This window comes from Vibrio sp. TRT 21S02 (genome assembly GCF_050113675.1).
Taxonomy (GTDB): domain Bacteria; phylum Pseudomonadota; class Gammaproteobacteria; order Enterobacterales; family Vibrionaceae; genus Vibrio.
Window position 1 is genome coordinate 173,015 of record NZ_JBNJOI010000004.1, and the last position, 57,671, is coordinate 230,685.

Sequence of the window (57,671 nt, forward strand, 5' to 3'; positions counted from 1 at the left end):
CGACTTTAAATTCCGGATAAACAAAGTGATCGCAGCTGTATACATCACCATTGTGTTCCATCACTAAGTTGTCACCACACTGGGGCGCATGAACGCAAATCGACGATGGCATGCCAAGATGCATACCCAACGCGTTGTCAAAATGACTGACAAAAACCTGACCAATATCGTGTTTGCGCCACTCATCAAACACATCGATCATAAACTGGCCAAACTGCTTCGGTGAAACACTTCGGCTCGATACCCCTTCTCCCTTAACGGGTTCAACAATCGGGATAAACTGAATAAACTGCGCACCGAGTGCTTTCAAATGCTGATATACCCGCTTACCAAAATCACCATTATGATTTTGAATAACCGTCAGAATGTTGGTTTCTACTTGGTATTTTTGCAATACACGTAAACCTCGAATGACCTGTTGATAGGAGCCAAGCCCTCGACGTGTCTTACGGTAATGATCATGCAGCTCTTCATCACCATCAATACTGATGCCCACCAAAAACCGATGTTGCTTGAGAAACTGTGCCCACTCTTCATTTAATAGCACGCCGTTGGTTTGGATTGTATTGACTATCGCCATGCCTGAACGTCGGTACTTATTCTGCAACGCAACCGCGTGACGATAAAAATCAATACCACGCATAGTCGGTTCTCCCCCTTGCCAGCCAAAGGTCACTTCTCGACATCCTGCCGGCTGACTCTCAATGTAGTTTTTTACGTGAGCTTCTAGGGTTTCCAACGACATATCAAACCGCTTTGTTTCTGGGTAATACTTCGATTTATCCAGATAAAAGCAGTATTCACAATCGAGATTACACAAAGGCCCCACAGGCTTAGCAAGTATGTGAAAAGGCCTTTTCGCTTTGACCCTTGCGGTTGGAATGATCAGTGATTGCATCGCTTAGTTCCGGCTTAATAGTTCGATTTCAATTTTATACAATTTAAATAAAACAGCTTTTCATTTTTTCAAACACCTTGACACAAAGCACATTTTTGAAATGCCATTTCAATATAATGACATTCAAATAATTTGTATTACGAGCGCTCCGTTGAATGAAAAAGAAACCCAACTTGTTGTACGTATTCCCGGATCAATTTCGCTTAATGTCTTTGGGGATCTGGCAACAAGCACAGTACCAAACCTTATTAGCGGGCAAAGGTGACCCTGTTATCACGCCAAATCTTGATGCTTTTGCTCAACATGCCACCTTGTTACCAAATGCCGTTAGTAACTGCCCTGTGTGCAGCCCTCATCGTGGAAGTTTAATGACCGGACAATTCCCAGCTAAAAGTGGCGTTCCTTTAAACTGTAACTCCCAAAGGGTTCAATCTGAGTTGCCACAAACGGCATTCTGCTTTACCGATGCATTGGCCCAAGCTGGATATGATGTCGGTTATATCGGTAAATGGCATTTAGATTTGCCCACGGCTAATGACCCAATCAATCCTGGGCGTTATGTCGACCCAAACCGTCCGGCATGGGACTCCTACACCGAGCCACAAAGAAGGCACGGTATTCACTATTGGTATGGCTACGGTACATTTGACCAACATTGTAACCCTCATTACTACGACACTTTAGGAAACCGTTACGAACCAAGAAAATGGTCGGCGGAGCATGAAGCGGATAAAGCGATCAGTTACCTCCAGAATCAGCAAAATCAGCGCGACAGCAACAAACCTTTTGCCCTATTTGTTTCCATGAACCCGCCGCATAGCCCATATTCCAGCTTGCAAGATTGCCGAGAGGAAGACTGGCAACACTACCAACACCGAGATGCCGAGCAGCTATTAGTGCGAGACAATGCCGATGCGCGCATGGACAAAGCAAACAGTGCCGCCTACTACTTTGCAAATGTCACGGGGGTCGATAAAGAATTCGGCCGCATTGTTGATGCATTAAAAAAAATCGGAGAATGGGATAACACTGTCATTGTGTTTACTAGTGATCATGGTGAAACCTTATGCAGTCACGCTTTGGAAGATGCCAAAAACTGCATTTATAACGAAGCCTTTTCCGTCCCATTTTTGCTTAAAACGGCACAACAAAAAGAAAGCAAACATCATCCTGCTTTTCTTAGCAGCGCAGACATTATGCCAACCCTATTAGCAACAATGGGACTACAAGAGACATGGCCTGATGATATCGATGGCAGAGATTTGTCCAGCGCATTGTTAGACCCGGCAAATTTCACTAGTTTTCCTGACTGCGCCTTGTATCTACGCAATGTGGATGGCCCCACCGACCAAGATGGCAAGGTAAATGACTACTTCCCAATTAGCCGTGGCATAAAAACGGCTAGCCATACTTTGGCTCTCGAAATTGATGGTAACTACCATTTAAGCCGAAGTTTATTATTTGATGATCAGCAAGATCCCTACCAAATGAATAATCTGCCATTTCAGCCGGACTCACCCACGGTGCGTCGTTTGCTCAGAGCCTTGGCAGAAGAATTAGTTCGAACTGAAGACCCATGGGCGAGCCAACAAGTGCTTGGGCACCTACTCCCCTATGACCTGTTTAGCAATAAAGGATAATCAATGAGTGAGAATAAACACCCCAATGTCATTATTATGTACGCCGATGACTTGGGCTTTGGCGATTTAAGTTGTTATGGCGCCAATGACATCCCAACACCAAATCTGGACAAGCTGGCGGAGGAAGGCATCAAATTCCACCAAGGTTATGCCACCGCAGCAACCTGCACTCCTTCTCGCTATAGTTTATTAACGGGTTCTTATCCATGGCGAAATCCAGATGCAGCTGTATTACCCGGAGATGCGCCACAGATCATTGGTATCCATGATGAAACCATGCCTAAAATGTTCCAAAAAGTTGGCTACCGCACAGCGATTGTCGGCAAATGGCATTTGGGATTGGGCAATGGCGATTTGGATTTCAACCAAGAAATCCACGGCACACCGAACGATGTTGGCTTTGATGATTCCTTTATCATGGCGGCGACAAACGATCGCGTCCCGTGCGTGTATATCGACAATCGTCATGTGGAAAACTTAGACCCGAATGACCCAATTGACGTCACCTATGATTGGGACCAAGCTTTTGAGGGCGTTCCTACCGGCAGGCACAATCCTGAGTTGCTTGATGTCATGTACGATCACGGTCACGATGGCACCATTATCAATGGCGTTAGCCGCATTGGCCATATGCGTGGTGGGCAAGCTGCCATTTGGGATGATGAGACCATGGGCGAAGTCTTTGCCAATAAAGCCATCGATTTCATCGAACAAAACCAAGACAAGCCATTCTTCCTCTATTACGCTTTGCATCAACCTCATGTTCCGCGCATCCCTAACCCACGTTTTCGTGGCGTTACCCCGCACGGTGTTCGTGGTGATGTGATTGTGGAAATGGATTGGTGCATTGGCCAAGTACTCGACAAGCTTGATGAGCTTAACCTTTCAGACGATACCATCGTTATTTTCTCAAGTGATAATGGCCCTGTACTGAATGATGGCTACAAGGATCTGGCTGTAGAGCAGAATGGTGAACATCAAATGGCGGGGCCACTCCGCGGCGGCAAATACAGCTTATTTGAAGGAGGCACGCGAGTTCCATTTATCGTTCGCTGGCCAAATGGTGCTGGCTCAGGAGAAAGTAACGCTCTGTTTAACCATGTCGATTTGTACCATTGTTTTGCTCAGCTTACCGGCTATTCACTTGGTGAAGATGAAGCGCCAGACAGCCTGCCACTGCTCGATACGCTCACAGGGAAAGATGCCCATGGCCGCGATAGCATGGTGTTGGAAGGCATGCAATACAAAAAGGTTTTTCGCGATCAGCGTTTTGCTTACATTCCACCGCATGATGATGACTTTGTCTGCCAATATACGGGCAACGAAAAAGGCAACATGCCAAAACCTCAGTTGTTTGATCTGCACGATGACGTGGGCCAAGTGGTTAACTTAGCCAAAGAGATGCCAGAGAAAGTGGTTGAACTGCATGAAAAACTGCAAGATGTCATTACCAGCAAGCAAACACGTTAAAACACCTCAATACAAAAAAGCCCAGCATTTCTGCTGGGCTTTCTTTTTATGGTGTGATGATAAGCTGAGGTCCATTGCCGCTTTCGCGACTCGAGAAACTCACATCAGATTTACTGCTTGCTGAACCTTTATTTTCTAACACTAAGCCAAGGCTACCTGTGGTAATGAGATCGCTCACATCGACTTCTAACCATGAGCCTATTTGGTTCGGTGTAACTGCCACGATTGCGCCCGTTTTATTCACAGCAGGTAAGGTGTTCCAAGAAATATTACTCTCCTGCCAATCAGTATTCGACAGACGAGAGACAGTAATATCACGACTTGGGTCCGTGTTCACGTTGCGCACATGCAAGCGCAATGTCGCCTTGGATGTACTGGTCACATCTAATCCAGCAAGATCAAACTGCAGCACTGTTTTGCGGCTGTAACCCACACCGTCTTTTTTCACGACCAAATAGCTGTTATTGCCATAACTTTGCCCGGCGTACTTTCCGTCGCGAACAAACGCATCAAACTTGGTTGTGATGGTTTGCTGCTGCGAAGGTAAAGCTGGTGATGAAAAATCCACGGGTACACTTTTACCTAGCCAACGTTTTTCACCAGACGTTGCTACCGTTGTAGTTTGAGTTTGACCGTTATCGGTTAACGTTACCTTAACCAAGGTTCCTAACCCCGGTGTCGAAAGAGTAATTTCTGGCTCAGGTTTGGATTCATTAACAAGAACGACACTTGGCTTATCTACGGTAATTTCTTTACCACTACTCAGCACAAGGCTTCCCGCTTTGTGGAATACAATGCCTGTGATGTTAAGCGATGTATGCGTGACCGCTTGTAACGAACTGGTATTACTTAAGACTGTCACTGGTCGGTTAGCCGCGTAAGCTTGAGTATCACTGGCACTTTTTTCCGGTAACACAATGTACTGATAGGATGCGTTAGTCGGTTGCCAGCTGTGCCCTATTCGCAACATAAACACATCGTCTGAGACTACCTCATCTGGCTGCCCCTTGTTAATGCTACGCCAATTACCTTGCTTGGTGTCATTTTCCATATGACCATACCAAGATGCAGGGAATACATAACCGACACCGTCATGATGCACCCATGATGACCCCACCAGTTGACGGCTACCTTTTTGATACACTTGCCCATCCACGGTAACAGGGCCATTTAAACGCGTTTGGTTAACGGTCGTGTTCACATACTCCGAGCGGGTAGATTTAATCCCTGCCCCAAGGGCCACCAATTCATCTTTAAAGCTAAACCATGCCTTTTTCGCTTGAGTTGAGTATGCGTCCATGTCCATCACTGAAACACCATACTGCCCGTCTGAAACGCCACCAACAAACGAGGTTTGCATTTCAATGCGCCCCCAATCCGCTGGCTTGGTAGCAAACTGGGGAGATGTCACACCCGGAACTAAGCCCCAGTTCCAAACTGGGAAGAGGTTATGGTATTCATCTCCACGCTGCATAATGAAAGTGCTACCAAAACCAAGCCAGTTGCCCTGCAGGTTTTCACCATTCCCCGCTTCGGTTGGCCGAATACGGTTGGAGTTCATTTTAATGCCGATAAAGTGGTCTGCGCCCACCTTCGCTGCATAGTCAGAGCGCCAAAACTGTTTGTAACCTTGAAGGCCTGAATTCATACCTTGCAAATGTTGTTTAAAGGCGAGCGCTTCTGATTGGCGAGTCGGTTTTAGTGCCGCAATGTAGTCACTTTGCTTGATTAAGGTAGTCGGGTCTAAGGTGCTGACTCGGCTGATACCTCGACCTCGACTGTTGTAGTCAAGGGTGCCATGGCTATTGGCCCAGCGAACACCTTCAAGAAAGTAGTTCACCAGTACATCGATCTTGTCCGCGGCAAACTTCCACTGTAGATCACGCACTTGGTACGCCCAATAGGAGGCGGCGCCAAAGAACACTTCACCATAGCCACCAATATACAATTGCGGGCCATGCTGCTGAAAAGAGTAATCCGACTGAACACCTTCGTCTTCAGTCACCACAATGGTTTCTTCAATGCCATTCAAACCTCTTTCAACTTGCAAAGCATCCTGATTCAATAAACCACCAAATATGACGCCTTTTGACAAGTCCGTTCTGTTCGCACCCGTTTTATAAGGCTCCGATGGCATGTCTGCAGCAATCAACTGGTTTAAATCCGTTGGCAGTTGATCACCTAACATCAACGCAGAAGGACCTAAGCGTAGCTGCTTGCCTATTTCATTCCACCACCAGTTTTTATTGGTTCGATCCGCAGAGTACCAATAATAAAGGGCTGAAATAGCGGCTTGAGCAGCATTCACATCGTTATTAAGAAATGCAGCGGAAGAAAGGATATGGATACGGTCTAAGTGAGCGCGAACTGGCGCTTCTTGTGTTGGGATCAGACTGTAGTCAATGTCCGCCCAACTGCCATTGGCTTGCTGTGAAGCCACATATTGCGCTGCAAGTTGGTCTATGTTTTCACCTTTGCTGGTTAACTTGTTTGACATGGATTCAGCAAAATCCGGCGCAACACGTTGCGATAATGTCGTAAGCTCTGTGGCCAGTGCTGGCTGACATATTAATAGTGCTGGGAGCACCCAACTTTTTGGAGTGATTTTAAATTTCATCTTATTTTTCTCTCGTAAGGTGTTTTAGGGGTACAGCGATGTGTTTTGCTTAAAACACACTCATTACACTACGATCGATAAAATGAAATTGCATTTCAGTTTTGTAAAAATATGATTTCAAGCCCAGTCTTGGCGATATTTTTCTTTATGCTAAGAAACTAGATGGTTATAAAAACCCTACAAATACAAGAGTTAAATCTATCAGATAAGCACTCATGGTGTCAGGTATACGCAACACATCCGACACCATGAGTTTTAGGAAAACCTCACAGCTTGCTGTTTGATATTCCTAGTTGTTCGCCGAATAAATAAAATCGGTTCTCATTGGCGTAAAAACGTCCAGTAAGATGGCTCCATCTTCTAACGCAACAACGCCATGCTGACAATTTTTCTGCGCAAGGAACGAATCTCCCACGCTTAAGATACGCGTTTCTTCGCCTAAGATGACTTCAAAGCTACCGGCTAAAACATAACTCAGCTGATCATGAGCAACATGACTATGAGGCACTCCTACCGCCCCTTTGGTAAAACGAACTTTGACCGCCATGATGTCATCATTCCAGTTCACCATACTCCGCTCAATGCCCGGCTCAACTTGCTCCCATGTCTGTTGGTTATCCATTGCAAAGGTCATGTTCTCTCCTTAACTCTCCATGATCGATATTGTTGGTGTAAATAGAGTAAAAACCACTTTCGCCCAGTCGACCATTGTCTGCGTGCGTTTCGACGGTAAGTGAGTATTGATGCCCTTCTTGACTGAAGATAATCTCAACCACGGTTGCGCGGCCCGGTGTCGCAACGGACACACTGTAACCATGAGGTTCTGCTTCACAGGCAAGTACACAGGGTTCGTCCACGGTGATTTCAAGACCATTGCCCAAATCCAGCGAGGTCGGACGATAAAAGACGCACCCGATCCGTTCATGGTGTTGCACCGCCTGAACATCACGCTGATTAGCAATGATGTTTGCTTGAGGTGCGTTAGCGTACGCTTGTGTATCGCTGGCGGTCGCTCCCGGCAATATCGTGTATTGGTAACTGGCGTTATTGGGTTTTATTCCATGAGAAATGGTCAACTCAAACACCTCACCACTGACGGGTTCTTCACTTAAATGGTGATTAATACGATGCCAGTTAGACCCACGCTCTTCACATTTGAGTTGCGCTACGCTGCCGTGCAGCACATAACCAATTTTGCCATGATGAACCCAGCCACGAGCATCGCCTTTAATTGCCCCTGCATCAGATACACCATCACGCCATAACGTTTGTTCAAAGTGGCATTGGTTGATGGTGGTTCGAATCTCTTCTTCATGGCTAGAACAAATCCCTGCACCCAATGCAATGACCATGTCATCAAAGAAAAACCAAGATTTCAGCCCTTGGGTCTCTTGCACATCAAGCTCAAATGTAAAAATGCCCCAACGACCATTTGACACGCCACCCGTCCAATGCGTTTGTTGTTCGACCCGACCCCACTCGTGAGCAGGCATCGCGACTTGAGGATTAGTGACTCCAGGCACGCGACGCCAATCCCAATATGGGAAAATGTCACGATATTCCAATCCCGTGGCACCAATATTCATGCTGCCAAAGCCAAGCCAAAAACCAAGTAAGTTTTCCTGATTACCTGTTTCGATTGGGTTGGTACGTTGCGAGTTGCCTTTCACCGTTACCGCATATTTACTGTTGGCTGAAACAGCATAATCAGAACACCAAAAGTGCTTAAAGCCCGCAAAGGGATAGGTTTCTCCGTTGAGGTGCCCAATATAACTCTCAAGGAAATAGGAATACTGAGGAAACAAGGCACGTAGCATTCTGGCTTGCGCACATAATATTTGGCGGCCAAACGGCTTTTCTAGATCTGGCTTTGCAATCGCTCGGCCACACACGTTGTAATCCCAATAGCCATTACGCGTCATCCACACCGTGCCACGTAAATAATACTCGCCGAGTAATCGTTGTAGCTTAAGTGGAAAACTAAACGGGGTATTGCTTGTCACATACGCCCAAGGCAAAGCAACATTAATAAATGACTCGCCATAGCCCCCATTTTGTAACTGTGGTCCATGTTGCTGATAGGAGTAATCGGCCTGAATGCCTTCTCCTTCTGTCACCTCAATGGTTTCACAAATGGCGTTCATAGCCGCTTCAAATGCGGCTTCATTGCCGGTCAACAACGCACCAAAGGCCATGCCGTGCGCCAAATCCGCTTTATTTGCCCCCGTCATCGTCGCCTCATCTGGCAAGTCGGCTTTCATTTGAGCTTTGAGATCGTCCGGTAAAATGGGGGCAAGCATCAATGCGATTGGACCAAGCAGACGTTGCCTGCCAATTTGGTTCCACCACCAGTTCCAGTTTTGTGGATTGACTTCATACCAATAGTCTAGGGCTTGAAGTGCATATTCTGCGGCTAATGGTGATTGTGAGCTGTGGTATTCACACGCCAGTGTCAGGACTCGCTGCAAATAGCAGTGAATCACTTGTCCATCTTGTTCTGCTTCGGATAGCGGAATATCACGCCAACCGAAAGAGCGAGAAAATTCTCGTTGCCATTGCTGGACATTCTGATGCCATTGCTCTCTTGGAATCAGCGTAATTTGTTGCAATGAGACTTCATCGACAACAGCAGATTGAATTTGCGTCAAGTGCTGCGAAATCATTCTATAGGTTCCTTAAAAAAGGCGCTTTCGCGCCTTTGATAGATAAGGTTAAGCATCCAACCAGAGCCATTGATATGGCGCTAGCGATAGGCTTACTTTCTCCCCTGTGGTATTGGTTATGGTCACCTCTTGCGGTAACTCACTAAAATTCACCGCCGTCGCTTTTTGCGTTTGAGGATAGAACGCCACATCCACTGCTGGGTTTTCAGATAGCCATGAATGTGTCTGTTGCTCCTGCTGACCAAGCCACAATAGGATGTGCTGTAGAAGACGGGCATTTTCCATACTAAACGGCAAGTTGCCTAAGTACACTGCACGGCCTTGTCCATAGTCTCTAGCCGTTAATGCCAGATGCTGTCCCTGAGCCGCAATTACCGTTAGATCTTGAGCCTGCGGGTAAACGTAACTTGGGTTACCAAAGTCTTCTGTCCCAGAAACGAACTGGCTGAGGTAATGCTCGGAAGAAATTTGCAATGGCATGGCAACACGACCCATGGTCAATGAGGTTTCTTTCTCCAAGCCAAACACATCACCCAATTGGAAATAGCGACCATTTTTCTGAAATGCTGATGGGTCAGATACACCCAATAAGCCGCCACCTTTAGCCACAAATTCTCTGAGCTTAACGATGATGTCAGTACTATCCCAACACTCACCCCCACTCCAAGCTGAATTGGCGTCACCACTGTTGATGATGACCTTGATCTCAGGGTCAATACCGTGCTCAGCAATGTCTTCAAAGCTGATGAATTCCACCTCAAACGGTAATCCAGACAAACACTCCAACAGGTTATTACCCACCAGCTCCATCACATCCGGACGTGGTGGCACATAGAAACGTTGATCACGAGCCTGATTTTGCAACCAGCTGCGCGCTTCTCCCCATGCACTTAATACCGCCACTTTCCCTGTAATTTTTGCAGACTCACTCCGCTGTGTATTGTCTAGGTATTCGCCAAATTGCTTTGAAATATCCGTGACGTGGTCAATAAAGTGAGGGAACTTGTTTGCCAATGAGAGATAGCCGCCATAACCAATGCGATCCAATGGCTTTTGCAACATCGCTCGACGGATCTTAGTCCAGTTGGACATCGACTCTACGACCGGATCATTCCCTTCACAGAAAACATCTGGGAAGAAGTAAGGGTAAAAACGTGCTTCGCGGATCTGATCGCCACCTGAATCGGTTAAACGACGTAGAGCAACCCCATCTTCCACCGCGCCCACATTAATATCGATGCCGATCTTCTGATAGCTTGCTAGGAAAGGTTCTGTACCAATCCAGTGATCGCCTTGGAACATCGCTGTGCGCTTACCAGCTTTGTGCGCCATTGCGACCAGCTCAGCAGCAAATTCAACCACAAAATCCTGCACAAAAGTCATCCAATCTCGGTATTGCTGAGATGGCACTTTATAGGTGCCGTTGTAATAACCCGCATCGACAAAATCTTCTGGTGACAATGCATAGCCAAAACGTTTTTCAAAATCTTGCAATGCTCGTGGGCTCACAGTTTCACCATAACCTGTCCAGTCACGGTAAATATCTTGGTTCAGCTCACCCGTATCGATCACGAACAAGAAAGCGAAGGTGGTAAAACGAACCACCGTAGTATCAGGGTGTGTTTCAAGCCAATGTTGGAAATGGTTAAGTAGGTGCTGACGACATTCCGGATGATATGGGTCAAGGCTTTTGATGCGTGGTCCATCCCAGTCATTGGTCAAGGCGTTGTACATCGACACACTGTCCCACACCTGACGCGCCATAAAGGTGATGGTGTATTCATGGTATGGAGTAGCTTGAATGATGTCGACACGTTGCTTTTCCGCGTCAAAGGACCAGTGTTCAACCGGTACTACTTTGCCAGCGGTGCGATCACGCACTTCCCACCACTGCTTAGGATCGCTGTCATCGTCTAACTCATACTTGTCTTTACTGTAACCATCCAGCGGCTGGATCGTAACGGTTTCATCCATCGCTGTAACCGGGAAAGACATCAGATACTTACGGTGCAAGTATTCTGGATGTTGATTGGCATAATCTTGATCAGCACGAACTAAACACATTACAGAATAGATATCACTATCTTGCTTAGCGAGTGAGTCTGGCATGCTGGTTCCATCGCTGTCTCGCAGGGCGTCTGCTTGCCAGCGTTGATAAAGATCCAATACCACGTCTTCCTGACCGACTTCGACAGGCAGGGTCATATGACCTTTTCGAGAGGCAACCTTGGTCATGATAAGCTCCAAAATGTTGGGTCAATCGGGGGAAGGCTCCCCCGAAGAAATAAGAGTTAGAATTACCAGAAGAACTTCTGGTAACCATTCGCACGCATGAGTGCTTCAAGGTAGTAGTAATCACCATAAGGCAGCATGTTGTCGCACAGCCCTACCTTTACGAAAGATGCACCATGAGCCAATAAACCCAACGCTTTTTCATCATGGGTTACATCACAGGTGTCGATTAAGCCTTGGAGCAAATATAGGCCCCAATCACGGTATTGCTTAGCTTCTTCTGCATCGGTAATACACTGAGAAATCAATAACAACCCTGCTGCCGTGATCGCGCCTGCTGAACTGTCTTTGTATTGGATTTCGTTGGCAGGTAACGAATAATCCCACACCGGCACACCATCATCAGAGATCTGTTCAACAGCGTATTGAGCCAGTTTTTTTGCAAGCGTTAGGAACTGCTCGTCCCCTGTGTATAGATACGTTTGAGCAAAGCCATGTACCGCCCAAGATTGACCGCGAGCCCAACAAGATTCGTCTGCATAACCTTGGAAGGTTTCCCCTTTGATTGGCTGTTGGGTTACCGGATCAAAGTTGAACGAGTGGTAAGTCGAATAGTCTTCGCGAACAATGTGTTTTGCTAACGTCTCACTGTGGGTTCTTGCTGCTTGCGCATACACAGGTGACCCTGTCACCTCGGACGCCCAGAATAACAAGGCTGTATTTTGCAGTGAATCGATAATCGATTTACCTTGCGTGATTTCCGGCCCTAATGGATGGGTATCATTCCACGCAACGATGTAACCACCGATCTTGCGAAAACGATGAATCAGATGATCGGCCGCGCGAATCGCCATCATTTTAGACTCTTCATCGCCAGTCAAACGGTAATCAGCCACACAGCTTAAGCTGTATTGAAAACCAAGGTCATGATCAAGCCAGAACGGATCTAGCAACATATCGGCAAAATAACGCTTGCGCAGCTTAGCGCTGTTTTTAAACTGCTGCTCTGCGGTCATTTGGTAGCATAACCACAATTCACCGGTCCAGAATGAAGACACCCAATCAAATTGATCACAGTATTGCCACTGGTTGTTTTCTGTACCAATTTTCGGATTACGTTCACCAATCTTAGGGATGTTTCTTTTGACAGACTCGACGACCGTTGATAAGTGATTCAGCACTCTTTGCTCATCGAGTACGGCAGGTAACGGACGCAGTGTTATAGATTCGCTCATATTAACTCTCAACATCTTTACTGGGTAAAGAAAAGGGATGATTTATGTATTACCTATAGTCTATCGTTATCATTATTAATAAACGCATAGCTCGGTCACATTTTATAAAACACCTTTTCATTTTTAAATTTAAGTTCAAAAAAAGGCTGCAACGCAGCCTGATAGCAACTATCGAGCGAGCCAACCACCATCAACCGCCACCGTATAACCGTTGACATAATCCGATGCCGGAGACGCTAAAAAGACCACAGGTCCAGCTAAGTCGCTTGGTAGCCCCCAACGATTAGCAGGAATGCGTTCCAAAATAGCCTGATTGCGTTCTTCGTCGGCGCGAAGCGCTTGTGTGTTGTTCGTTGCCATGTATCCGGGTGCGATTGCATTGACGTTGATGCCTTCCGCTGCCCATTCATTGGCCATTAACCGTGTCAGACCCATGACGGCACTTTTCGAAGCCGTATAAGAAGGCACACGAATTCCACCTTGGAATGACAACATGGACGCAATATTGATGATTTTGCCACCCGACTGCTGCGAGCGGAATTGACGAGCAACGGCTTGGCTCATGAAGAAGACGGTTTTGGCATTGAGATCCATTACGTCGTCCCAGTCTTTCTCACTGAAATCGATCGCATCATTACGGCGGATAATACCTGCGTTGTTTACCAATATGTCGACACGCCCTGCAAGGCTAACAGCTTGATCGACCACTGAGGTAATGACTGACTGATCACTCAGATCGGCGGTAATCGCATGGAATTTACGTCCAACCGCTTCCACTTGTTGTGGTGTATCTTCCGCATCTGAGTAATTCACGCCAACAATATCGCAGCCAGCTTGCGCCAGTGCGACTGCCATGCCTTGCCCTAGCCCGGTATTACACCCAGTTACCAATGCAACTTTACCCTCTAGATTAAAAGCATCTAATACCATTTAGTTTACCTTTTGCTTTACTGCACTTACCAAAAAAGAAAATGCAATTTTATTATATTGAAACACCGTTTTACTAAATATCAAAGACAAAAAAAATTTGGCTTAATATTCTGTGAGCTTGTTCAGACTATCTCTGCACACGCTTATAATGAGTATCACTCACTTGGCGCAGACGTTCTGCCGCTTGTTCCGGTGTCAGATCGCGTTGGCTTTCTGCCAACATTTCATAACCCACCATAAACTTACGAACCGAAGCACTACGAAGTAATGGTGGATAAAAACAGGCATGCACCTGCCAGTATTGGTTCGGCTCACCTTGAATAAACGGCGCGCCATGCCAGCCCATTGAGTATGGGAATGAGCAGTTGAATAAATTGTCATACCGCGTTGTCAGTTGTTTAATCGCATCCGCCAAATCGGTTTGCTGGTCGATGCTGAGTTCTGTCAGTCGACCTGCCTTTGCTTTGGGTAACAGCAAGGTTTCAAATGGCCATGCCGCCCAATATGGCACCAATGCAACCCAATGCTCAGTTTCAACGACAACACGTTCCCCACTTTCGAGCTCACGTTGCACATAATCCAATAGCAACGGGGTGCCATGTTGCTCAAAATAGGCCTTTTGATGGTTATCTTTCTTCTCCACCAGCGTCGGGAGAAAACTGTTGGCCCAAATCTGTCCGTGAGGGTGTGGTTGAGAACAACCCATCGTTTCGCCCTTGTTCTCAAAAACTTGAACCCAAGGGTAATCAGCACCTAATTCTCTGGTTTGTTCAATCCAAGTGTGAATGACTTGACCTATCTCTTCACTCTCTAACTCTGGCAGCGTACGGCTGTGATCGGGAGAGAAACAAATCACTCGGCTTTCACCTCGGGCGCTGTGCATTTTAAACAGCGGGTCATCACCTAAAGAGGATTCCGGCGTATCGACCGTAAGCGCTGCAAAATCATTTTTAAAGACAAAGGTGCCGGTGTAGTTTGGATTGACATCACCACTGATCCGACTGTTTTCCGGACACAAAAAACACCCTTTATCGTAGGTAGGCAATACTTCAGTACTTGGCGACTCTTGCTGCCCTTGCCATGGGCGTTTGGCTCGGTGAGGTGATACCAGCACCCACTCCCCAATTAACGGGTTATAACGGCGATGGGGATGCTCAGAGACATCAAATGATTGCATCATAGTTTCCTTTAGATATTAAGATTGGTAGCCATTCGGATTTTTCTGTTGCCAGTTCCAACTGTGTCTGACCATATCCATCAGGTCATATTGAGCACGCCATCCAAGCTCACGCTGAGCTTTTGCTGCGTTCGCAAAACACTCCGCAATGTCTCCGGGACGTCTTGCCTCAATTTGCACAGGGAGGTTGCGCCCAAGCACATTGTCCATGGCAGAGACCATCTCCATGACGCTCGTGCCATTGCCAGTCCCCAAGTTATAGATAAACAACCCTTCCATTTCGCTGCACTTTTGCAACGCAGCGACATGACCGTCAACCAAGTCTTCAACATGGATGTAATCCCGCACACCAGTACCATCACGCGTTGGGTAATCATCACCAAAGACCGATAACGCATCTCTGCGGCCAATCGCGACCTGAGTAATAAATGGCATCAGATTATTTGGCAGCCCGTTTGGGTCTTCACCAATAAGACCGCTTGGATGCGCGCCTACCGGGTTGAAATAACGCAATAAGGTGATGCTCCAGTACGGGTTTGCCGTCGAGAAGTCGGCCAGACAGCGTTCAACCATGTACTTACTGGTGCCATACGGATTGGTTGTACCACCTGTTGGTGCTTGCTCATCAATAGGAACATGTTGCGGCTCACCATAAACCGTTGCTGATGAGCTAAAAATCAGATTGTGAACATACGCATCACGCATTGCTTCAAGTAGGTTCAATGTGCCTACAACATTGTTGTCGTAATACGCCAACGGGTTGAGGACAGATTCCCCAACGGCTTTTAACCCTGCAAAGTGCATCACCGCATCAATATCATTCTCAGCAAAAACCGTTTTAAGGATGTCACTATCTCGAATATCGCCTTGATAGATGGTGAGTTTTTGCTCTGTCAGAGTTTCTATTCTGCCCACGACATTTGGCGAGCTATTACAAAAATTATCCAGTACGATTGGGGTGTGCCCCGCTTTAGCCAAAGCGACACATGCATGGCTGCCAATATAGCCACACCCTCCGGTCACGAGTACATTCATCAACTTACCTCTTACGAATGAGTTGCAACAATGGCGTTAATCGGTCAAAAAAGTTTTCTTCCCTAACGTAGACAGAACCATTGAGCAGTGATTGTTTGGCGGAGTTTTTAAATCGGCAGAAATACACCTTTCTACCGCTTCGAGCGACGTAATCATCAAGCATTTGAACGCCAACATGATCGATGAAGTTAATACCACGCCCAAGGATGACCACTCTTTCTGCAGTGAGACTTTGCAGCTCCTGATGCAGATACTGAACACAGCCAAAAAAGATTGAGCCATTAATCCGGACCACCGTGAGATCCTGCTGAGCGTCAATATTGAGTTCTTGCTTATCCAACACTTCAACAACAGGCCTAGATGTGCGGCGAAGATAGAAAAATAACGAAGTCGCCACACCAATGTAGATCGCCCATTCAAGGTGCATAAACAATGCGGCGATACAGGTAACCACCAATACAAATGTCTCTTTTTTGTCGTGCTCTACCAGCGTTTTAATGTGTGGTATGTCAATCAGATTCCAAGCAACAACGAGCAATAATCCACCCATACCGGAAATCGGAATATAAGCCGCGTATTGAACAAAATTTACCATCACCAATAACAAGATAAGCCCGGCAAATACCGCTGCAAGAGGAGTCTTTGCCCCACTGCTGTAGTTCACACCACTACGAGTGAAAGAGCCAGATGAGACATAACACGAGAAAAACGAGCCAACGAGATTGGAGATCCCCTGCCCAATAAACTCCTGATTGCTATCAAGCGTTTGCCTAGATTTCAGAGCAACCGAGCGACTGATCGACACAGCTTCCACCAAACCCAACATCGCCACCGCAAAAATACCACCGAGCATAGGTTCAAAGTGGCTCATCCCTTGGAAAGGCGAAGAGAGTTTGAGATAGCTGCTGTCCACTTGCCCCACTAACGCGACCTCGAAACCTAGCGCGTTCATGAAATACGCCATCCCCATGGCGCCTAGCATCGCAAGCAACATATTTGGCGCTTTTGGGGCAAGCTGTTTAACCAAAACACAAATCAGCATGGTAAACACGCCCACTATCAGCTCATCAGTATTGGTTTGTTTTAGGTGCATCACCAATAAGCCGATATTTTCAATCGCTGTTTGTCCTGAAGCATAGTCAAGACCAAGGACATGCTTGAGCTGACTGACGGCTATCACCACCGCAGCACCAGCGGTAAAACCCAAAACCACGGAGTGAGAAACAAAGTTGACGACGCTGCCGAACCTGAGCAACCCAAACAGCAGTTGAACCAATCCCGCACACAGAGTTAACGTAAAGCAAAGCTGTATATAAAGCGGTGTACCGACGTCAGCAAACTGACTCACGGTCGTAAACACAATAACGGATAACGCTGCGGTTGGACCGGAGATCAAATGGTTGGATGACCCAAACAACGCCGCAAGAATAGCGGGAACAATCGCCGTGTACAGGCCGTACTCTGGCGGTAGCCCGGCGATCATCGCGTAAGCCACACCTTGTGGCAGCACAATGATCGCCCCCGTGAGACCGGCCCAGAAGTCGGCGCGAAGACTTTGCGACGTAAGTTTGGGTAGCCAACTTAAAAAAGGAAAAAGCTGCACTAATTTAATACGCCTAAGTGCGTGCATTACCATGATTATCCTTGTTACTACTCTGCTAATTCCGCGACGACTTCATCAACAAGCGCACCAATAGCTGCCCAGTCTTTTGCGTCAATCAACGAGTTTGGTACCATCCACGTACCACCACACGCCAGTACACTTGGTATCGACAAGTACTCATCGATATTGTCGGCAGAAATCCCGCCTGTCGGCATAAATTGCACTGGATACACAGCATTTAGCGCCTTCAACATAGCACTGCCACCCGATGCACTGGCTGGGAAAAATTTGAGTGTCTTTAAACCAAGCGTCATCGCTTGTTCAACCAAGCTTGGGTTGTTCACACCAGGGACAATCGCAACACCACGTTGCTGCGCATATTTCACTGTAATTGGGTTCAAACCCGGGCTCACAATAAAATCGACACCCGCTTCTATCGCTTGGTCCACTTGCTCGGTTGATAATACGGTTCCGGCACCAATCAACATCTCTGGGTACGCTTCGCGCATTAAACGAATAGACTCCTGAGCCGCGGGGGTACGAAAGGTCACTTCAGCGCAAGGCAAGCCGTGATCAACCAAGGTTTTCGCAAGTGGAACTGCAGATTGTGCGTCTTTAATCGCAATAACAGGCACGACTTTCAACGCGCTTAGCTTTTGTTCAAGGGTCTGTGCACCCATGGTGTTTCTCCTAGAAATTAGATAGTAATTAAAGGCATATCATCAGGTGCAATGATCGCACCCTTGTATTGAATAACGGTACCTGCAAGCTGATGCCCTGCGCTCGCTGCTTTTATGCTGTCACCACTCGTAAGCCATTGGTATAAATAGCCAGCGTTAAAAGAATCGCCTGCTGCTGTGGTATCAACCACATCATCAACTGCGTTGGTTGAAACCCATTGCTGGGCACCGTTATGAACAACTAGGCAACCTTGTGCACCGCATTTCACTATTAATTGATCAATGCTGAATTCTGAAAGGCGTGCCAGAGTCTCTTCAATCGAAGCGTCTCCAAATAACATCTGTTCGTCGTCAAAGGTGAGCAATGCAATATCGGCAAGCGCATACAGTTGGTTAAAACGTTGTTGAGCCAGTGCCGTCGTCATCCACAAACTTGGTCGATAATTGGTATCAAAGGCGATTAAGCAACCTTGTGCTTTAAGGCGTTCGAGTAGTTTCATCAAAGTATGGCTTTGCTCAGGTGTCTGAATTGCTAATGTAATGCCACTAAGATAGATCACATCGTAAGCCTTCAAAGCTTCAAATAACTGGTCAGGATCTTCTCGGCTTAACCACTCACGCACCGCTGCATCTTCACGCCAGTAATAGAAATCTCGCTCACCACAAGGTTGATTTTCGATCATATATAGCCCGGGGAGTTTGTCTTCATAGCGGCAGACATGATCAACGTTGATTCCTTCAAAAAGCCATTCGACCAACATTTCTTCACTTAACGTATCTCGACCCAGAGCAGTAAAATAGCTGACATCATAGTCTTGAACATTCTGCCTAAATAGCCGAGATAGATAGAGGGCAGTATTTAACGTATCACCACCAAATGCGCTTGCCATTCCGGCACTTGTTTTTTGTAGCTCAACCATGCATTCGCCGATAACTGCTACGCTTTTCCCAGCCATTTTCTTCACACCAATATCGTTAATTCACAGCAACTATACTTAACGAGCAAAAATCACGCAATATATTTGAAACGCTTTTTCATTTTATTTGATTTGATAACTTTAATTATGTGAGCACGATTATAAAACAGCATTTCAGATTCGTAAAAAGCCGCGATTCGATGCTAGTATCACTGCATCAATTTATAAATGCTGCAGTTAAAGCAGAATGAAAGAAAAAGAGAGAAGAGTTATGCAAGTGCGCCAAGCGATTCACAGTGAACACGCGAAACAACTAGATACAGAGGGACTTCGTAAGGAGTTTTTGGTTGAAGATATTTTTGTCGCTGACCAACTCACGATGACGTACAGCCATATTGATCGCATTGTATTTGGGGGCATACAGCCAACCCGTAAAGTGGTGGAGCTAGCTCATGATCTAGGTGCAAAAATTGGCGTCGACTACTTCCTACAGCGTCGTGAACTTGGCCTGATCAACATTGGTGGTGACGGCACGGTCACTGTCGATGGTGAAACTTATTCAGTGAATGCACAAGAGGCGCTCTATATTGGTATGGGTGCAAAAGATGTCTCCTTTTCCAGTGTTGATGAAAAACAACCCGCTAAGTTTTACTTCAACAGTGCACCAGCACATACGCATTACCCAAACAAGAAAATCACACTAGAAGAAGCAGCACCAGTGACACTAGGTGATGCAGCCAGCAGTAACCACCGCACCATCTACAAATACATTGTTCCTGACGTATTACCAACATGTCAACTTTTGATGGGCTTAACAAAATTAGAACCAGGCTCGTTATGGAATACCATGCCGTGTCACACACATGATCGCCGAATGGAAGTATATTTCTATTTCGGGATGCAAGAAGACAGTGCGGTATTCCACTTTATGGGAGAGCCACAACAGACTCGTCATTTAGTGGTACGCAATGAACAAGCCGTTATTTCTCCAAGTTGGTCAATTCACTCTGGCGTTGGAACGCAAGCCTACACCTTCATTTGGGGTATGGTGGGAGAGAACCAAGAATTTACCGACATGGACCACATTGCTGTTCAAGATCTAAGATAACTCCACTTAGCCCAAAGTAAGTATTGGCCCTGCATCTTGCAGTTACTTATTGAGGGATGGATATAGCTGGATTTTCAATGATATTGAAGCAATAGAGCGCCCAATGGGCGCTCTTTTTTTAACTAGCAATCAACATTCCAAAATATGCATTAAATTGCATTTAACTTCATTATATTTGATTATCGTCAATCAGGGTTCATTCAGTGCACGGCCTACAAAAAGCCCCCTCTTCACTTATCTAAACTCAAAGTGAATTGGCATTGTGTGATTATCTGGCGCCTAATGCTTTTCGCCACCTAACATTCAGTGTCCCTTCCACTAATAACGTTGAGGACACCACCATGACAGACAAAACCATATATAACTGTCATTGTCATATTTTCACTGACAAAAACTTACCTGATAACTACCTTCCTATGGGATTGGTACCCCTATTTCGCAATGAATGGATCAGCAAAAGTGCACGATGGTTGATGAGAAAAGCCCAACCACTTAGCAAAACGGATTTACTTCACCGTACGTCCACTTTCTTGGAAGCCACTTATGAAGACTCACAAGAAGCGAACCTGAAAGATTTGATGCGTTACTATCCACCAAAAAGTAAGTTCATCATCCTACCGATGGATCTCGGTCTAATGACTCGCCGCTCATATTGGATTGGGGCAGATAAAAGGGGCAAAGTCAGAGAAGACATTGATACACAGCATCAGAAACTCGCTGAGCTCGCGGCAAAAGAGGAATACAAAGAGATTATTATTCCTTTTGCACACATCGACCCTAGACGACCAGATGCATTAAAAAGGCTAAAAGACTTAGTTGAAAATCACCACTTTAAAGGGGTGAAGATTTATCCGCCTTTGGGATACAAACCCACAGATCCACGGTTAATGAACGAGATTTACCCGTACATGGTGGAAAAAACATCCCACTACTCGCCCACTGCTCACCCGGTACGGTGTATACCCATGAAGTCCGTAAAAAAGTTGCTCACCAATATGCGCATCCTAAGAACTACCAAGCAGTGATGAAAGCATTTCCTCAACTGCGGATTTGTCTTGGTCATTTTGGTGGAATATCTGAATGGCGACGCTACTTTGCCGCTGAGCACGATGAGAAAAACCAACCTTGGGTCCAAGTGATTATCGATATGATGCGAGATAAAAGCTATCCGAACCTTTATGCGGATATCTCCTACACCATCTTTGATATGCAAGAAAACGTACCTTTACTTAAAGTGTTACTGGAAGACGATGAAGCAAAACGGAAGATACTGTTTGGATCCGACTTCTTTATGGTCGAAAACCACAAGTATTCTGAAAAACGTCTTTCCATCGACTTAAGAGCAACGCTGGGAGAAAAGGCATTCTGGCAAATCGCCAATACAAACCCCAAAGCTTATTTAGAAGGAAATAAGTTCGACGTTGACTCGTTACTTAAAGGAAGGACTAAAACAGTAGAAGAAGCTTAAGAAAACTGAAGCCTGCAAACGCAGGCTTCTTTACCACATGACACTAAGCAGTGCCGACAACAAACCACCAATGCCTATAAACACAAACATAGTGAGCAGGCTTACCCCACCTTGCTCACGCAGCACTTCACCATATTCATTTTCTGCCACAATAGAATGCGCAAGAATGGTGATCTTACGTTTGGCCAAATTAAAATAAGCATAATTTGCATAAAAACCGGTAAAAGTCATCAAGCCTAATACAGTGGCGCCTAATGACATCGTCACTAACTCTCGATCTAAACCAAGTTCTGTGCTTGCAAGCAGTGCAGCAACAAACGCAAGGTTTTCGAGCACAAATAAGTAAATGCCTAAACGAGTGAGCTTTCTAAACAAACACCAACGATAACCGAGTAGAAAAGCCCAAAAGTTAAATCCAGTAAAACCACCTTCACCTTCAATCTGTTGTGACCATTTTTCTGGATAGTATTCGCTGTGTGTGAATACTTCATAAGCCTTCAGTGATACCTGTTTTGGGATCACTACCTTTTCCCTAGACGAACCCACGACACCTGTTGGAATCATGACCCCTCCTTCATTTCGATCACCTACGAGCGCTAGCCACCTCGACATCCATCTGAGACATGTACGCTGTGTTTCAAATATTAGACAGACAATAGCACAGCATAAATCGCTAAAAAATTAACCAGCATAATAATGGGCAAACTAAATGATAAATATGCGAATACGAGCACGATTTAACCAAGGCTGACACCTTTCAGACTCAAACCTAGTTTAAGCATCATTCGTCTTTATTGTCCGTTTCGATTACTATCTCCCTACACTCACAGAATATGACCGACGAATGCTTAAAATATCCAATACGGTGACAATACAACATTGGGAAATCCAGCTTACTGCGATACGTGCTCAAGGTGCTGGCGGTCAAAATGTCAATAAAGTGTCTTCAGCGATCCATTTGCAGTTCGATGTCAAACATTCCTCTCTACCAGCGGTATACAAAGAACGTGTACTTGCACTGAACGACAGCCGTATATCAAAAGAAGGTGTGATCACCATAAAAGCGCAACAATTTCGGACTCAAGAGCAAAACAAAGAAGATGCTTTGAATCGGCTTGCCGAGCTGATCAGAGCTGCAATGGTTGTGCAGAAAAAAAGAAAGGCGACTCGGCCAACCAAAGCCTCTAAAGAAAGACGCCTCAAAGCCAAAAACATAAAATCTCAAACTAAAAATCTAAGGGGACGGATCTCGTGTTAGCACTTGGCTTGGTTTCAAAGCCAGTTGCTGTGACTTTGATTTAAAAGGCTGATATTGTTCAATCTTTCAACAACGCACACATATAACCATGACTGAACAAATCATTAGCATTCTCCTGCCGTTATTTGCACTTGTGTTTGTTGGCTTTCTGGTAGGGCATTTTCTTAAACCAGATTTTCGTCCTATTAATCGTATTAATATGGACACCTTTACCCCAGCATTAGTCTTTTCCTCACTGGTTAGTATGCCACTGGGAAAATCAGAATTGCCTTTGCTTGCTGCGGCTACCATCGCGGTACTCATACCCGCAGTGATCATGTGGCCACTGTGTAAAGCATTCAAGATAGACTTCAAAGCATGGACGCCACCAAACATGTTTAGAAATAGTGGCAATCTTGCGATTCCACTGTTTACTTATACCTTTGGTCAAAGCGCATCCTCAGCTGCGGTGCTGTTATTTGTCGTTTCTGCCTGTCTTCACATCAGTATAGGCTTAATGGTGTTGAGCTCTGGCAATCCCATTAAGCAAATTGTCCGCATGCCCGTTTTTATCGCAGCAAGCTTGGCCTTAGGGCTGAATATATTTGAGGTCACTGTTTGGGCTCCCATTTATGAAGCCACAAAACTGCTTGGTCAGGCCGCCATCCCTGTCATGCTCCTTTCGCTTGGCGCTCAGATGTGTAATTTACGCTTAAGCGGTTTAAAAGTTGGCGTTATCAGTACCATCTTATCCCTGGTTTCTGGAGGTATTGCATTTGCGGTTATCTACCTATTGATACCCCTTCCAACCCTGCATTTACAGATGATGGTCCTCTTTTCCATGTTGCCACCCGCTGTCATGAACTACCTATTTGCAGAACGTTTTAATACTCAACCCACCCTCGTCGCTTCTATGGTTCTATTTGGCAACTTCTTCTCAGTTTTAACGCTGCCTTTATTGCTCAGTTTCGCTTTGTCTTTGGGGCAATAAAAAACCACCTTAATAGGTGGTTTTGGTTGATATTATTCTGAGCCATGTGAGAACTCTACACTGATTATGTCCACCCAACTCTTGTTTCCAATATAGTCATTTGCAGGATCTGAGATATGGCCATTACTTTGCTGACTGTAAACATGTTCAGCAGGGGAAAAATCAAGACTTGGGTTTGCTTCACCATCGTTAATAACCACATTTACTGGCGTTGAAGGTGTAATTGAATTAAGTTGCTGTTTAATTTCAGCAAGTATTGGCTCAGATGAAGAAATATCTTTGTTAACACGCAAAGCAAGTGAACGTTCTGATATCACGTCATCTTGAGACAATGTGTATGTCCATACACCACCAATATTATTGACAAATATATTATTTATCCCACCACCTATGATGATCCCTGCAAATTCTCTCACCCTATAATTTTGGCCCGCTTTTGTGTACTCAATGAAGAAGTCCGTACTGCTAGTCCAACTTCCATAAGTACCTATACCTGAACCATTTCCAGCAACAAGATGAATATCTCCATCGTTAAAAGTGCCGTTATTATCAATATCGAAGGTCACAGTAATCCTTGAGCTACCGATCTGTTCTTCCCAGTTATTATTCAGATAAATCTGCACATCAAACCAATTATCAATTGTAGATGTCGTTATGCCATAAGAATATAAAGCTCGAGGGATACTTGTTGGTGCCTCTCCTTCATCAGAACCACCACATCCAAGCAGAGAAAGAGATAAAGAGGCCAACACAACGCTTTTTAATTTGTACATTTTAGAACAACTCATATGTTACTTATTTTTATTAAGGGGTTAAAAATAAAATGAACCCACATTCTATAAAAACAAAATATACAAACCACAAATAAGATAAGAATAATCAATATCAATCACAAAAAGCTTTTCTAATCGAAGATAAGTTCATCAACAGGCATAAAAAAACCTGCCAGATAGGCAGGTTTCTTTGTATTGGTGAGTAAGATTAACGCTTAATCATTCGGTTTTAGTCGCGAAGAGATGCGCCAAACTTCTTAGATACGTGAGCTGAGTACCAAGAGTGAGATGTTTAGAATTAAACGTTTCATAGTGTCTCTCTACTTGCTTTGGAGGGAACACAAAAAGCACCCTCTCAATCAACATGGGCACTATAAAGTGCGAGGCTGTAGACGGGCCAATAGTAATTTAGATAAAGAACTCTCAAATTGTATGATCATACCAACTCATTTCTGCCCCATTGTGAGTTACGATGTCTGTTTTACTGCATGAGTAATTCTAATCTTAAAATGTGAATGCAGTATATTTTCAACCATGTCGAATAATCAGGTCTTCTGATATTGTGATTCCTTTGATTGTTAATCATTTTTTGAGCTGAGAATGGCTGTTCACGGGTTGTTTTTATACGAAAATGTCAATCCCCCTCTGTAAATAATCACTTTGATAGGAACACATATGGAAGAGCACATTTCATTAAACAGGCAGTTTTCACTTGTTCCCCAAACTCAAGAAGATGCGGAAAAAGACGAAATTTCTTTTAGTTGGGGGTATGGTAAATCTAATACATGGGATGATTTAGACTGTGAGTTTCGTTGTGTTATTTTAGCTGAGGCAGGAGCAGGAAAGACTGAGGAGTTTCGACAACGTGCAAGGATACTTCAGGCCCAAGGGAAACCAGCCTTTTTCGTTCGTATCGAAGACATAGATAGAGATTTTTATGAGGCTTTCGAAGTTGGTGAGGAAAGCCAATTTGAGTTATGGCTGAATTCTACCAGTGAGGCATGGTTCTTCTTAGACTCCATCGATGAAGCAAGGCTCTCAAGCCCGAAAGCCTTCGAAAAAGCCATTCGACAATTTGCTAAAGGTATAAAAAAAGGTGCGCACAGAGCGCATATATATGTTTCTAGCCGTCCTTATAGTTGGCGACCTAGAGAAGATAGAAGACTAATGGATGAGTGGCTCTTTCTTCCGTCTTCGTCGGAAGTAGATGAAGTCGGAAAAAATGAGGTAGTCAAAGCACAGAGCTCACTCAAAATTTATACTCTGCGTCACTTGGACAAAGAGAGAATTCGCCGCTTTTGTTTGACTCGTTCAGCAAAAGATATTGACCGTTTAATCAATGAAATTGCGCGAACCAACCTTTGGAGTCTAGCGGAAAGGCCATTTGATCTTGACGGTATTTTAGTAAAGTGGGCTGAGGGAAGTGAATTAGGTGGTCGCCTAGATCTTCTTCGCCATAACATCATTAAACGGCTTCAAGATGAGCATAACGTTGATCGTGCCCAGCTTCAGCCTATCAATGCAGAGAGGTTAAAAGAAGGTGCACAACGATTAGCTGCCGCTGTTGTACTTACTGGCCAAGCTGGCATTAATGTTCCCGATTCAGCGTCAGTCAAACCAGGTATCAATGCAGAAACCATCCTTTACGATTGGGCCCCAAGTGAAGTCAGTACGTTATTGGAACGTGGAATCTTTAATGATGTTATATACGGAGCTGTACGTTTTAGACACAGAGATGTGCGTGAACTACTTGCGGCTGAGTGGTTCGATAGACTGCTGAAACACGGTAATAGCCGTTATTCAATCGAAGCTTTGTTTTTCCGCGAGCAATATGGTGAAAAAATTGTTACTCCCTTGCTGCGTCCAATTTTGCCATGGCTTATTTTGTTTGATCCAGAAATCAGACGCAAAGCACTAAATATTAACCCTGAGATTGCAGTTGAGGGTGGCGACCCAGCAAGATTACCACTTCAGGAAAGAGCGAAAATTCTAACAGATATTGTCCAGCAGATTTCTTCGAATAAAGGTGGCCACTCTGCTCGAGACAATAGTGCTATTGCTAGGATCGCTAACACTGACCTTTCGGAAAATACACTACAGCTTATTGAAAGATACAGCGATAACGACGACGTAATCTTCTTCCTTGGCAGGTTGGTATGGCAAGGTGAAATGTCTTCCTGTGTTTCCTCTTTGGTCCACATTGCAGAAAATAGTTCGCGAGATATCTACGCAAGAATTGCTTCAACACGTGCCGTGATGACTTGTGGTTCACTCGAGCAAAAACATAATCTATGGCTAAAACTAAATGAAAATGATGTTCAGATTCCAAGAGAATTGCTTTTAGAGTTGGTAGAGGAAGCGGGCACCAACAGTCATAGTATAGAGCAGTTGTTGATATCGCTGGGTAAATTACCAGCTTATGAACGGTTTAAAAGCAGTGCTCTGTGCGGTGCGCTTCACTCATTTGTTGAACAAATGTGCCTAGAGTCGATCCCTAAACTAGTTGAGGGTTTGGACTCTTATCTAGAAAGACAGCCATTTGTTGAACGTAGGGAATGCCACGTTTCAGAAGAGTATGCATGGTTGCTAGATATCGCTATGCATGCGATAGAAAGATTGATTAAAGCACGCCACGTTGCGGCTCTCGGGAATAAATCTCAATCTATTCTGTTGAAAGTTCCAGCTCTACGTTTTTGGTGGGGGGATGATTGCACTGAGCATAAGGACGAATTGAAGACACTTGTACCTGTTTGGCCCGAGCTTAATGATTCGCTCTATTGGAACAGTATCCAACATGCTCGAAATCTTGAGATTTCAAATTCAGACAAAAAGGTAACGGATGATTGGGCTGTTTCATGGCTTGGTCATTTTTGGCATTTTGATACTACTAGTCTCCCGAGACTTCTCAATTACATGCACACCTGCCCTTTGGAAGAGGATAGGCTTGTTGCGCTTAGTACCGCCTTTCGAGTCTACTTGCAAACTGACAGATCAGAAGGCGTTCTCGCTTTATTAAAGGATGCCGTGGATGATGAACCTGTTTTACGAGAGCGGTTGAACACATTGCTCGAACCGCCAGTGTCAAAAGAGATGCAAAAATACGAAGAGAAGAAAGCCGAACGTCAGCGCAAACTTACTGAAAAAACAGAGCGAGAAAAGCTAGACAGAGAAAGATGGATAGCAGACTTACGGGCAAACCCAGAAAGAATTCATAATTCTCTGGACCTTGAGCCAGGTGAATATTCCTGGGATCAATATTGGCTGATGGTGGATCTACAAGCCCTTAGCAAGAGAACTAGCCGCTGGGGTTACACTGATTGGCAGGCATTGATACCTGAGTTTGGGGAGGCTGTCGCTCTGGGGTATCGTAAAGCTGCGATCAAACATTGGTCGCAATACAAACCACCACTGCGTTCAGAGGGTTTCGAAGGCAACAGTGTGCCATACTCTCTCATTTTTGCGATGGCTGGATTGGAGATTGATGCCGCTGAATCTACTGATTTTCCAATGAATCTAAGCGAAGAAAACGTTCGACATTCATTACGCTATATTTTTTGGGAATTAAACGGTTATCCCACATGGTTGGAACGGGTGCACAAAGCCTTTCCACAATTGGTCGAAGAAGTGGTCATTAAAGAATTGGTATGGGAACTCGAAAAGACAGAATCGACTAGGGTATTGCATGATTTAACATATCATGCACCTTGGCTACACCCCTATATAGCTTCTGTTGTTCTCAACTGGATGCACATAAACCCTGGTCACCGCAGAACTATCAGAGAATACTGTCTGACAATCTTAGTCAATGGAGAGATAGAACCAGAGAAACTGTCAGCTCTGGCTATCAAGCAACTTTCTAATACAAGCAATCCAGATGACATATCTTGGTGGTATGCACTCCGTGTCGATTGTTACCCAGAGAAAGGTATATTGGAAGTTGAACAATGGCTATCAGAACTAGATTACGATACAGCAAAGCGTGCAGCGCAGATTTTTATCACAGCATTGATGGGGGGACGAAGTTCGCGTTATACAAACCACAACATTGGTCGTTTCCATACAGCAGACCATTTGAAATCACTTTATACCCTGATGCATAACTACGTTAAAGTGGAAGATGACATCGACCGAACTAGTGGGAAAGTGTTCTCTCCAGAGCTACGGGATGATGCACAAGATGCACGTGATAGACTGTTTAACCTTCTATCAGAAATATCAGGTAAAGAAAGTTATACAGCAATCAAGCAGCTAATCCATGATCACCCTAACCCAGATTATCGCCCTTGGATGGCAAAAGAAGCGTATAAGCATGCTGAAAAAGACGGTGATCTCGAACCTTGGTCTGAGCAGCAAGTAAGAGAGTTCGCCAAGTCGCAAAGTATTGAGCCGACAACGCATCGTCAGCTTTTTGATTTGGCTGTCCAACGGTTGCATGAGTTGAAGAACTGGTTAGAGCGAGGTAATGATAGTCCTTGGCGTACTTGGCAGCGTGCAGAGGGGGAAACAGAGATGCGAACGTTAATCGCAGGTTGGTTAAGACAGCGTTGTGATAACAAGTATACGATCGCAGAAGAGCCTGAACTTGCAAATGGCCAACGTATGGATATCTGGCTGCACAATACCAATGTCCACTCACCTATACCTATCGAATTGAAACTACTAGATAAAGAGTGGAGCGGTCCGGACCTTTGTGAGCGACTACGCAATCAATTGGTGGGAGATTATCTCCGAGAAGAAAGTGCCGGATGTGGCGTGTTTCTGCTGGTCTCACAGAACGTGTCCAAAAAATGGTTGATCAATGGGAGTCGAGTCGGATTGGATGAACTCGCTGCTACACTTAAATGTTACTGGTTGGAGATTTCACATGAATACTCCGGCGTAGATGCGATAGATGTGTTAGTAATCGATTTGGCGAAGAGGGCGCTGTTCTCTGATAAATAGTCGAAATCACTTTTGCTCAAGCAAATTATAATTACTTTTTTTTATGCAAATCGACAGAGTTGGAGGTAAAGCTCCAACTCACTTCTGTCCAATTGCGAGTTAGCACCCTACTCCTTATTTGCCCCAAACAAAAAGGCCTCGCAATGCGAGGCCTTTGGTTTTCTATCTAATCAGAAGTGATTAGTCGCGCAGTGACGCACCGAACTTCTCAGATACGTGAGCAACGATAGCGTCAACCGCACCAGCGATATCTGCATCTTCAAGCGTACGCTCTACAGATTGTAGTGTTAGCGCGATTGCTAGGCTCTTCTTACCTTCTTCAACGCCTTTACCAACGTAAACGTCGAATAGTTTCGCGTCTTTCAGGAACTCACCACCTTGCTCTAGACATGCTGCAACGATGTCGCCAGAAGCGACTGCTTCGTCAACAACGACCGCGATGTCACGACGGTTTGATGGGAACTTAGAAAGCGCTACTGCTTCTGGAATCACTTTAGTGTTGATTGCAGACCATTCCACTTCGAATACGATAGTACGGCCGTTTAGACCAAACTTACGCTCAAGCTCTGGGTGAACTGTACCAATCACACCAACTTGCTTGCCATCAACGATGATAGCTGCAGATTGACCTGGGTGAAGCGCTGGGTTCGCTGCTTTATCTTCAGCAGAAAGCGCTGCGAAAGAGTAAGCTGCTTCGTTAGCTGTTAACTCAAGAACCGCTTCTAGATCGCCTTTCAGGTCAAAGAAATCAACTGTGTTAGTTTCGATATCCCAATGCTCTTCGCTGCGAGTACCTGCGATAACACCTGCAAGCATAGGCTCTTGGCGCATACCGTTTTCGGCAGACTCACATGGGATGAAACGTAGGCCGTATTCGAATAGACGAACGCGTGGCTGTTGACGCTTCTGGTTGTGAACCACAGTGTTTAGTAGACCTTGGATTAGGCCTAGACGCATAGCTGACATATCCGCAGAGATTGGGAATGGCAGGATTAGCGGCTCAACACCTGGAACAACAAGCTTTTGCTGCTCTGGCTCAACGAAGCTGTAAGTGATTGCTTCTTGGTAACCACGGTCAACCAGTAGGTTACGAACGCGTTTTAGCGGAATGTTCGCTTCAACGTGGTCGTGCATCTTAAGTGCTGCCGCTGGGCTTTGGTTAGGGATGTTATCGTAACCGTAGATGCGACCTACTTCTTCAATTAGGTCTTGCTCGATTGCGATATCAAAACGCCATGTTGGTGCAGTTGCTGTCCAACCTGCATCTGTTTTTTCAACCGTTAGGCCAAGACGCTCTAGGATTTCAACAACATCGCTATCAGCAATGTGGTGACCTAGTAGGCTGTCTAGTTTAGTGCGACGTAGTGATACTGTGTTTGCTTTTGGTAGGTCAGCTTGTGACTCTACTGCAACAACAGGGGCTACTTCACCGCCACAGATCTCAACTAGAAGCTCTGTTGCACGCTCCATTGCGCTTGTTTGCAGTGCGAAATCCACACCACGCTCAAAACGCATTGAAGAATCCGTGTGTAGACCGTAGCTACGCGCGCGGCCACGGATGTGGTCTGGTGCAAAGAATGCACACTCAAGTAGTACGTCTTTAGTCTCAGTCGTTACACCAGACTCTTCACCACCAAAGATACCTGCGATAGCAAGTGCTTTGTTGTGGTCTGCTACTACTAGAGTATCAGCGTTTAGCTCAGCTTCGTTACCGTCTAGAAGAGTTAGCTTCTCGCCCTGCTCTGCCATACGAACGACGATGCCGCCTTCAACCTTAGCAAGATCGAATGCATGCATTGGCTGGCCTTGCTCTAGAAGAACAAAGTTAGTGATGTCTACTACTGGATCGATAGAGCGGATACCACAACGGCGCAGCTTCTCTTGCATCCATAGTGGTGTTTCAGCTTGAACGTTTACGTTCTTAACCACACGGCCAAGGTAACGTGGACATGCTGCTGTCGCTTTCACTTCGATAGAAACAGTGTCGTCGATAGCTGGTGCTACTGCGTTTACCGCAGGCTCAGTTACGTCAGCACGGTTTAGAACGCCAACTTCACGCGCCATACCACGGATGCTGAAACAGTCCGCGCGGTTAGCCGTTAGGTCTACATCTACTGTTACATCGTCAAGACCTAGGAATTCGCGGAAATCAGTACCGATCACTGCGTCTTCTGCTAGCTCCATGATGCCATCAGATTCAACGTCGATACCTAGTTCAGAGAATGAACACAGCATGCCGTGTGATGGTTGACCACGTAGTTTTGCTTTTTTGATTTTGAAATCGCCTGGTAGAACAGCACCAACAGTCGCGACAGCAACCTTGATACCTAGGCGACAGTTAGATGCGCCACAAACGATGTCTAGAAGTTCTTCAGCGCCAACATCTACTTTAGTTACACGTAGTTTGTCAGCGTCTGGGTGTTGACCACACTCAACCACTTTACCTACTTTAACGCCAGTGAAAGAACCAGCAACAGGTAGTACGTCGTCTACTTCTAGACCCGCCATTGTGATTTGGTGTGTAAGTTCGTCAGTCGATACCGCAGGGTTTACCCACTCACGAAGCCAAGATTCGCTAAATTTCATAGTGATGGTTCCCCTGGATTACTTGAACTGTTTTAGGAAACGAAGGTCGTTCTCGAAGAACGCACGAAGATCGTTTACGCCGTAACGAAGCATAGTTAGACGCTCAACGCCCATACCAAATGCGAAACCAGAGTACTTCTCAGGGTCGATGCCTACGCTGCGCAGTACGTTAGGGTGAACCATGCCACAACCTAGAACTTCAAGCCATTTGCCGTTCTTACCTTTCACGTCCACTTCTGCTGAAGGCTCAGTGAATGGGAAGTAAGAAGGACGGAAACGAACTTCAACTTCTTCTTCAAAGAAGTTACATAGGAAGTCGTGCAGAATGCCTTTTAGCTGTGCGAAGTTTACGTTTTCGTCTACTAGCATGCCTTCCACTTGGTGGAACATTGGCGTGTGCGTTTGGTCGTAGTCGTTACGGTAAACACGGCCCGGTGCGATGAAGCGGAATGGTGGTTTGCCATTTTCCATCGTACGGATCTGAACGCCAGACGTGTGAGTACGTAGCATTAGATCTGGATTAAAGAAGAACGTGTCGTGGTCAGTACGCGCTGGGTGATCTTCTGCGATGTTTAGTGCATCAAAGTTGTGGAATGCATCTTCAATCTCAGGACCAGACTCAGTGTTAAAGCCTAGCTCACCAAAGAACTGTTCAATACGCTCAACAGTACGAGTAACAGGGTGTAGACCACCGTTCTCGATACGACGACCTGGTAGAGTCACGTCGATTGTTTCTGCGGCTAGCTTCGCTTCTAGCTCTGCACGTTGTAGTGCATCTTTACGAGCTGCGATCGCTTGTTGAACAACGCCTTTCGCTTTGTTGATCTCTTGACCAGCTTCACGGCGCTCTTCTGGTGGTAGTTTACCTAGGCTTTGAAGTTGAGCCGTTAGCTCACCTTTCTTACCTAGATACTGAACACGCACTTCATCAAGTGCAACTAACGAATCTGCAGCTTCAATAGCGGCATTCGCGTTAGCAATGATCTCTTCTAGATGTTGCATCGTTTCCTCATCTACCTATGTTTTCGACATAAGTGGTAGTGTCCACAGGGTTCCCTTATCAAAGGGATTTTGGGCATTTTCAAATAGCTGTACATAGTAACGAATGCGAGGGTCAAATCCAAATTGAAATCACGCTATTTACCGCCTTTGGATAAAAATTCGTCTCAACGCTTGATAAAAGTGAATTTATGACCATGTTAGATAAAAGAAAATGCGCTTAAAAAGGCCAAACTATGCTGATATCGATTCAACCCATCGCACCCAATCAAGATGAAGCGATCTGCGCCATAATCAAATCCGTAGGAAAAGAGTTTGGCGCAGTAGGTGATGGTTTTGGTCCATCCGATCCTGAAGTGCTTGGTATGAGTAAACACTATTCACCAAAGCAGAAAAGCCTCTATTTAGTAGCCACCCTGAATGGAAAAATTGTCGGCGGTTGTGGGTTAGCCCCTTTTAACTCATCACATAAAACGTGTGAGCTAAAGAAACTCTTTTTACTCCCAGAAGGACGCGGGTTGGGGTTAGGAAAACAGCTTTCACAACAATGTTTAACCTTTGCGAAACAACAAGGTTTCACCCACTGCTATTTGGATACGCTTACCTCGATGAAAGCAGCGATTAAACTATATGAATCCCTTGGATTTTCGCACTTAGCTCAACCTATGGAAGGTACGGAGCACAATGGTTGCGATGTGTGGATGCTAAAAACACTTTAGCCGATACAAAAAGTGCTGAAGGCTCACAATCCCTCAGCACTCACCAAACTTACTTAACTAAAAATAATACTCCAATGACACCTCAATAAAGTCATCTTTTCTTGCAAAGTACAGTAAGTCATGCGGCGTTTCATTTTCAAACAACCATCCATCGATTCGCCATTTTAGTTGATTGGTTAAACGGCTCGACGCTTCTAACTTTGCATTATAGACATCGCTGTTATTGAGATCTTTTGTTACACCGATCAGAACTTCCGTTCCGTCTTCATCATTTAATGCAAATCGTGTCCCTACAAAAATATCGTTTTGCCCAATGGTTTGTGCATTGTTCCCTCGACTGTCATAAAGATACTCTGTGATAAAGCCAATATCCCAAACCGTGTCAAGCGCACCGACTATGGTGTATTCAAACCCGCCCACAACACCTGTATGGTTGTCTTGGCTGTCCCGATAAATGCTTTCTAGTTTCCACAACCAATCACCGACAATTCCCTGAATATCAATACCGACTTGGCTAGAAAGCGCATAATATGGCTTTAATTCACCTCCTTGTATTCGAAAATACGGGTCGCGATTGGTGCCTTGAAAATAACTTAAACCAATATCCCAGTCCCCAAGCATTTTGCTGTAACGCATTGCAAAATCAACATGCTTTTCTTCTTTGGAAGATTCATACAATGGACTATCTGAAACCACAACATCAGGTCTTAACCGCCCGTCTTGACCGGAAAAGGTACGCTCTCGAAAGTAAGGAAGTAACATTGCATCAACTGTCCCCCACTCTTTTACCGCAGTAAAATGCACCATAGGTTGACCTAACTTATCTTCACCATCAACCGCTTCGACTGCATCGGTTTGGTTAACCACATCGACAAGATGAGCCGACTCCGTGACACCCCAGAATACTTTGCCTATCCCAGCTCTAAATTCATAGTCATCCCAGTAGGTAAGATAGAGTGCTTCTCGGATATCACCGTGGCTACGCTCTTCATCTTCACTATCCAATCGATAAAAAGGCGTAAAAGTAAAACTCGCATTGCCATCCTGAAGTTCCCAATACAGCTCTGGAGCGAACACAATAGCGCTCTGGGATTTTGATTGCCCCTGTAACCCATCTGAAAAGAACTGACGATGTTCCACATTTAATTGCCCTGCGATCTCAACAGCATTGCATTGTAGAGAAGCAAGTAAGCCAAGAGTTGTTATCGCACTGGCCATAAGGCGACCTGTCATATTAACTACCTGAACCATGATCTATCCTACTTCACTCGCTTTAACACATTTTTCTGAAAATCGTTCTCTTTCAATCCGGTTTGGAAAGCAAGCTCACTGGTGGTTAACAATGTACTTTTTCCAGTTTGATGGTTACGCATTGCCATCTTATGAGCTCGCCAATAACGATCGAGATAGAGTTTGTAGTCGCTAAATTCCAACGTTTTCAATAAGTCTCCTTTGCGATCATAGAACTCCACTTTTATTGGGCGGTAATGCGCTTGGTCAAGCCATACGATTTGCTTGGTGTAACCTGAGTTTTTATCAGTTGGTATCTGCTCAAGAACAAAGCTTTGTGTTCCATTTAAGCTTTCATCCTTGAGGTAATTAAACTGGTATTTTTCCAGCTCAAATGAACTCAAATCTTCATACGCAAACTCACTGCCCATAAATGGGCCAGACTTATTGCGTGATGAAATACGTTTTACCCGTTTGAGTGCTGGCAAATATAACCATTGATCATCTGCTTCAGTCGTATGTGAGTGATTGAGAAACGCAGTTCCTTTCACATCTCTGGGTTCATCAAAGATCGTCAGCCCTTTGTCTCCATCATCTTGCACTTCTAAAGACTTCAATCTCATCAGACGCGAACTGCTTTCACCTTGAGCATTTTTGAGCAGCATTTGCATGGTAGCAACGGAGTCTCCCCAACCTTCATCCCTCGCTTTTCTCTCTGTCGCAATTTCTAACCCTTTAGCTGGGTCAGCCCACACTGGCACTGAGCTTGTGGTAGCCAGAAGTAACGTGGCTAAGATGGTTTGAACTTTTTTTGCTAATGACATAACGGTATTCCTTTATCCCTGTGAACGAATAGCTTGTGGCTGAGTAGTTACTGATTCCGGTGATTGCGCTTCTGGCGACTCATAAGTGGCTTTGTCGAATCTCATCAACAAGGTAGGTAGGAATATAAAATCCACCACCAAGGCTAAAAAGATCACAATCGCGCTAAGCTGCCCCATATCTGCATTCAATCGGAACGAAGACATGGCAAGAACAGAGAACCCAGCAACTAGCACAACAGTCGTGATCCATAGTGCTCGACCCACAGTGTGAAAGGCGTAGCGCACGGCTTCTTCTGCGGTTTGTCCCTGCTTTCTTGCTCTTTGATACTTCGATAAGAAATGAACAGCATCATCAACAACGATGCCTAGTGTTAGTGTAACCACCACAGAGAGACCAAGATTGATTTCTCCAGAGATCATCGCCCATAGGCCGAAGCCGATAACGGCAGGCGCGATATTGGGAACAAGGCTGATCACACCAAGTCGTGCAGAGCGCAATGAGAAAATCATCAGTGCCGAAATTAAAATTAGTGTGATTGGCAGGGTCGATAACATACTCGCCATATTTGTCTCCCCAATATGGGCAAACATTAAAGACGGGCTGGAGGCAACCACATCATATTGAGGTGCATTCTCTGCAAACCACGTATAAATACGGTTTTCCAGTTCAACAAGCTCCACACTGCCCAAATTGTCGATAGTGACGACCATTTTTAAAGAAGATTTGTCGACGTTAATTTGATTATTCAAATCTAGGCCGTAAGGCAATGACATCTCATACAGAAGCAGGTATTGCGCAGCAAGTTCACGATCAAGCGGTAGCTGATAATATGCGTCATCATCACCATGCATGTTTTTGTTTAGACGCTTATACACATCAGAAAGTGAAGCGACATGATCCGTTTCTGGTTGCGCGCGTAACCAATCCGTAAACTCGCCCATTTTTTGAAGAAATACGGGGTCGGCGATCCCTTGCGATTCTCGCGTCTTCACTGCAATGCTGATATTTGTCATACCACTGATATGCGTTTCCATAAAATCAGCGGCTTGGCGAAACTCACTGCTAGAATCAAAGTACTTAATGGACTCGTCATTGACTTTATTGAGTGGGATCAGTGCAGCAGAAACCGCAATCACAACGACACTTAAAGGCAGCAATGCTTTTCGATAGGCAATGACCCAATCACCAAGCTTGTCCATAAAGTCAGTTGCCCCCTTTTCAGAACTTGTATTGTTTGACACTGACACAGGTAAGATCTTGAGAAGAGCAGGCAGCAACGAGAGTGAAAGCAAACACGCAATCATCACGCCTAACGCAGCCAGATTTCCGAAATCTCTTAAAACTGGAGAGTCCGACATATTCATCATCAAAAAGCCAATGGCGGTTGTGATGGACGTGATCAAGATAGGCATGAAGTTAATTGCAATGCTGTAATCTATCGCGTATTGCTTACTGTGACCCAGCTTCATCTGCTGACGCATAGTCGCGATCACATGGACACAGTCTGCAACAGCCAGAGTCATCACTAAGGTGGGGATATTCACTGTGGCCGTACTAAGGAACATCCCAGCCCAGCCAGATAGGCCTAAGGTCGCCATTACCGAACCAATAATGACAACCAGTGTGGCCAATACGCTAAGAAATGAGCGAAGCATCAGCATCAAGAAAAACAAAATGACCAATAACATGGTAGGCACTAGCGTACTGGTATCATCTTGAGCCGCCTGCATGAAGGCATCGTTCATCGCAATAATGCCCGCTTTGTGAAAAGAGATCGTTGGATACGCTGCTTGGTATTTTTCTAGCATTTGATTAATGCTAGTAACAACTTGCTGTACCTCCGCCGTTTCATCAACTTTTGGTAGTTGAACCGTAATATTGACGACCGTAACATCCCCTTTTTCCGACACCATTGAATGAAGTAAGACAGGTTCAGTGATTGCAATGTTGCGGATCTTCTGAATTCTCTCACTGGTCAGTGGATAGTCTTCATAAAGTAAGTCTTCAACCAGCAAATCATCATCCACAGCTTCGGTATGCTGATAATTCGCTAAAGAGTCCACTCGACTGGAATATGGCACTTGCCATGCATCTTTTGTTATCTGTTGCACTAAAGTAAGCACTTCTGTCGTATAAACATCTCCGCTATCAGGTGCGATAACAATTGCCATATTGTCTGATTTTGCGAAGGTAGTTTGAATCTCATCAAAAGCTTGAAGCTGCTTATTAGAGCCATCAAAGAAGATATTGTAGTCACCGCGAAAATATAGGTTCTTTGCTCCTAACGTAGCAGCGACCACCAATAACAAAGTAATAAGAAGGACCCACCACGAAAAACGAGTGGGGGCTTTCAGCCAGGCAGTGGACTGTGAAATAGGTGATTGTTCGGTACTCATCACACTCTCCGTTTGTGACGTTTCGTCAATAATGTTGATTTAAAAGCCAGTGATGCAGTCACTGGCTTTAACTCGAATACATTAAGTCGCTCTAGACTTAAGATTCACAATATATTTTGACGATTCGTCACAAAGGTGACTTAAAAAGCCCATCCTAATGGGCTTTATGACAGAAACAGAGTTAGCGACCGACAGAAGCTAAATATTCCAACTCTTCTACAAATAACTCAGTTTCTACACGTTGCCAGGTTTTTCTGTAATCCCACTCTGTAGAAAGCGGCTTCCAGCCAATACCATCAAGCAACATATTTGCATTGTGTAATACCGAAAAAGGATCTTGTAACCGACTGATACAGTGACTGTTTGATGCATTTTGCGCTAACGCATTAGAGCCGAATGCAATTGACCAGTTTGCAAAAACAATTGCATCAGAGCCAATGCCCGGAGAAAACCTTAAATCTCCACTTTCTACGGCGTTATTAACTAACGTATCAGCTTGTGCTATCACTACCTCTTCTAGCTCATTTAACGCTGCAACCCTTTCAGGAGAAGCCTTCTCTAGCACCCATGGACTTTTTGCCATAATGGCACAAGTTGATAACACAGGTTCCATGCGCGCATACACACGGTAAGCAACATGCAACGCGGTTATTTTCTCGCGGCTTGAACCTTCAAATGAAAGTGCACGCTCAAAAAAGATCGCCTCGCTTTTCAGCGAATGAATGCACAAAGCTAGTATCACATCTTCTTTACTACAAAAATGGTTATAAATCGTACCTTTAGAGTAACGACTAGCCGCAGTCAACTTGTCCATAGTCAGGTTGGTAAACCCTTGCTCTTGAACAATTGACTTAGCAAGTAGTGTTAACTCTACTTCTCGATCAGCAATCGCTTGTTGTTTTTTGGTTTTACCAAACGGACAACCTGCGTTTTCTTTTTTTCCATTTTTATTACAGCTAAAGCCAAACATGATTTTCCAGTCCGTCTCAGTTACTAAACTCCTTGGCGGTACATTGTAACACGAATGCAAAAGGTGTGAACCACACCTTTATGACGCATCGTCATTTTTGACACTTCGTCATAATAGTATAATCATTGATCAAATCAAGTCGTTTTTTAGTTTATATTTGTAGCAAGTATATTTTGAATCAATATTAGGAAGGCATCATGCGGCTCATCCCATCTATTGTACTAATTTTCATCCCCTTTCTACTGACAGCTCCAAGCTATGCGTGGACTGTAGAGAAGATAGCTTCGCTCAATGGCGTCCCGTGGGGGCTTTCTTCTGTCGACAGCCAATATCTACTCATCACTGAAAGAAAGGGAAAAATCTCCCTTTTGGATCTTAAATCCAAACTCGTGAAACCACTGTTCTCACCACCAGACGTAGTTGCAATGGGACAAGGAGGCTTGCTAGACGTCGCAAAATCCCCTTTTGAAGACAATGCATTCTATTTTACATTCAGTACAGCTTCCAAAAATGCGATTGAAACGGCGCTCGCTAAGGCTTACCTAAAAGACCAGCAGCTAGTCAATTGGCAAGTACTGTTTACCTCACACTCTGGATCCAATGGTGGTAGACACTTTGGTAGCCGTATCACGTTCGATGAGCAATCTCTTTACTTATCAATTGGTGATCGAGGTGAACGGGACAATGGACAAGATCTCTCCACCCATGCAGGCAGTATTCTAAGGCTCACACCAGATGGACAGCCAGCAGTTGATAACCCCTTCATTTCTGACACACAAATCCAAGATGAGATCTGGAGTTATGGACATAGAAACCCGCAAGGACTTTTCTATGATGTCCATAGCAAACACTTGTGGTCAATTGAACATGGACCAAGAGGTGGCGACGAGATTAACTTAATCAAGCGCAAAGCAAATTACGGCTGGCCCATTACCTCACACGGAAAAGAATATTGGGGACCTTTAGCCGTTGGCGAAGGCCTTGAGAAAGAAGGAATCGAGTCACCTCGCAAAGTTTATATTCCATCCATCGCCCCAGGAAGCATCGTCCTTTATCGAGGGGATCGACACCCGAGCCTGAATGGCAAACTACTTGCTGGTGCTTTGAAGCTTACTCACATCAATGTTCTGACGTTGGAAGGTGAACAGATCATCGCGGAACAACGTGTTTTAGAACACTTGGGAGAACGGATAAGAGATATTGAACTTGGCCCGACGGGAGAAATTTATTTTAGTACTGATAGCGGTAATATTTATCACTTAATAAATACTAGATCATAGAAAAGAAAAAGCCCTTGCATTTCTGCAAGGGCTTTAATCTGGAGCGACACACGAGGTTCGAACTCGTGACCTCAACCTTGGCAAGGTTGCGCTCTACCAACTGAGCTAGTGTCGCATAAATAGATGGTGCCCCGGGCCGGACTTGAACCGGCACAGCGCGAACGCCGAGGGATTTTAAATCCCTTGTGTCTACCAATTCCACCACCAGGGCACGCAAAACTTTTTTGCGATGGTTAGACACCATCTTTAGATACCGCTTAAAAGCCATATCTCCAAATTTTTGGAGCGACACACGAGGTTCGAACTCGTGACCTCAACCTTGGCAAGGTTGCGCTCTACCAACTGAGCTAGTGTCGCAAATGGAGGCGCGTCCCGGAGTCGAACCGAGGTCCACGGATTTGCAATCCGCTGCATAGCCACTCTGCCAACGCGCCATACTCTCAAGAAGAATCTTTTTCTTCGTTTCCTCTTGGGTACGCAGTGCATTCTACGGATTCGAACTAATGAGTCAACACTATTTTTCAATTTTCGAATCGTTTGTCTACTTTACGTGCAAAACTCACTAATTTGGTGATTTTTCTACCAGTAAATACGGGGATTTCAAGAAGATAGCATTGTATTTTCTACATCAGATACAAAAAAACGGGCCGAGGCCCGTTTTTTAATGATGTTCTTCGTTGAGAAGATCGTCTTTGGCTGCAATTAAATATTGCGCCATTGACCAATATGTCAGGAATGTCGCGATATAGAGTGCAGCATAACCTAGCCATATCATCCAATCATCATAACGCCAGATAAGCACCCACAGAGCAAACATTTGAGATAAGGTCTTCACTTTACCAACCCACGAAACCGCCACACTGGCACGTTTACCTATCTCGGCCATCCACTCACGCAATGCAGAAATGATTATTTCTCTGGCAATCATGGTTACTGCTGGAATAGTAATCCAGATATTATGGTAGTACTCAGTAATAAGGATTAGCGCTGTCGCAACGAGAACTTTATCCGCGACGGGGTCAATGAATGCACCGAAACGAGAAGTTTGCCCCAACTTTCGTGCAAGCATGCCATCAAGCCAATCGGTAAAACCCGCAACCCAAAAAACCATTGCTGCTGCGAACGGCGCCCACGAGTATGGTAAGTAAAACACTACGACAAATACTGGGATCAAGAAAAGTCGCAACAAAGACAAAATGTTGGGGATATTTAAACGCATATTTTTAAAGGCTCTTATCGTTTGCGTAACTGCATTACTCAACTAGCTTTAGCAGGGCCTTATGGTGCGGGATTTTTTCTATTGTTTCAATGCTTGATAGATGTTTTCTGCCAAAGAATGACTTATCCCGGGAACTTTGGCGATTTCTTCAACACTTGCACGCTTAAGCTCTTGCAGGCCTCCCATGTATTTCAGCAGAGCTTGACGCCTTTTAGGACCAACACCTTCGATCCCTTCTAAAGGACTAGTTCTACGTGTTTTCCCACGTTTTGCTCTGTGACCTGCGATCGCATGATTGTGACTTTCATCGCGGATGTGCTGCATTAAATGCAGCGCAGGCGCATCACTAGGTAGATTGAATTCATCCCCTTCCGTCGTGATCAAGGTTTCCAAACCGGGTTTACGCGTTACCCCTTTGGCAATACCGATCAAAACTGGGCGTTTCGGCCAGTCTATCCAATGTTGGCTAACAATCTCATGTGCACGGTTAAGCTGCCCTTTACCACCATCAATAAAAATGATGTCGGGTATTTTTTCAACATCCAATTGTTTGGAGTAGCGTCGCTCTAACACCTGCCCCATAGCGGCATAATCGTCACCACCTTGAATACCGGTAATATTGTAGCGACGATATTCTTGCTTCACGGGCCCTTCCTGATTGAAAACAACGCATGAAGCAATGGTACTCTCCCCCATCGTATGTGAAATATCAAAACACTCCATACGCTGGATAGACTCTAATCCCATCAACTCTTGCAATTCTTTAAAGCGTTGGGAGATCGTCATTTTGTGATTAATTTTGGTGGTAATCGCTGTTAATGCATTGGTATTCGACAACTTAAGGTATCGGCCTCTTGTTCCTGTAGGCTCAATATGAAAGTGGATTTTACGACCTGCAATACCCGCTAGAGCTTCTTGCAAAGGCAACGCATCATCAACCAAACCATCATTAAGAATAATCCGCGTGGGGATCGTTCTCGCTTCATTATGACTGAGATAGTATTGGCTTAAAAAGCTATGAAACACTTCTTGTCGAGAGGTATTATTCGGGATTTTTGGAAAATGACTTCGACTACCCAGAACCTTACCTTGGCGAATCATTAGAATATGAATGCATGCAATGCCATTTTCTTGAGCGAAACCCAGCACATCCATATCATCCATACTGTCTTCAGATACAAACTGCTGTTCTTGGACACGCCTGATTGCCTGAATCTGATCACGAAATTTCGCCGCCTCTTCAAAACGAAGTTCTTGGCTGGCTTTCTCCATGTTCTCAACTAATGTACTCAGAACCTGCTTGTCTTTTCCTTGTAAGAACAACCGAACGTAATTAACGATCTCATTATACTCTTCATCAGAAATAATACTGCTCACACAAGGCGCAGCACAGCGACCAATTTGATACATGAGGCAAGGGCGCGTACGGTTGCTATAAACCGTATCTTCACATTGGCGAATAGGAAAGATTTTTTGAATAAGATGGAGAGTCTCACGAACCGCTCCCGAATCTGGATAAGGGCCAAAATACTCACCTTTACGTTTTTTAGCGCCACGATGCATGGATAAACGAGGGTGTTGATGGCCACTTACAAAGATATATGGGTACGATTTATCATCACGAAGTAACACATTATATTTCGGTAAATACTGCTTAATATAATTGTGTTCAAGGATAAGTGCTTCTGTTTCAGTATGAGTTACTGTGACATCAATCTTGGCAATATTGCTGACGAGCGCCCGCGTCTTTTCACTATCGACATTTTTTCGAAAGTAACTTGATAAACGCTTTTTAAGGTCTTTCGCCTTACCTACGTATATGACAACAGCCTCGGTGTTATACATACGATAAACACCGGGCTGATTAGTAACTGTTTTTAAGAAGGCTACCGAGTCAAAAGTTTCGATCACTAGAGGGTCTCGGTATCTAACATTCCATGACGAATAGCAAGGTGGGTTAGCTCAACATCACCGCTAATGTCCAACTTATTGAACAATCTATAGCGATAACTATTGACCGTTTTAGGGCTAAGGTTTAACTGCTCTGAAATATCAGTGACCTTCTGTCCTTTGGTAATCATCATCATGATTTGTAGTTCGCGCTCAGACAAGTCGGCAAAAGGATTCTCAGAGGCTGGTGAGAATTGACTTAACGCCATTTGTTGCGCAATTTCAGGTGAAATATAACGCTGCCCGCTATGAACAACGCGAATTGCATTCACCATTTCATCAGGCCCAGCACCTTTAGTAAGGTAGCCCGCGGCACCTGCTTGCATCACTTTAGTTGGAAACGGATTTTCCGTATGAACAGTTAAAACAATGATTTTTACATCAGGATTGAATCGCAGGATCTTTTTGGTCGCTTCCAAGCCACCAATTCCTGGCATATTCATATCCATTAAAATGACGTCAACATGATTGTTACGACACCATTTTACTGCATCTTCACCGCTTTCAGCTTCCCCTGCTACGTTCATTCCACGGACGTCTTCAATAATACGTCGTATCCCTGTGCGAACCAGCTCGTGATCATCTACAAGGAAAACACTTATCAAACTTGTATCTCCACACTTTTTATTTGGCTCTGCACCCACTCAAAGTAGTGGATATCAGCATCGATGCCTAGTTTAACTCAAAATCGATTTTTTGCTTACACTGAATATGTGCCTAAACGCAAAGTTTAGCAAGTACTTATTCTTATATCTGTAAGCTAAAACGTAATTAACCCATTAATCAACAAGTTACGAGGCGATATGTAGCCTAGCCTCTCTTTATAGCCCCTGTCAATTTAATTCCTCATCAAATGAAAAAAGTGCATACATGTACATTAAGTCATGGATAATTAAGCTATTTTTACATTCACAGCAAATATTAAAGGCGTAGTTTTTGGCAAGTGAAAAATGCAGCAATTATGCATAGAGTACGCAAATTTATTTCATCATATAAAGATAGGTTACCCCATCTCTCAACTGCATGAGAGACCATTCCATGATACCATTTGGGCTTTGTCGCTCCTGATTAAGGCGCTTTGTCTACTCGGTGTATCATACGTTGTCCATACAAGAAGGCTTTCTCTTAACACGTCAATCGCGTGATATTTCTGGTCATACTCAAATTGAATTGTGGGTTTCTACCGCAAATGGGCCTGTCCAGCTTATAGTTAGTGGCGAAAAGCCAGTATTTTTCGTTGATAGTGCCGAGCAACAAGCCGTCTCCTTAATTGCTCAGCAAGGTGGTATTGAGTTATCAGTAAAAGAATTGCCTTTAAAAGATTTTTCACAAACACCTTTATCCGCTTGCTACTGTCAAACAAGTAAAGACAGCAATGCTCTCTCAGATCTCCTTCGCCAAGCCGATATTCAAACACTAGAACACGATGTCCGCTTGGCAGACCGTTATTTAATGGAACGATTTATCAAAGGAAGCATTGAGTTTACTGGGGTAGCCCAGCAGCAATTTAGTTTTACACGCTACTCTCATGTTAAGTGCCGTGAAGGCAAATTTACCCCATCATTAAAAGTCGTTTCTCTCGATCTCGAGTGTTCTGAAAAGGGTGTGCTGTATTCCATCGGATTTGACAGCCCAATGGATAGTAGAGTGATCATGATTGGCCAACCAGAACCAAGTGAAACTGCCATCGAATGGGTTGAAAACGAAGAGGCATTGCTAAAAGCGATGGTACGGTGGTTTAATCAATTTGACCCCGATGTCATTATTGGTTGGAACGTGATTGATTTTGATTTCCGCCTACTGCATAAACGAGCAGAATGGAACAAAGTTAAACTAAACATTGGTCGCGGCAATCAGGCAAGCTACTTTCGAACATCCAAAACAACACAACAATCGTTTATTTCCATCCCCGGCCGTGTCGTCATGGATGGCATTGATACGCTTAAAACGGCGACTTACCATTTTCGTAGTTGGTCCTTAGAAGCCGTTTCTCAGGAACTACTTGGGGAAGGTAAACAAATCCATAATGTCCACGACCGTATGGATGAGATCAACACCATGTTCAGGAAGGATAAGCCTTCCCTCGCCAAATACAATCTACAAGACTGTGTTTTGGTAAATAAAATTTTTGCCCATACTCACCTACTTGAGTTTGCGATAGAGCGTTCTAAACTCACCGGTGTCGAACTTGATCGAATTGGAGGCTCTGTCGCAGCCTTCACTAACCTTTATTTACCGCAAATTCACCGAGCTGGGTACGTTGCGCCTAATTTGCACCCTGAAAATTGGATCGCTAGCCCGGGTGGCTACGTTATGGATTCAATTCCAAACCTTTATGACTCAGTGCTCGTTCTTGATTTTAAAAGCCTTTATCCTTCCATCATTCGCTCATTTTTGATTGATCCTATGGGGTTAATCGAGGGGTTAAAATTAGACATTGGTAAGCAAAGTGATCAAGCGGTGCCCGGGTTTCGAGGTGGACAATTTCATCGCTCAAAGCACTTTTTGCCAGAGATGATTGAAAAATTGTGGGCAGCTCGCGATATCGCTAAGAAGAACAATGAAAAGGCCTTTTCCCAAGCGATTAAAATCATCATGAACTCCTTTTATGGTGTACTTGGCTCTTCCGGTTGCCGATTCTTTGATACTCGATTGGCGTCCAGCATCACCATGCGTGGCCATGAAATCATGAAACAAACCAAAGTGCTAATTGAAGAAAAAGGCTATCAGGTGATCTACGGAGACACTGACTCTACATTCGTCTCATTAAATGGTAAGTTTTCACAACAACAAGCCGATGAAATTGGTCTCGGATTGGTGGATTACATCAACCAATGGTGGACCAAACACCTCAAAGATGAATACAACTTGAATTCCATACTCGAGCTGGAATACGAGACTCACTACAAAAAATTCTTAATGCCAACCATTCGAGGTTCAGAAACAGGTTCCAAAAAACGCTACGCAGGTTTGATGGGAGACGGGGAGCAAGAACGGATCGTATTTAAAGGACTAGAAAGCGCCAGAACAGACTGGACACCACTCGCCCAACAATTTCAGCAAACGCTATATCACATGGTTTTCCATAACGAGAATCCGTCTGAGTTCGTACGTCAATTCGTTGAAGCAACACTCAGTGGTCAGAATGATGACTCTTTGACTTATCAAAAGCGATTACGTCGAAAACTGCATGAGTATCAAAAAAACATTCCACCGCAGGTTCGTGCGGCACGAATGGCCGATGACATAAACCAGCAACTAGGCCGACCTTTGCAATACCAAAATCGGGGACGCATTGAATACGTGATCACCATAAATGGCCCAGAGCCTAAAGAATATCAAAAAAGCCCAATTGACTATCAGCACTACATTGAAAAACAACTCAAACCAGTAGCAGAAGCCATTTTGCCGTTTATCGGGCTAGATTTTAAGGCACTCAGTGAGCCCCAATTGGGTTTGTTTTAAAACAAAACATAATGGGTAAATTTCTCTAACGGTAGTGACTTAGAGTAATGCCAACCTTGCACAGCAATACTATCGTTAGCAGGAATATACTGAAGCTGCTCCTGTGACTCTACCCCTTCAACGACAACGTTCAACTCAAGTTTGTCGGCGATAGCCAATATACTAGTAAAGACGCTAAGCCCCTTTTCATGCTCTAACGCGAGAACAAATGAACGGTCAATTTTTATTGCGTCAATTTCAAATTTATTGAGATAACTAAGTGACGAAAAACCCGTACCGAAATCATCTATATGAATTTCAACCCCAAGTTGATGAAGTTGATTAAAAACGAGCGCTAGCTGTTTTTCATCTAACAATAGCGACTCTTCTGTGATCTCCAATTGGATAAACTCGCCATACAGGCCAAGTGCATCGCAAAGCTGCTCCATGTACTCATTGTCATTTAGAGTTGCGGCTGTGATATTGACACTGACAGGTAAATAAATCCCTTGCATTTGCATATAAGAAATATCTCTGACTACCTGCTTAATTACCCACAAATCCACGTCTTTCATCAGGCCTGCTTTTTCAAGCCAAGGCATAAACTGCCCAGGGTACAACAACGATCCTTTTTCATTTTTTGCCCGAATCAATGCTTCACAACCAACTGTTTTTCCAGAAACTCGGCTCACTTTAGGCTGATATTCGATACAAAAATCCGTATGGCTCAACTGCTGCAATTGTTGTTCGACTTGATGCGTTTCTCGCTCTTTTTGCATCGCTCGAAAAATAGGATCGTCCATCAAGGTCTTGGCTTCTTCTTCTCTACGTGAATAGGTCGTGTCAAGCGCTCTCAAATGAATGGCATGCTTTGCATCGGCTAAATTCATGCGCCTTACACTCGGTAAATAAATCAGCACACCCAAAAAGAGATTAATGAGTTGCAATACCACAGCCCCCCAATCTCCAGAAGTCGACATCCAAGCATTGATCAATATTGGACTATTAAAAGGGACAGAAACACTCGGTGAAGCAACCAGTTCTAAAGAAACGGCCATCATTGCGACAACAACATTCACAATGGGCGCCAACAAGAAAGGGATAAACAAACGCGGGTTAAAGATGATAGGTAAGCCAAAGAGCAAGATTTCATTGATGTTAATCAGCCCAATAGGAATACTTGCAAGCGCAATCATCTTCAGGCTTTTTTGTTTTGCAAATAACAGCAATGCAATCACAAGCGATAGTGTCGACCCTGCCCCCCCGATAAAAACAAACGCCCCCATAAAAGAGAGGTTCATGTGATATTGACCAGCCCCTCCGGCAAGAACCGTAGAGTAATTCAGATTACTGGCCTCTTGCAGTAAATCCACCATTGGCAGCAAAGCGTAATACCCATGAATACCAAAAAACCACAACGTTGAATTGAATGCTGCAAACATGACACCAAACCAAGTGGGTTCATTGGCATAATCAAGGAAAATCAGTTCAAGGACTGGTATCTGAGTCACGCTCATCAATAGCGAGTAGTTAACCACCAATACCAAACCAGCCGTCAAAATTGCCGGAAGAACAAGATTCAGAGACTCTTTCACAATTTGACCAGCGCTTTCAGTACGCGTCAGTTGCAAAACATTAAAGCGCAACAAATAGGCAAGAAAAGGAATGGCGTACAATGGCGTAAGAATCGCCATGATGATATTGAAAGTTAGCACTGTTTGTTCTGTCGGTAGTATTTCTCCAATAATGACTAAATACAGTACAGAAAGCAGCGCTACGGGTGGCCGAGGAAGACGCCATTGCATGGCTAAAACATAGGAAATAGTCGACGTCATTAAGTAGGGAAAAAACCGAGCAATGACGCTATGGATGTCATAAAACGTGGTCACCGTTTCTGTTCGATAACCATAGAGAAACTCACCAACACAGGCGAAAAATAACGCAAAAGAAGAGATCATAAGACAAGGGACTAACCATATCATCCCTTCTCTCAATGCCTTCAAAGAAGAAACAATATAGCGGCTGTAAATGAGTTTTATCCCTAAGTCAGATCGCGCTACTACTCGATGTAATCCCGCCATACTTTCCCCCCACTACTCATATAAAGTTAGCACAGGGAGAAAAGAATTCTCTAGTCAATATAACGACTAAAGAAAATCGCTAACCGATTCTAAATTCAGTTTTTTGGTATTGCTTCACTAGCCACTCGCCGAAGCCATCCAAAATGCCGACTACGGAACGTTTCGCAATCACTCGCCCAGTAAGCAAAATACCAAGCCGTTCTATTTCGACTTGTTTTTCTGGATAATAACGAAGAAATTGCTGACCACACTCGATAGGGTCTTCATACCAACATTTATCTTTATACATCACCAACGAATAGCTTGCTCTTAACAGTTTTTTGGCGATGATCTTCTGTGCTTTAATTTGCTCCGCATCCGTTGCAGAGCGAGCAATACGATGGCGGTATACAGCTACCCAGTCTTCCACGTCCATATTCCAGTGTTTTGCAATTTCCCAGCTTGGCTCGTAATCGCCAAAACATTCAGATAAATCTTCACCATAAATACAGACTGCACAATGTCGAAGTAAAAAACCCCACGAAAAGATACTGTCTAAGCTAGCGACTTCTTGAGCCAAAACCGTTTTAAATGCCACTTCCGTAATGTGCGGATAGCTTTTTTGGAAACGCCACTTGATGGTGTTGTACAACGTCGCACGGGTATCACTAAAACTACGTTTTGAAACAACGATGATATCGAGATTGGCGAAACCGGGCCGCGCTTTTTTCCGTGCAACACTACCGTACACATAAACACTGTGAAGGTTTTCTCCAAGTCCCCCTCTAAGGAGCTTTAAAATATCCTCCAACGCTGGCTGATACTCTGGTTGAAAGGGTTGTTGAGGGTCTATCACGGAAAGTAGCATGGACATAATAAATTGTGGGCTAGTTAAGTAATGTTCTCTCAGAGCCTCTGACGAATCAAGCATTTGATTCGTCTCTAGATGCTCGTGTTTAGAAAATGAACCCTAGATACGAAATGTATGAGAACATTTTCAGACTTGAGTATATAATGCCGACCGAAACATCGATACATCTATGAAGGATAACTGTCATGCCAAAGGCAAGTGAGTTAAAAAAAGGCTTTGCGATTGAAAGCAATGGCAAAACACTACTGATTAAAGACATTGAAGTAACCACACCGGGTGGCCGTGGTGGTGCAAAAATCTACAAACTTCGTTGTACTGACCTTTCAACTGGCTCGCGCGTTGATGAGCGTTACAAATCAGATGACGTTGTCGACACCGTTGACATGTACAAGCGTGCAGCTGCATTCTCTTATGTGGACGGCGATGAATACATTTTCATGGATAATGAAGATTACTCACAATTCACATTTAAACAGTCTGACATTGAAGATGAGCTACTGTTCATCACTGAAGAAATTCAAGGTTTGCACGTCATTTTAGTTAACGGCAATGCGGTTGCGATTGAACTACCAGCATCAGTAGAACTCGTTATTGAAGAAACCGACCCTTCAATTAAAGGCGCGTCAGCTTCTGCACGAACTAAGCCAGCTCGCTTCTCAACAGGGTTAGTCGTTCAAGTTCCTGAGTACATTGCGACAGGTGATCGCATTGTCGTGAACACCACAGAACGTAAATACATGAGCCGAGCATAACTATGTCTGATTTAATGTCCTACGATGACGCGATCGACACTGCATATGACATTTTTCTAGAGATGGCTCCTGATAATTTAGAAGCTGCGGATGTCATTATATTTACAGCACAATTTGAAGAGCGTGGTGCAGCAGAGCTAGTAGAAACTGGTGATGACTGGGCTGAACACGTAGGCTTTGATGTTAATAAAGACACTTACGCAGAGGTTCGCGTTGGATTAGTTAACGAGGAAAACGATGTGTTAGATGATGTGTTTGCACGTCTACTCATTAGCCGAGATCCAGAACATAAGTTTTGCCACATTTTGTGGAAACGTGACTAAAACGAAAAACCCAAGTACGCGTACTTGGGTTTTTTCTTGGGTGCAGCTTAGCGTTAATGCATACTTACGCATACATCAAATCTAAGATCTAAAAGTAGAAAACCACGCAAAAACCACGTGGTCACTCAGATTATTTTTCAATCTTGATATTTTCTACTCGGGCTTTTAATTTTTGCCCTGGGCGGAAGGTCACTACTCGTCGAGCACTGATAGGAATATCTTCGCCTGTCTTCGGATTTCGACCCGGACGTTCATTTTTATCTCTAAGATCAAAATTACCAAATCCAGATAGTTTTACCTGTTCGCCACTTTCTAGTGCCTTACGAATTTCTTCGAAAAACGCCTCAACCGTTTCCTTGGCATCCCGTTTACTATATCCAAGCTTTTCAAACAGGTTCTCAGCCAGTTCGGCCTTTGTGAGCGCCATAAAACTTTCCTCAAAGCTGTGTTAAACATTGCTGCGAACTAAGCAGCACCAAAGCATTTCGCTTCGCCAATCAACAACATATCGGCTTTACCTTGGAAAGTGTATGCCAACCTTATGATTTACGCCAACTTTTTTAAGTAGGCATTGTAAATTCGTGAAATAAAACAAATAGATAGAAACGTATTGAAACAGTAAATATCAGTGATATTTATGGCATTCCCACGGCCAAACCAAAACAAAATACCAATTTAAAACCAAAAAACAAAATTTAAAACTACGGAATGGAGTTTTGAAAATTTTGTGTAAAGTTAGATAAGACTTTATAACTCAAGGTGTTATTTAATAGGTTTCTATATGCACCTAATTTACAAAATGCTAGCTTATAAATACCTTGTACAACAAAATGGGGCTAAGCCCCATTTCATTAAAATCGGTATTCAAGAAGTTCGCCGTCCAGAGCCATCGGTATCAACAATGTTTGTTCGTCAATATTATAGTGAATATCACCAGCCCCTTGTGCCACATCAATAACAACCTTACTGTCCCCTTTTGAGCTCACTGAAAAAATCAAACCACGTTTCCAGTCAGATAGGATGAAGTCTCCATTTTTGTCTAATTGGATTCCATCTAGGTTGCCCAAAGGCTGCTTTGTTAATGAAGAAACCTGCTGTGAAGCTACATCGACTTTGAGTAAATTTCCATAAGGGGCTTTCAGTGGATTCCCATCACTAAATGAGCCCCAAGCAGCAATGTATAGAGCATCACCAACAAATAGCATTCCATTTGGATTTTCTAATTTTGATGAACTTATCCACGAGCTGATCTCACCATCACTTAATTTGTAAATCGTGGACGTAAACATATCAGACACATAGATATCACCTGATTTGTCGATAGCAACGTCATTTAAGAACTCAGCTCCTTTCGGCTGATACTTTTTGATTGCGCCAGATCTTAAATCCACTTCCACCAAGTGCCTCATATCCCCAACATATAACAAGTCACCTTTTACAGCGATGCCTTTTGGGTCTTGTAACCCAGAAGCAACCGTCGCAATAAACTTCTTATTCTTATTAAGCACAACTACAGAACCATCCTCGTTTTTATTACCCGCTTGCAATGACACAAAGTAAACTTGGCGCTGTGCGTCATAAACTACGGATTCAGCCCCAGCTAGATCAGAAACGTTGGTAATAAACTGAGGTTCTGCAATCGCCATGTGACTGAAGGTCAATGCAACTGTTGAAAGTAAAATATGTTTAATCATGTCATTCGTCTCCATTTATTTGACGAATGAATACTAGGGCCATTTACTTTGTTGATATATACACCATCAATTCAATAACTGTTTCCATATCGCAACAATCAGTGACATTCCATTTGTGTTTGCTTCTACATTAACGCTACACTGCTTCGCACTACTCTTAGCTAGCAAACTCGTATGAATGACGCCTATATAGAACTGCAACACATATGGTTCGAAATCCAAGCTCGGCGCTGGCAATCAATTGAACGTTTCTTATTTCCTTATTACGCCTATACACACCAACAAACGACTAAAAACAATAAGCCATGCTGGGAAACAATGAAACGAAATGCCCCTTTATCAACCAAATGTGCCGCTCGCGACTCTGGCCGATTAGTACCGTTGATACCCAATGACTGTATTGTCGGGCGGATAAAGTCTCAGTCGAAGCAGGGATTACTTGAAACAAAGGATGCACTGAAGCAACTTCTCGATTCGTTGCAAGGCTATGTTGTGATTAGAGAGGAAGAATTTAGACAATTAAAAAATGCAGGCTTACTAAACGCAATGCCAAAAGAGTGGTATCTGGGAACAATGCAGTCAAACATTGCAAGACTGGATGCCGTCGGCATCCAGCTTGATGAAAAAAAGCCGCTTTAAGCGGCTTTTTTCTTATAGGAAGTGGAACGTTGCGTTTAGCGAGAAGTTCTTCACATCTTCTTCTTTCATCGAGTAAATGCTGTAGCTAGCACCTAGAGAAATAGGCCCCATGATGAAGTACTCGGCACCCACACCGTACATCGTATCAATTTCATCTTCATTGAAATTCGTACCGTTAATGCCTTTTAGCTCATATGAGTGTAAGCCCGCTTTCGCGTAAACATGAAGAGGACCAAAGTCAATGCTAGGTTTTGCTGCAAAGTAAACCGAGCGACCTTCTAGATTGATACCAGCCAAATTACCATAAGTGATGTTAGTAAACTCACCATGGTTTTGGTAACCCGCTTCCAGACCAATGAAAGGAAGAATACCTGTACCAACATGAACATTGTAACTCGTCGATGAATCACCACCCATGTCGCCTTGACCGACGCTTGCGCTACCGTAAATCCATGAGTCTGCTGAAGCCGTCGCTGATGCGCCAATTAAAGCAAGCGCTAGTAGTGTCTTTTTCATAATTAACCTTCTCTATGTGTTAATTTGACGACGAATAATGCGGCAACTGCTTGCCATTACGTGTCAAAATTCCGTGTTCTATTGAATTTGTTATATCGTATGCAAGTTATATACCCAAGTAAAATTAAATAACGTTATATTTCACCTAGGTATTGATTACTTAACATTCGTTAATCGCATTTTTGACTCGTTTATCTGAAACCGGATAAGGAGTACCCAATTGTTGTGCAAAGAAACTCACACGAAGCTCTTCGAGCATCCAACGGATCTCTTTTACATTCTCCGGAACCACCATGCCTTTTGGAATTTTGTTGAGCAACTCTTTGTAGTCGCTCGTAACAGATTCCACTTTCAGCATGTGCAAACGGTCTTTGTTTGGATCGATCGGCAGCTTTTCCATACGACGTTCAATCGCGCGCATGTAACGCAGAATATCAGGCAGACGTTTCCAGCCACATTCTGTTGCGAAGCCTTTGAAGATCAATCCTTCGATTTGCGCTTTGATATCTGATAACGCGAACGCCATAGTGAAATCGATCTTACCTTTCAACTTCTTATTGATATTGAAGGCCGTTGTGAGAATGGTTTCCACTTGCTGTGCAATTTCCACCACCGTATCACCAAGTTCTGCGCGAACGTGTTCTTTTAGCGCGTCAAATTGCTCCGGTTCCCAAACCAAACCGCCCTGCTCTTCAATAAGCTTATCAACACCACAGGCAATACAGTCATCGATCAGATCCAGAACTTTACCGTAAGGGTTAAAGTATAGACCCAACTTCGATTTATTCGGCAAGTTGGAGTGCAGGTATTTGATTGGCGAAGGCACATTCAGCAAAATCAGACGTCGCTGACCCGCTTGCATTGCTGTGACCTGCTCGTACTCGGTCTCGTACAGTTTGATTTCAACACTATCTTTAGCATCCACAATCGCTGGGTACGCTTTAACGTCGTAACCACCGCGTTTTTGTTGGTACACCTTAGGCAGTTCACCAAAGCTCCACGTATGCAAACCTTCTTGTTCGATATCGTCATCCGCTACTTTTGAAAGCGTTTCTTGAACTTTGTCTTTCAAGCTTTCTTTCAGTTCATGAAGATCTTTATTCTCCTTCAACTTGCGATTTCTATGGTCAACCGCACGGAATGTCACCTTCAAGTGCTCCGGAAGTTGGTCCATATTCCAATCTTCACGCAATACTTCGACACCTGTCATGCGGCGCAACTCTTTCTCTAGCGAATCAAGTAGCGGCGCTTCCATTGGCGTAACACGAGCCAAAAATGCATCGGCGTAGTTTGGTGCAGGAACAAAGTTCTTACGCACTGTCTTCGGCAGCGATTTAATCAAGCTCACCACAAGCTCATGACGCAGACCTGGGATCTGCCAATCAAAGCCTGTTGGCTCAACTTGGTTCAAGATCGGCAGCGGCAAATGAACCGTGACACCATCGCTGTCCTCGCCCGGCTCAAACTGGTAGCTCAGCTTAAGTTTCAGGTTGTTTTGATGCCAGAAATTCGGGTAATCCAAATCGGTAACGTGGCTCGCATCGCCCTTGAACAGCATCTCTTTCTCGAAGTTCAGCAGCTCTTTGTTGTCTTTCGATGCTTTCTTCCACCACGTATCGAAGTGCTTGCCAGAAACCACGTCAGTACCAACGCGTTGGTCATAGAAATCAAACAGCTCATCGTCATCGACCAAGATGTCACGGCGACGAGATTTGTGTTCCAGCTCTTCCACTTCTTGAAGAAGTTTACGGTTTTGCTTGAAGAACGCGTGTTTGGTTTCCCATTCACCTTCCACCAGCGCACTACGGATGAAGATTTCGCGGCTGATTGTTGGATCGATACTGCCGTAGTTCACCAAACGCTTCGGTACAATTGGCACACCGTAAAGCATCACTTTCTCGTGTGCCATGACTGCTGCACGTTTCTTCGACCAATGCGGCTCACTGTAACTGCGCTTAATCAGGTGCTTCGCTAGTGGCTCAATCCACTCTGGTTGAATCTTAGCGATGATGCGACCCCAAAGTTTTGAGGTTTCCACCAACTCAGCAGACATGATCCACTTGGGTTGTTTCTTGAAAAGGCCCGATGCAGGGAAGATATGAAAACGAGCGTTACGCGCGCCTTGGTATTCATTCTTCTCTTGGTCTTTCATACCGATGTGAGACAACAAGCCCACTAGGATTGAGCTGTGTACGCCATGGTAAGACGCAGGCTCATCGTTAAGTTTGAACTCCATTTCACGCATCGACTGGTGAATTTGGAAGTACACATCTTGCCACTCACGCACGCGCAAGTAGTTCAAGTAATCTTGTTTACATTGTTTGCGGAACTGGTTACCCGTCAGCGCCTTTTGCTGCTTCTGGATGTAATCCCACAAGTTAACAAACGTCAGGAAGTCTGACTCTTCATGGAAGAAACGACGGTGTTTATCGTCTGACGATTGTTGTTTATCTGAAGGACGCTCGCGCGGGTCTTGAATCGACAATGCCGCTGCAATGATCATCACTTCCTTCAACGCGCCTTGCTTTGGTGATTCCAATACCATACGTGCTAAACGTGGGTCGATTGGAAGGCGTGCAAGTTGACGACCAATGCTAGTCAGACGTTTCTTCACATCTTTCGCTTCGGCGTTAATCGCACCCAGCTCTTCCAACAAGCGAACACCGTCTTGGATGTTACGTTTGTCAGGTGCTTCCACAAATGGGAAGGCTTGAATATCGCCCAAACCAAGTGCGGTCATCTGCAAGATAACCGACGCTAGGTTAGTACGCAGGATCTCAGGATCGGTAAACTCCGGGCGTGAGTCAAAATCTTCCTCTGAGTACAGACGAATACAGATACCCTCTTCCACACGACCACAACGACCTTTACGTTGGTTCGCACTCGCTTGAGAAACTGGCTCGATTGGAAGACGCTGAACTTTAGTACGGTAACTGTATCGGCTGATACGAGCTGTACCAGGGTCAATAACGTACTTGATGCCCGGAACCGTCAACGAGGTTTCCGCTACGTTAGTTGCCAGTACAATTCGGCGACCGGCATGTGGTTGGAAAATCTTATTCTGCTCACCCGCAGACAAACGTGCGTAAAGCGGCACAATTTCCGTGCTCTTCAGGTTACGTTTAGACAATGCATCAGCGGTATCACGGATCTCACGCTCACCGTTCATGAAGATAAGGATGTCACCCAAACCTTCATCGCACAGTTCATCTACCGCTTCGAAAATGCCTTCAAGCTGGTCACGATCGTTATCATCATCACCACGTAATGGACGGTAACGCGTTTCCACTGGATAAGTACGACCTGACACTTCAATGATTGGTGCATTGTTGAAGTGTTTTGAAAACCGCTCTGGGTCGATGGTTGCCGACGTGATGATCACTTTCAAATCAGGACGACGTGGCAGCAACTCTTTCAAGTAACCCAAGATGAAATCGATGTTAAGGCTGCGCTCGTGCGCTTCATCGATAATGATGGTGTCGTATTGATTCAAGAAACGGTCATGCTGAATCTCAGCCAGCAAGATACCGTCCGTCATCAATTTGATTTGGGTGTTTTCAGAGATCTGATCGTTGAATCGAAC

The 57,671-nt window shown here is 44.5% G+C and carries 43 protein-coding genes and 4 tRNA genes (2 of these 47 running past the window's edge); 14 read left to right on the plus strand and 33 right to left on the minus strand.

All coding sequences use genetic code 11. From position 1 onward, the window contains the following. Positions 1 to 898, minus strand: partial view of an anaerobic sulfatase maturase gene (locus ACQEXU_RS06850; protein WP_427010200.1) — the 5' portion only. The gene continues 314 nt to the left of window position 1, outside the view; the window shows 898 of its 1,212 coding nt (coding positions 1-898); it begins with the start codon at positions 896 to 898; the stop codon falls past the left edge of the window. 155 nt (positions 899 to 1,053) lie between these two features. Between ACQEXU_RS06850 and ACQEXU_RS06855 the strand changes: the two genes are divergently transcribed. Both ACQEXU_RS06855 and ACQEXU_RS06860 read left to right on the plus strand, forming a co-directional pair. Beyond that, on the plus strand, positions 1,054 to 2,538 hold the full coding sequence (locus ACQEXU_RS06855) for a sulfatase family protein (RefSeq protein ID WP_427010201.1): 1,485 nt from the start codon (positions 1,054 to 1,056) through the stop codon (positions 2,536 to 2,538). Between the two features lie 3 nt (positions 2,539 to 2,541). Beyond that, complete coding sequence (locus tag ACQEXU_RS06860; RefSeq protein WP_427010202.1) at positions 2,542 to 4,008, plus strand: sulfatase family protein; 1,467 nt, start codon at positions 2,542 to 2,544, stop codon at positions 4,006 to 4,008. Between the two features lie 46 nt (positions 4,009 to 4,054). Here the strand turns inward: ACQEXU_RS06860 and ACQEXU_RS06865 are convergent, their stop codons facing one another. From ACQEXU_RS06865 to ACQEXU_RS06915, 11 genes are all read right to left on the minus strand, one after another. Further along, positions 4,055 to 6,625: a polysaccharide lyase family 8 super-sandwich domain-containing protein gene (locus tag ACQEXU_RS06865; protein ID WP_427010203.1), complete on the minus strand. Its 2,571-nt coding sequence runs from the start codon at positions 6,623 to 6,625 to the stop codon at positions 4,055 to 4,057. A gap of 289 nt (positions 6,626 to 6,914) precedes the next feature. Continuing rightward, positions 6,915 to 7,259 (minus strand): cupin domain-containing protein, encoded by a 345-nt coding sequence (locus tag ACQEXU_RS06870; protein WP_427010204.1) that lies wholly within the window; start codon positions 7,257 to 7,259, stop codon positions 6,915 to 6,917. Continuing rightward, a complete protein-coding gene (locus ACQEXU_RS06875) occupies positions 7,240 to 9,288 on the minus strand; it encodes a polysaccharide lyase family 8 super-sandwich domain-containing protein (protein WP_427010205.1) in 2,049 nt (682 codons plus the stop codon). Before ACQEXU_RS06875 ends, ACQEXU_RS06870 begins: the two co-directional genes overlap by 20 nt. 48 nt (positions 9,289 to 9,336) lie before the next feature. Further along, positions 9,337 to 11,523 (minus strand): 1,3-beta-galactosyl-N-acetylhexosamine phosphorylase, encoded by a 2,187-nt coding sequence (gene gnpA, locus ACQEXU_RS06880; RefSeq protein WP_367988863.1) that lies wholly within the window; start codon positions 11,521 to 11,523, stop codon positions 9,337 to 9,339. A gap of 62 nt (positions 11,524 to 11,585) precedes the next feature. Beyond that, positions 11,586 to 12,755: a glycoside hydrolase family 88 protein gene (locus ACQEXU_RS06885; protein WP_367988862.1), complete on the minus strand. Its 1,170-nt coding sequence runs from the start codon at positions 12,753 to 12,755 to the stop codon at positions 11,586 to 11,588. Positions 12,756 to 12,923: 168 nt separating this feature from the next. Next, positions 12,924 to 13,685, minus strand: a complete 762-nt coding sequence (gene kduD / locus ACQEXU_RS06890) for a 2-dehydro-3-deoxy-D-gluconate 5-dehydrogenase KduD (RefSeq protein WP_427010206.1) — start codon at positions 13,683 to 13,685, stop codon at positions 12,924 to 12,926. 127 nt (positions 13,686 to 13,812) lie between these two features. Continuing rightward, on the minus strand, positions 13,813 to 14,865 hold the full coding sequence (locus ACQEXU_RS06895; protein ID WP_427010207.1) for a UDP-glucose--hexose-1-phosphate uridylyltransferase: 1,053 nt from the start codon (positions 14,863 to 14,865) through the stop codon (positions 13,813 to 13,815). A gap of 15 nt (positions 14,866 to 14,880) precedes the next feature. Further along, positions 14,881 to 15,897: a UDP-glucose 4-epimerase GalE gene (gene galE / locus ACQEXU_RS06900; RefSeq protein ID WP_427010208.1), complete on the minus strand. Its 1,017-nt coding sequence runs from the start codon at positions 15,895 to 15,897 to the stop codon at positions 14,881 to 14,883. 4 nt (positions 15,898 to 15,901) lie between these two features. Next, a complete protein-coding gene (locus ACQEXU_RS06905) occupies positions 15,902 to 17,527 on the minus strand; it encodes a SulP family inorganic anion transporter (protein WP_427010209.1) in 1,626 nt (541 codons plus the stop codon). 20 nt (positions 17,528 to 17,547) lie between these two features. Next, on the minus strand, positions 17,548 to 18,180 hold the full coding sequence (locus tag ACQEXU_RS06910) for a bifunctional 4-hydroxy-2-oxoglutarate aldolase/2-dehydro-3-deoxy-phosphogluconate aldolase (RefSeq protein WP_427010210.1): 633 nt from the start codon (positions 18,178 to 18,180) through the stop codon (positions 17,548 to 17,550). Between the two features lie 17 nt (positions 18,181 to 18,197). Further along, the gene (locus tag ACQEXU_RS06915) at positions 18,198 to 19,136 is read right to left on the minus strand and encodes a sugar kinase (RefSeq protein WP_367988856.1); all 939 of its coding nucleotides are present in this window, start codon (positions 19,134 to 19,136) and stop codon (positions 18,198 to 18,200) included. Between the two features lie 232 nt (positions 19,137 to 19,368). On the opposite strand from ACQEXU_RS06915, the gene kduI reads away from it, so the two are divergent. The 3 genes from kduI to ACQEXU_RS06930 all read left to right on the plus strand — a co-directional run bounded on the left by kduI (position 19,369) and on the right by ACQEXU_RS06930 (position 21,673). Next, positions 19,369 to 20,205 carry a 5-dehydro-4-deoxy-D-glucuronate isomerase gene (gene kduI / locus ACQEXU_RS06920; protein ID WP_427010211.1) on the plus strand — a complete coding sequence of 279 codons (837 nt, stop codon included), beginning with the start codon at positions 19,369 to 19,371 and terminating at the stop codon, positions 20,203 to 20,205. 341 nt (positions 20,206 to 20,546) lie between these two features. Then, positions 20,547 to 21,230, plus strand: a complete 684-nt coding sequence (locus tag ACQEXU_RS06925) for a hypothetical protein (RefSeq protein WP_427010212.1) — start codon at positions 20,547 to 20,549, stop codon at positions 21,228 to 21,230. Next, the gene (locus tag ACQEXU_RS06930) at positions 21,230 to 21,673 is read left to right on the plus strand and encodes an amidohydrolase family protein (RefSeq protein WP_427010213.1); all 444 of its coding nucleotides are present in this window, start codon (positions 21,230 to 21,232) and stop codon (positions 21,671 to 21,673) included. The genes ACQEXU_RS06925 and ACQEXU_RS06930 overlap by 1 nt, the downstream gene beginning before the upstream one ends. A gap of 30 nt (positions 21,674 to 21,703) precedes the next feature. Here the strand turns inward: ACQEXU_RS06930 and ACQEXU_RS06935 are convergent, their stop codons facing one another. Then, positions 21,704 to 22,237 carry a DUF2628 domain-containing protein gene (locus ACQEXU_RS06935; protein WP_427010214.1) on the minus strand — a complete coding sequence of 178 codons (534 nt, stop codon included), beginning with the start codon at positions 22,235 to 22,237 and terminating at the stop codon, positions 21,704 to 21,706. 280 nt (positions 22,238 to 22,517) lie between these two features. On the opposite strand from ACQEXU_RS06935, the gene arfB reads away from it, so the two are divergent. Both arfB and ACQEXU_RS06945 read left to right on the plus strand, forming a co-directional pair. Then, entirely contained in the window at positions 22,518 to 22,931 is a 414-nt protein-coding gene (gene arfB, locus ACQEXU_RS06940; protein WP_427010215.1) for an alternative ribosome rescue aminoacyl-tRNA hydrolase ArfB, read from the plus strand. 88 nt (positions 22,932 to 23,019) lie between these two features. Further along, on the plus strand, positions 23,020 to 23,901 hold the full coding sequence (locus ACQEXU_RS06945; RefSeq protein ID WP_427010216.1) for an AEC family transporter: 882 nt from the start codon (positions 23,020 to 23,022) through the stop codon (positions 23,899 to 23,901). A gap of 32 nt (positions 23,902 to 23,933) precedes the next feature. Here the strand turns inward: ACQEXU_RS06945 and ACQEXU_RS06950 are convergent, their stop codons facing one another. Continuing rightward, positions 23,934 to 24,674 carry a hypothetical protein gene (locus tag ACQEXU_RS06950; protein ID WP_427010217.1) on the minus strand — a complete coding sequence of 247 codons (741 nt, stop codon included), beginning with the start codon at positions 24,672 to 24,674 and terminating at the stop codon, positions 23,934 to 23,936. A gap of 675 nt (positions 24,675 to 25,349) precedes the next feature. Between ACQEXU_RS06950 and ACQEXU_RS06955 the strand changes: the two genes are divergently transcribed. After that, positions 25,350 to 29,615, plus strand: coding sequence for a hypothetical protein (locus tag ACQEXU_RS06955; protein ID WP_427010218.1), 4,266 nt, complete (start codon positions 25,350 to 25,352; stop codon positions 29,613 to 29,615). A gap of 180 nt (positions 29,616 to 29,795) precedes the next feature. On the opposite strand, the gene pheT is transcribed toward ACQEXU_RS06955, so the two are convergent. Further along, positions 29,796 to 32,201: a phenylalanine--tRNA ligase subunit beta gene (pheT, locus tag ACQEXU_RS06960; RefSeq protein WP_427010219.1), complete on the minus strand. Its 2,406-nt coding sequence runs from the start codon at positions 32,199 to 32,201 to the stop codon at positions 29,796 to 29,798. 18 nt (positions 32,202 to 32,219) lie between these two features. After that, positions 32,220 to 33,203, minus strand: coding sequence for a phenylalanine--tRNA ligase subunit alpha (gene pheS, locus ACQEXU_RS06965; RefSeq protein ID WP_004413586.1), 984 nt, complete (start codon positions 33,201 to 33,203; stop codon positions 32,220 to 32,222). A gap of 233 nt (positions 33,204 to 33,436) precedes the next feature. On the opposite strand from pheS, the gene ACQEXU_RS06970 reads away from it, so the two are divergent. Next, positions 33,437 to 33,919 carry a GNAT family N-acetyltransferase gene (locus ACQEXU_RS06970; protein ID WP_427010220.1) on the plus strand — a complete coding sequence of 161 codons (483 nt, stop codon included), beginning with the start codon at positions 33,437 to 33,439 and terminating at the stop codon, positions 33,917 to 33,919. 57 nt (positions 33,920 to 33,976) lie between these two features. On the opposite strand, the gene ACQEXU_RS06975 is transcribed toward ACQEXU_RS06970, so the two are convergent. The 4 genes from ACQEXU_RS06975 to ACQEXU_RS06990 form a co-directional block, all read right to left on the minus strand. Further along, positions 33,977 to 35,152, minus strand: coding sequence for a hypothetical protein (locus ACQEXU_RS06975; protein WP_427010336.1), 1,176 nt, complete (start codon positions 35,150 to 35,152; stop codon positions 33,977 to 33,979). 26 nt (positions 35,153 to 35,178) lie between these two features. Continuing rightward, entirely contained in the window at positions 35,179 to 35,973 is a 795-nt protein-coding gene (locus ACQEXU_RS06980) for an outer membrane lipoprotein-sorting protein (RefSeq protein WP_427010221.1), read from the minus strand. Positions 35,974 to 35,985: 12 nt separating this feature from the next. Continuing rightward, the gene (locus ACQEXU_RS06985; RefSeq protein ID WP_427010222.1) at positions 35,986 to 38,370 is read right to left on the minus strand and encodes an efflux RND transporter permease subunit; all 2,385 of its coding nucleotides are present in this window, start codon (positions 38,368 to 38,370) and stop codon (positions 35,986 to 35,988) included. 181 nt (positions 38,371 to 38,551) lie between these two features. Further along, positions 38,552 to 39,340, minus strand: a complete 789-nt coding sequence (locus tag ACQEXU_RS06990; RefSeq protein WP_367988844.1) for a TetR/AcrR family transcriptional regulator — start codon at positions 39,338 to 39,340, stop codon at positions 38,552 to 38,554. Positions 39,341 to 39,537: 197 nt separating this feature from the next. Between ACQEXU_RS06990 and ACQEXU_RS06995 the strand changes: the two genes are divergently transcribed. Beyond that, entirely contained in the window at positions 39,538 to 40,620 is a 1,083-nt protein-coding gene (locus ACQEXU_RS06995; RefSeq protein WP_427010223.1) for a PQQ-dependent sugar dehydrogenase, read from the plus strand. A 39-nt stretch (positions 40,621 to 40,659) separates the two neighbouring features. Here the strand turns inward: ACQEXU_RS06995 and ACQEXU_RS07000 are convergent. The 7 genes from ACQEXU_RS07000 to uvrY form a co-directional block, all read right to left on the minus strand. Further along, a tRNA-Gly gene (locus tag ACQEXU_RS07000) sits at positions 40,660 to 40,735 on the minus strand. Between the two features lie 9 nt (positions 40,736 to 40,744). Continuing rightward, a tRNA-Leu gene (locus ACQEXU_RS07005) sits at positions 40,745 to 40,831 on the minus strand. A gap of 70 nt (positions 40,832 to 40,901) precedes the next feature. Continuing rightward, a tRNA-Gly gene (locus ACQEXU_RS07010) sits at positions 40,902 to 40,977 on the minus strand. Between the two features lie 3 nt (positions 40,978 to 40,980). Further along, positions 40,981 to 41,054, minus strand: a tRNA-Cys gene (locus tag ACQEXU_RS07015). A gap of 227 nt (positions 41,055 to 41,281) precedes the next feature. Beyond that, the gene (pgsA, locus tag ACQEXU_RS07020; RefSeq protein WP_367988842.1) at positions 41,282 to 41,839 is read right to left on the minus strand and encodes a CDP-diacylglycerol--glycerol-3-phosphate 3-phosphatidyltransferase; all 558 of its coding nucleotides are present in this window, start codon (positions 41,837 to 41,839) and stop codon (positions 41,282 to 41,284) included. 78 nt (positions 41,840 to 41,917) lie between these two features. Continuing rightward, complete coding sequence (gene uvrC / locus ACQEXU_RS07025) at positions 41,918 to 43,750, minus strand: excinuclease ABC subunit UvrC (RefSeq protein WP_427010224.1); 1,833 nt, start codon at positions 43,748 to 43,750, stop codon at positions 41,918 to 41,920. After that, a complete protein-coding gene (uvrY, locus tag ACQEXU_RS07030; RefSeq protein WP_367988840.1) occupies positions 43,750 to 44,394 on the minus strand; it encodes a UvrY/SirA/GacA family response regulator transcription factor in 645 nt (214 codons plus the stop codon). Before uvrY ends, uvrC begins: the two co-directional genes overlap by 1 nt. Before the next feature lie 496 nt (positions 44,395 to 44,890). Between uvrY and ACQEXU_RS07035 the strand changes: the two genes are divergently transcribed. Then, positions 44,891 to 47,254 carry a DNA polymerase II gene (locus ACQEXU_RS07035; protein WP_427010225.1) on the plus strand — a complete coding sequence of 788 codons (2,364 nt, stop codon included), beginning with the start codon at positions 44,891 to 44,893 and terminating at the stop codon, positions 47,252 to 47,254. Here ACQEXU_RS07035 and ACQEXU_RS07040 read toward each other — a convergent pair. Further along, a complete protein-coding gene (locus ACQEXU_RS07040; protein WP_427010226.1) occupies positions 47,251 to 49,314 on the minus strand; it encodes a PTS sugar transporter subunit IIC/EAL domain-containing protein in 2,064 nt (687 codons plus the stop codon). The genes ACQEXU_RS07035 and ACQEXU_RS07040 overlap by 4 nt on opposite strands. Before the next feature lie 79 nt (positions 49,315 to 49,393). After that, a complete protein-coding gene (locus ACQEXU_RS07045; RefSeq protein ID WP_427010337.1) occupies positions 49,394 to 50,161 on the minus strand; it encodes a nucleotidyltransferase domain-containing protein in 768 nt (255 codons plus the stop codon). Between the two features lie 188 nt (positions 50,162 to 50,349). Here ACQEXU_RS07045 and yeiP point away from each other — a divergent pair, with 188 nt between their 5' ends. Together yeiP and ACQEXU_RS07055 are read left to right on the plus strand one after the other, a co-directional pair. Beyond that, on the plus strand, positions 50,350 to 50,916 hold the full coding sequence (gene yeiP, locus ACQEXU_RS07050; protein WP_367988837.1) for an elongation factor P-like protein YeiP: 567 nt from the start codon (positions 50,350 to 50,352) through the stop codon (positions 50,914 to 50,916). Positions 50,917 to 50,918: 2 nt separating this feature from the next. Next, a complete protein-coding gene (locus ACQEXU_RS07055) occupies positions 50,919 to 51,239 on the plus strand; it encodes an HI1450 family dsDNA-mimic protein (protein ID WP_427010227.1) in 321 nt (106 codons plus the stop codon). Between the two features lie 130 nt (positions 51,240 to 51,369). Here ACQEXU_RS07055 and ihfA read toward each other — a convergent pair whose 3' ends face one another. Continuing rightward, positions 51,370 to 51,666 carry an integration host factor subunit alpha gene (gene ihfA, locus ACQEXU_RS07060; protein WP_367988834.1) on the minus strand — a complete coding sequence of 99 codons (297 nt, stop codon included), beginning with the start codon at positions 51,664 to 51,666 and terminating at the stop codon, positions 51,370 to 51,372. A gap of 424 nt (positions 51,667 to 52,090) precedes the next feature. Then, positions 52,091 to 52,933 carry an SMP-30/gluconolactonase/LRE family protein gene (locus ACQEXU_RS07065; protein WP_427010228.1) on the minus strand — a complete coding sequence of 281 codons (843 nt, stop codon included), beginning with the start codon at positions 52,931 to 52,933 and terminating at the stop codon, positions 52,091 to 52,093. Between the two features lie 174 nt (positions 52,934 to 53,107). Between ACQEXU_RS07065 and ACQEXU_RS07070 the strand changes: the two genes are divergently transcribed. Continuing rightward, a complete protein-coding gene (locus tag ACQEXU_RS07070) occupies positions 53,108 to 53,572 on the plus strand; it encodes a hypothetical protein (RefSeq protein ID WP_427010229.1) in 465 nt (154 codons plus the stop codon). Between the two features lie 12 nt (positions 53,573 to 53,584). On the opposite strand, the gene ACQEXU_RS07075 is transcribed toward ACQEXU_RS07070, so the two are convergent. Together ACQEXU_RS07075 and hrpA are read right to left on the minus strand one after the other, a co-directional pair. Next, positions 53,585 to 54,088 (minus strand): porin family protein, encoded by a 504-nt coding sequence (locus ACQEXU_RS07075; protein WP_367988831.1) that lies wholly within the window; start codon positions 54,086 to 54,088, stop codon positions 53,585 to 53,587. Positions 54,089 to 54,248: 160 nt separating this feature from the next. After that, a protein-coding gene (gene hrpA, locus ACQEXU_RS07080; RefSeq protein WP_427010230.1) for an ATP-dependent RNA helicase HrpA crosses the window boundary here: on the minus strand, positions 54,249 to 57,671 show its 3' portion. Its footprint extends 507 nt past the window's final position; 3,423 of the gene's 3,930 nt are visible here — the last part of the coding sequence; the start codon falls outside the window, past its right edge; it ends in the stop codon at positions 54,249 to 54,251.

Excerpts from the sequence above, each read along its gene's own strand:
- ACQEXU_RS06855 (WP_427010201.1), top strand. The coding sequence starts at position 1,054 with ATGAAAAAGAAACCCAACTTGTTGTACGTATTCCCGGATCAATTTCGC.
- ACQEXU_RS06860 (WP_427010202.1), top strand. The coding sequence starts at position 2,542 with ATGAGTGAGAATAAACACCCCAATGTCATTATTATGTACGCCGATGAC.
- ACQEXU_RS06865 (WP_427010203.1), bottom strand. The coding sequence starts at position 6,625 with ATGAAATTTAAAATCACTCCAAAAAGTTGGGTGCTCCCAGCACTATTA.
- ACQEXU_RS06870 (WP_427010204.1), bottom strand. The coding sequence starts at position 7,259 with ATGACCTTTGCAATGGATAACCAACAGACATGGGAGCAAGTTGAGCCG.
- ACQEXU_RS06875 (WP_427010205.1), bottom strand. The coding sequence starts at position 9,288 with ATGATTTCGCAGCACTTGACGCAAATTCAATCTGCTGTTGTCGATGAA.
- gnpA (WP_367988863.1), bottom strand. The coding sequence starts at position 11,523 with ATGACCAAGGTTGCCTCTCGAAAAGGTCATATGACCCTGCCTGTCGAA.
- ACQEXU_RS06885 (WP_367988862.1), bottom strand. The coding sequence starts at position 12,755 with ATGAGCGAATCTATAACACTGCGTCCGTTACCTGCCGTACTCGATGAG.
- kduD (WP_427010206.1), bottom strand. The coding sequence starts at position 13,685 with ATGGTATTAGATGCTTTTAATCTAGAGGGTAAAGTTGCATTGGTAACT.
- ACQEXU_RS06895 (WP_427010207.1), bottom strand. The coding sequence starts at position 14,865 with ATGATGCAATCATTTGATGTCTCTGAGCATCCCCATCGCCGTTATAAC.
- galE (WP_427010208.1), bottom strand. The coding sequence starts at position 15,897 with ATGAATGTACTCGTGACCGGAGGGTGTGGCTATATTGGCAGCCATGCA.
- ACQEXU_RS06905 (WP_427010209.1), bottom strand. The coding sequence starts at position 17,527 with ATGCACGCACTTAGGCGTATTAAATTAGTGCAGCTTTTTCCTTTTTTA.
- ACQEXU_RS06910 (WP_427010210.1), bottom strand. The coding sequence starts at position 18,180 with ATGGGTGCACAGACCCTTGAACAAAAGCTAAGCGCGTTGAAAGTCGTG.
- ACQEXU_RS06915 (WP_367988856.1), bottom strand. The coding sequence starts at position 19,136 with ATGGCTGGGAAAAGCGTAGCAGTTATCGGCGAATGCATGGTTGAGCTA.
- kduI (WP_427010211.1), top strand. The coding sequence starts at position 19,369 with ATGCAAGTGCGCCAAGCGATTCACAGTGAACACGCGAAACAACTAGAT.
- ACQEXU_RS06925 (WP_427010212.1), top strand. The coding sequence starts at position 20,547 with ATGACAGACAAAACCATATATAACTGTCATTGTCATATTTTCACTGAC.
- ACQEXU_RS06930 (WP_427010213.1), top strand. The coding sequence starts at position 21,230 with ATGAAAGCATTTCCTCAACTGCGGATTTGTCTTGGTCATTTTGGTGGA.
- ACQEXU_RS06935 (WP_427010214.1), bottom strand. The coding sequence starts at position 22,237 with ATGATTCCAACAGGTGTCGTGGGTTCGTCTAGGGAAAAGGTAGTGATC.
- arfB (WP_427010215.1), top strand. The coding sequence starts at position 22,518 with ATGCTTAAAATATCCAATACGGTGACAATACAACATTGGGAAATCCAG.
- ACQEXU_RS06945 (WP_427010216.1), top strand. The coding sequence starts at position 23,020 with ATGACTGAACAAATCATTAGCATTCTCCTGCCGTTATTTGCACTTGTG.
- ACQEXU_RS06950 (WP_427010217.1), bottom strand. The coding sequence starts at position 24,674 with ATGTACAAATTAAAAAGCGTTGTGTTGGCCTCTTTATCTCTTTCTCTG.
- ACQEXU_RS06955 (WP_427010218.1), top strand. The coding sequence starts at position 25,350 with ATGGAAGAGCACATTTCATTAAACAGGCAGTTTTCACTTGTTCCCCAA.
- pheT (WP_427010219.1), bottom strand. The coding sequence starts at position 32,201 with ATGAAATTTAGCGAATCTTGGCTTCGTGAGTGGGTAAACCCTGCGGTA.
- pheS (WP_004413586.1), bottom strand. The coding sequence starts at position 33,203 with ATGCAACATCTAGAAGAGATCATTGCTAACGCGAATGCCGCTATTGAA.
- ACQEXU_RS06970 (WP_427010220.1), top strand. The coding sequence starts at position 33,437 with ATGCTGATATCGATTCAACCCATCGCACCCAATCAAGATGAAGCGATC.
- ACQEXU_RS06975 (WP_427010336.1), bottom strand. The coding sequence starts at position 35,152 with ATGACAGGTCGCCTTATGGCCAGTGCGATAACAACTCTTGGCTTACTT.
- ACQEXU_RS06980 (WP_427010221.1), bottom strand. The coding sequence starts at position 35,973 with ATGTCATTAGCAAAAAAAGTTCAAACCATCTTAGCCACGTTACTTCTG.
- ACQEXU_RS06985 (WP_427010222.1), bottom strand. The coding sequence starts at position 38,370 with ATGAGTACCGAACAATCACCTATTTCACAGTCCACTGCCTGGCTGAAA.
- ACQEXU_RS06990 (WP_367988844.1), bottom strand. The coding sequence starts at position 39,340 with ATGTTTGGCTTTAGCTGTAATAAAAATGGAAAAAAAGAAAACGCAGGT.
- ACQEXU_RS06995 (WP_427010223.1), top strand. The coding sequence starts at position 39,538 with ATGCGGCTCATCCCATCTATTGTACTAATTTTCATCCCCTTTCTACTG.
- pgsA (WP_367988842.1), bottom strand. The coding sequence starts at position 41,839 with ATGCGTTTAAATATCCCCAACATTTTGTCTTTGTTGCGACTTTTCTTG.
- ACQEXU_RS07040 (WP_427010226.1), bottom strand. The coding sequence starts at position 49,314 with ATGGCGGGATTACATCGAGTAGTAGCGCGATCTGACTTAGGGATAAAA.
- ACQEXU_RS07045 (WP_427010337.1), bottom strand. The coding sequence starts at position 50,161 with ATGCTACTTTCCGTGATAGACCCTCAACAACCCTTTCAACCAGAGTAT.
- yeiP (WP_367988837.1), top strand. The coding sequence starts at position 50,350 with ATGCCAAAGGCAAGTGAGTTAAAAAAAGGCTTTGCGATTGAAAGCAAT.
- ACQEXU_RS07055 (WP_427010227.1), top strand. The coding sequence starts at position 50,919 with ATGTCTGATTTAATGTCCTACGATGACGCGATCGACACTGCATATGAC.
- ihfA (WP_367988834.1), bottom strand. The coding sequence starts at position 51,666 with ATGGCGCTCACAAAGGCCGAACTGGCTGAGAACCTGTTTGAAAAGCTT.
- ACQEXU_RS07065 (WP_427010228.1), bottom strand. The coding sequence starts at position 52,933 with ATGATTAAACATATTTTACTTTCAACAGTTGCATTGACCTTCAGTCAC.
- ACQEXU_RS07070 (WP_427010229.1), top strand. The coding sequence starts at position 53,108 with ATGAATGACGCCTATATAGAACTGCAACACATATGGTTCGAAATCCAA.
- ACQEXU_RS07075 (WP_367988831.1), bottom strand. The coding sequence starts at position 54,088 with ATGAAAAAGACACTACTAGCGCTTGCTTTAATTGGCGCATCAGCGACG.